At 45.3% G+C, this 46,918-nt stretch carries 48 protein-coding genes and 1 other annotated feature; of the genes, 35 read left to right on the forward strand and 13 right to left on the reverse strand.

The features are described from left to right. Positions 1–40 precede the first annotated feature (40 nt). The 4 genes from lacG to CHH53_RS09070 all read left to right on the forward strand — a co-directional run bounded on the left by lacG (position 41) and on the right by CHH53_RS09070 (position 5,195). Complete coding sequence (gene lacG, locus CHH53_RS09055) at positions 41–1,441, forward strand: 6-phospho-beta-galactosidase (protein ID WP_095215795.1); 1,401 nt, start codon at positions 41–43, stop codon at positions 1,439–1,441. A gap of 72 nt (positions 1,442–1,513) precedes the next feature. Further along, a complete protein-coding gene (locus CHH53_RS09060; protein ID WP_095215796.1) occupies positions 1,514–1,828 on the forward strand; it encodes a PTS lactose/cellobiose transporter subunit IIA in 315 nt (104 codons plus the stop codon). A 15-nt stretch (positions 1,829–1,843) separates the two neighbouring features. Then, entirely contained in the window at positions 1,844–3,541 is a 1,698-nt protein-coding gene (locus CHH53_RS09065) for a PTS lactose transporter subunit IIBC (protein WP_095215797.1), read from the forward strand. Positions 3,542–3,557: 16 nt separating this feature from the next. After that, entirely contained in the window at positions 3,558–5,195 is a 1,638-nt protein-coding gene (locus tag CHH53_RS09070; RefSeq protein ID WP_198946040.1) for a glycoside hydrolase family 53 protein, read from the forward strand. Between the two features lie 38 nt (positions 5,196–5,233). Here CHH53_RS09070 and CHH53_RS09075 read toward each other — a convergent pair whose 3' ends face one another. Continuing rightward, positions 5,234–5,746 carry a hypothetical protein gene (locus CHH53_RS09075; protein ID WP_095215798.1) on the reverse strand — a complete coding sequence of 171 codons (513 nt, stop codon included), beginning with the start codon at positions 5,744–5,746 and terminating at the stop codon, positions 5,234–5,236. Between the two features lie 136 nt (positions 5,747–5,882). Here CHH53_RS09075 and CHH53_RS09080 point away from each other — a divergent pair, with 136 nt between their 5' ends. The 12 genes from CHH53_RS09080 (at position 5,883) to CHH53_RS09135 (ending at position 17,971) form a co-directional block, all read left to right on the forward strand. Further along, positions 5,883–6,572, forward strand: a complete 690-nt coding sequence (locus CHH53_RS09080; RefSeq protein ID WP_095215799.1) for a response regulator transcription factor — start codon at positions 5,883–5,885, stop codon at positions 6,570–6,572. Then, entirely contained in the window at positions 6,569–7,570 is a 1,002-nt protein-coding gene (locus CHH53_RS09085; protein WP_095215800.1) for a sensor histidine kinase, read from the forward strand. The genes CHH53_RS09080 and CHH53_RS09085 overlap by 4 nt, the downstream gene beginning before the upstream one ends. Before the next feature lie 105 nt (positions 7,571–7,675). Then, entirely contained in the window at positions 7,676–8,437 is a 762-nt protein-coding gene (locus tag CHH53_RS09090; RefSeq protein WP_095215801.1) for an ABC transporter ATP-binding protein, read from the forward strand. Then, positions 8,427–10,373: an ABC transporter permease gene (locus CHH53_RS09095; RefSeq protein WP_095215802.1), complete on the forward strand. Its 1,947-nt coding sequence runs from the start codon at positions 8,427–8,429 to the stop codon at positions 10,371–10,373. The genes CHH53_RS09090 and CHH53_RS09095 overlap by 11 nt, the downstream gene beginning before the upstream one ends. A 40-nt stretch (positions 10,374–10,413) precedes the next feature. Continuing rightward, entirely contained in the window at positions 10,414–10,728 is a 315-nt protein-coding gene (locus CHH53_RS09100; protein ID WP_095215803.1) for a hypothetical protein, read from the forward strand. Positions 10,729–10,802: 74 nt separating this feature from the next. Next, the gene (locus tag CHH53_RS09105) at positions 10,803–12,338 is read left to right on the forward strand and encodes an FtsX-like permease family protein (RefSeq protein WP_143594484.1); all 1,536 of its coding nucleotides are present in this window, start codon (positions 10,803–10,805) and stop codon (positions 12,336–12,338) included. Positions 12,339–12,444: 106 nt separating this feature from the next. Further along, a complete protein-coding gene (locus CHH53_RS09110) occupies positions 12,445–12,996 on the forward strand; it encodes a YdhK family protein (protein WP_095215805.1) in 552 nt (183 codons plus the stop codon). Positions 12,997–13,111: 115 nt separating this feature from the next. Further along, a complete protein-coding gene (gene nikA / locus CHH53_RS09115; RefSeq protein ID WP_095215806.1) occupies positions 13,112–14,641 on the forward strand; it encodes a nickel ABC transporter substrate-binding protein in 1,530 nt (509 codons plus the stop codon). Further along, positions 14,641–15,585 carry a nickel ABC transporter permease gene (nikB, locus tag CHH53_RS09120; protein WP_095215807.1) on the forward strand — a complete coding sequence of 315 codons (945 nt, stop codon included), beginning with the start codon at positions 14,641–14,643 and terminating at the stop codon, positions 15,583–15,585. Before nikA ends, nikB begins: the two co-directional genes overlap by 1 nt. Then, positions 15,586–16,428, forward strand: coding sequence for a nickel transporter permease (gene nikC / locus CHH53_RS09125; protein ID WP_095215808.1), 843 nt, complete (start codon positions 15,586–15,588; stop codon positions 16,426–16,428). It begins immediately after the preceding gene. Next, positions 16,425–17,210 (forward strand): ABC transporter ATP-binding protein, encoded by a 786-nt coding sequence (locus CHH53_RS09130; protein WP_095215809.1) that lies wholly within the window; start codon positions 16,425–16,427, stop codon positions 17,208–17,210. The genes nikC and CHH53_RS09130 overlap by 4 nt, the downstream gene beginning before the upstream one ends. Next, complete coding sequence (locus CHH53_RS09135; RefSeq protein WP_095215810.1) at positions 17,207–17,971, forward strand: ABC transporter ATP-binding protein; 765 nt, start codon at positions 17,207–17,209, stop codon at positions 17,969–17,971. Before CHH53_RS09130 ends, CHH53_RS09135 begins: the two co-directional genes overlap by 4 nt. A gap of 30 nt (positions 17,972–18,001) precedes the next feature. On the opposite strand, the gene thrS is transcribed toward CHH53_RS09135, so the two are convergent. The 3 genes from thrS to CHH53_RS09150 all read right to left on the reverse strand — a co-directional run bounded on the left by thrS (position 18,002) and on the right by CHH53_RS09150 (position 22,323). After that, positions 18,002–19,288 carry a threonine--tRNA ligase gene (thrS, locus tag CHH53_RS09140; RefSeq protein WP_095215811.1) on the reverse strand — a complete coding sequence of 429 codons (1,287 nt, stop codon included), beginning with the start codon at positions 19,286–19,288 and terminating at the stop codon, positions 18,002–18,004. Positions 19,289–19,496: 208 nt separating this feature from the next. Continuing rightward, positions 19,497–19,713 (reverse strand) — a binding site (T-box leader). Positions 19,714–20,306: 593 nt separating this feature from the next. After that, positions 20,307–21,803, reverse strand: coding sequence for a PH domain-containing protein (locus CHH53_RS09145; RefSeq protein ID WP_158221525.1), 1,497 nt, complete (start codon positions 21,801–21,803; stop codon positions 20,307–20,309). Then, positions 21,796–22,323, reverse strand: a complete 528-nt coding sequence (locus CHH53_RS09150; protein WP_095215813.1) for a PH domain-containing protein — start codon at positions 22,321–22,323, stop codon at positions 21,796–21,798. The genes CHH53_RS09145 and CHH53_RS09150 overlap by 8 nt, the downstream gene beginning before the upstream one ends. 254 nt (positions 22,324–22,577) lie before the next feature. On the opposite strand from CHH53_RS09150, the gene CHH53_RS09155 reads away from it, so the two are divergent. Beyond that, the gene (locus CHH53_RS09155; RefSeq protein ID WP_095215814.1) at positions 22,578–22,724 is read left to right on the forward strand and encodes an aureocin A53 family class IId bacteriocin; all 147 of its coding nucleotides are present in this window, start codon (positions 22,578–22,580) and stop codon (positions 22,722–22,724) included. Positions 22,725–22,964: 240 nt separating this feature from the next. Here the strand turns inward: CHH53_RS09155 and CHH53_RS09160 are convergent, their stop codons facing one another. Next, entirely contained in the window at positions 22,965–23,246 is a 282-nt protein-coding gene (locus tag CHH53_RS09160) for a hypothetical protein (protein ID WP_095215815.1), read from the reverse strand. Further along, the gene (locus tag CHH53_RS09165; RefSeq protein ID WP_095215816.1) at positions 23,247–23,546 is read right to left on the reverse strand and encodes a DUF2089 family protein; all 300 of its coding nucleotides are present in this window, start codon (positions 23,544–23,546) and stop codon (positions 23,247–23,249) included. It abuts the gene before it with no gap. A 197-nt stretch (positions 23,547–23,743) separates the two neighbouring features. On the opposite strand from CHH53_RS09165, the gene CHH53_RS09170 reads away from it, so the two are divergent. Continuing rightward, positions 23,744–24,433 carry an ABC transporter permease gene (locus tag CHH53_RS09170; RefSeq protein ID WP_095215817.1) on the forward strand — a complete coding sequence of 230 codons (690 nt, stop codon included), beginning with the start codon at positions 23,744–23,746 and terminating at the stop codon, positions 24,431–24,433. Next, complete coding sequence (locus tag CHH53_RS09175; RefSeq protein WP_095215818.1) at positions 24,433–25,383, forward strand: ABC transporter ATP-binding protein; 951 nt, start codon at positions 24,433–24,435, stop codon at positions 25,381–25,383. The genes CHH53_RS09170 and CHH53_RS09175 overlap by 1 nt, the downstream gene beginning before the upstream one ends. Positions 25,384–25,658: 275 nt before the next feature. Here the strand turns inward: CHH53_RS09175 and CHH53_RS09180 are convergent, their stop codons facing one another. Beyond that, a complete protein-coding gene (locus CHH53_RS09180) occupies positions 25,659–26,273 on the reverse strand; it encodes a GntR family transcriptional regulator (RefSeq protein WP_369819870.1) in 615 nt (204 codons plus the stop codon). A gap of 171 nt (positions 26,274–26,444) precedes the next feature. Between CHH53_RS09180 and garR the strand changes: the two genes are divergently transcribed. The 7 genes from garR to CHH53_RS09215 all read left to right on the forward strand — a co-directional run bounded on the left by garR (position 26,445) and on the right by CHH53_RS09215 (position 33,184). Continuing rightward, positions 26,445–27,389, forward strand: a complete 945-nt coding sequence (garR, locus tag CHH53_RS09185) for a 2-hydroxy-3-oxopropionate reductase (RefSeq protein WP_255374708.1) — start codon at positions 26,445–26,447, stop codon at positions 27,387–27,389. 4 nt (positions 27,390–27,393) lie between these two features. Further along, the gene (locus CHH53_RS09190) at positions 27,394–28,827 is read left to right on the forward strand and encodes a four-carbon acid sugar kinase family protein (RefSeq protein WP_095215851.1); all 1,434 of its coding nucleotides are present in this window, start codon (positions 27,394–27,396) and stop codon (positions 28,825–28,827) included. 60 nt (positions 28,828–28,887) lie between these two features. Next, positions 28,888–30,204: a gluconate:H+ symporter gene (locus CHH53_RS09195; protein ID WP_095215821.1), complete on the forward strand. Its 1,317-nt coding sequence runs from the start codon at positions 28,888–28,890 to the stop codon at positions 30,202–30,204. A gap of 23 nt (positions 30,205–30,227) precedes the next feature. Continuing rightward, positions 30,228–31,067: a class II fructose-bisphosphate aldolase gene (locus CHH53_RS09200; protein WP_095215822.1), complete on the forward strand. Its 840-nt coding sequence runs from the start codon at positions 30,228–30,230 to the stop codon at positions 31,065–31,067. A 174-nt stretch (positions 31,068–31,241) separates the two neighbouring features. Continuing rightward, positions 31,242–31,700: a hypothetical protein gene (locus CHH53_RS09205; RefSeq protein WP_095215823.1), complete on the forward strand. Its 459-nt coding sequence runs from the start codon at positions 31,242–31,244 to the stop codon at positions 31,698–31,700. A 42-nt stretch (positions 31,701–31,742) separates the two neighbouring features. Further along, entirely contained in the window at positions 31,743–32,258 is a 516-nt protein-coding gene (locus CHH53_RS09210) for a GNAT family N-acetyltransferase (protein WP_095215824.1), read from the forward strand. Beyond that, a complete protein-coding gene (locus CHH53_RS09215) occupies positions 32,255–33,184 on the forward strand; it encodes an HAD-IIB family hydrolase (RefSeq protein WP_095215825.1) in 930 nt (309 codons plus the stop codon). Before CHH53_RS09210 ends, CHH53_RS09215 begins: the two co-directional genes overlap by 4 nt. On the opposite strand, the gene CHH53_RS09220 is transcribed toward CHH53_RS09215, so the two are convergent. Beyond that, entirely contained in the window at positions 33,086–34,093 is a 1,008-nt protein-coding gene (locus tag CHH53_RS09220) for a FecCD family ABC transporter permease (protein WP_095215826.1), read from the reverse strand. The two genes, CHH53_RS09215 and CHH53_RS09220, sit on opposite strands and share 99 nt — an antisense overlap. Continuing rightward, the gene (locus CHH53_RS09225) at positions 34,090–35,091 is read right to left on the reverse strand and encodes a FecCD family ABC transporter permease (protein ID WP_198946041.1); all 1,002 of its coding nucleotides are present in this window, start codon (positions 35,089–35,091) and stop codon (positions 34,090–34,092) included. The genes CHH53_RS09220 and CHH53_RS09225 overlap by 4 nt, the downstream gene beginning before the upstream one ends. 111 nt (positions 35,092–35,202) lie before the next feature. Here CHH53_RS09225 and CHH53_RS09230 point away from each other — a divergent pair, with 111 nt between their 5' ends. Both CHH53_RS09230 and CHH53_RS09235 read left to right on the forward strand, forming a co-directional pair. Continuing rightward, positions 35,203–36,171, forward strand: a complete 969-nt coding sequence (locus CHH53_RS09230; protein WP_233134981.1) for an ABC transporter substrate-binding protein — start codon at positions 35,203–35,205, stop codon at positions 36,169–36,171. Between the two features lie 180 nt (positions 36,172–36,351). After that, positions 36,352–36,933, forward strand: a complete 582-nt coding sequence (locus CHH53_RS09235; RefSeq protein WP_095215828.1) for a YjgB family protein — start codon at positions 36,352–36,354, stop codon at positions 36,931–36,933. A 32-nt stretch (positions 36,934–36,965) separates the two neighbouring features. On the opposite strand, the gene CHH53_RS09240 is transcribed toward CHH53_RS09235, so the two are convergent. Beyond that, positions 36,966–37,298: a hypothetical protein gene (locus CHH53_RS09240; protein WP_095215829.1), complete on the reverse strand. Its 333-nt coding sequence runs from the start codon at positions 37,296–37,298 to the stop codon at positions 36,966–36,968. An 81-nt stretch (positions 37,299–37,379) separates the two neighbouring features. Here CHH53_RS09240 and CHH53_RS09245 point away from each other — a divergent pair, with 81 nt between their 5' ends. Continuing rightward, a complete protein-coding gene (locus CHH53_RS09245; protein WP_095215830.1) occupies positions 37,380–38,126 on the forward strand; it encodes an SDR family oxidoreductase in 747 nt (248 codons plus the stop codon). A gap of 74 nt (positions 38,127–38,200) precedes the next feature. Here CHH53_RS09245 and CHH53_RS09250 read toward each other — a convergent pair whose 3' ends face one another. Together CHH53_RS09250 and CHH53_RS09255 are read right to left on the reverse strand one after the other, a co-directional pair. Beyond that, on the reverse strand, positions 38,201–38,842 hold the full coding sequence (locus CHH53_RS09250) for a DedA family protein (RefSeq protein ID WP_095215831.1): 642 nt from the start codon (positions 38,840–38,842) through the stop codon (positions 38,201–38,203). Positions 38,843–38,859: 17 nt separating this feature from the next. After that, the gene (locus CHH53_RS09255) at positions 38,860–39,471 is read right to left on the reverse strand and encodes a helix-turn-helix domain-containing protein (RefSeq protein WP_095215832.1); all 612 of its coding nucleotides are present in this window, start codon (positions 39,469–39,471) and stop codon (positions 38,860–38,862) included. Positions 39,472–39,587: 116 nt separating this feature from the next. On the opposite strand from CHH53_RS09255, the gene CHH53_RS09260 reads away from it, so the two are divergent. Further along, positions 39,588–40,232: a YoaK family protein gene (locus CHH53_RS09260; protein ID WP_095215833.1), complete on the forward strand. Its 645-nt coding sequence runs from the start codon at positions 39,588–39,590 to the stop codon at positions 40,230–40,232. Between the two features lie 32 nt (positions 40,233–40,264). On the opposite strand, the gene CHH53_RS09265 is transcribed toward CHH53_RS09260, so the two are convergent. Then, positions 40,265–41,197, reverse strand: a complete 933-nt coding sequence (locus CHH53_RS09265) for an LCP family glycopolymer transferase (protein WP_095215834.1) — start codon at positions 41,195–41,197, stop codon at positions 40,265–40,267. Positions 41,198–41,361: 164 nt separating this feature from the next. Here CHH53_RS09265 and CHH53_RS17325 point away from each other — a divergent pair, with 164 nt between their 5' ends. From CHH53_RS17325 to CHH53_RS09285, 5 genes are all read left to right on the forward strand, one after another. Further along, a complete protein-coding gene (locus tag CHH53_RS17325) occupies positions 41,362–41,505 on the forward strand; it encodes a hypothetical protein (protein ID WP_158221526.1) in 144 nt (47 codons plus the stop codon). A 211-nt stretch (positions 41,506–41,716) separates the two neighbouring features. Next, the gene (locus tag CHH53_RS09270; RefSeq protein ID WP_095215835.1) at positions 41,717–42,511 is read left to right on the forward strand and encodes a hypothetical protein; all 795 of its coding nucleotides are present in this window, start codon (positions 41,717–41,719) and stop codon (positions 42,509–42,511) included. A gap of 1 nt (position 42,512) precedes the next feature. Further along, on the forward strand, positions 42,513–42,908 hold the full coding sequence (locus CHH53_RS09275) for a thiol-disulfide oxidoreductase DCC family protein (RefSeq protein ID WP_095215836.1): 396 nt from the start codon (positions 42,513–42,515) through the stop codon (positions 42,906–42,908). Positions 42,909–43,021: 113 nt separating this feature from the next. Then, positions 43,022–44,431 carry a right-handed parallel beta-helix repeat-containing protein gene (locus CHH53_RS09280; protein WP_095215837.1) on the forward strand — a complete coding sequence of 470 codons (1,410 nt, stop codon included), beginning with the start codon at positions 43,022–43,024 and terminating at the stop codon, positions 44,429–44,431. 194 nt (positions 44,432–44,625) lie between these two features. Then, a complete protein-coding gene (locus CHH53_RS09285) occupies positions 44,626–46,893 on the forward strand; it encodes a DUF5689 domain-containing protein (protein WP_095215838.1) in 2,268 nt (755 codons plus the stop codon). Positions 46,894–46,918: the final 25 nt, after the last annotated feature.

The following is a 46,918-nucleotide window of genomic DNA, read 5'->3' on the forward strand; positions in this document are numbered from 1 at the left end:
ATATTTCTGTTCGAACAAACAATTTGAGGAGGAATCCATCATGTATAAGTTGCCGGAGGATTTCATATTCGGTGGAGCGACAGCAGCCTATCAAGCAGAAGGCGCGACAAAGGAAGGCGGCAAGGGGGCAGTGGCCTGGGATGAATTCCTGGAAAAGCAAGGACGCTTCAGCCCGGACCCTGCCAGTGATTTCTATCACCAGTATCCAGAGGATATCCGGCTTTGTGAAAAATTCGGAGTCAATGGTATCCGTATTTCCATTGCTTGGACCAGGATTTTCCCTGATGGAACGGGAGCTGTGAATCAGGAAGGTGTCGATTTTTACCACAATCTTTTCGCGGAATGTAAGAAGCGGAATATAATACCTTTCGTTACCCTGCATCACTTCGATACACCGAAGACTTTGTTCGATAAAGGTGATTTCCTGAATCGGGATAACTTGGATGCCTTCGTCGATTATGCAGCATTCTGTTTCAAGGAGTTCCATGAAGTTCGTCATTGGAGCACATTCAATGAAATTTATCCGGTGGCGACCAACCAATACTTACTGGGGACTTTCCCTCCATCCATAAAAAGTGATTTCTCAAAAATCATCCAATGTCTGCATAATATGATGGTCGCCCATGCTCGGGCAGTCAACTTGTTCAAAGATAATAATCACCCTGGTGAAATCGGGGTTGTGCATTCATTGGAAACAAAGTATCCGGCAACTGATTCTCCCGAGGATCGGCATGCAGCTTTTCTGGATGATGCGCTATCCGTCCGTTTTCTCCTGGATGCTACCTATCTGGGATACTATTCGGAGAAGACGATGCAGGCGCTAGAGGAAATCGCCGAAGCTAATGGCGCGAGTTATGAATTCCTTGATGAGGATTTCAAAATCATGAAGAGGGCATCCCGGAGAAATGATTATCTTGGAATCAACCATTATCAATGCCATTTCGTCAAAGCGTATGATGGCGAGACGCAGATCCACCACAATGGAACAGGGGATAAAGGGACTTCTGTCTATAAAGTGAAAGGGATCGGGGAACGAATCTACAAAGAAGGACTGAAACGCACCGATTGGGACTGGCTCATTTATCCAGAAGGGATGTACGACATTCTCGTACGGATCAAAGAGGATTATCCGCATTATAACAAGATATATATCACCGAAAACGGGATGGGCTACAAGGATGAGTTTGAAGATGGGGTCATCATGGATGAAGCGAGGATCGACTATCTCAAAGTCTATCTCGAAGCGATCGGCAAGGCGATAGAAGATGGTGTGAATGCGAAAGGCTACTTCCTCTGGTCCTTGATGGATCTCTTCTCTTGGACAAACGGCTACAATAAACGCTATGGTCTGTTTTACGTGGATTTCGAGACGCAGAAGCGTTACCCTAAGGCCTCCGCTTATTGGTATAAGCGCCTGAGCGAGACAAAGATGATCAATTGAGTGCCGGCACGGCGGACGCTGTTTGCCGTGCCATTCCAAGCAGTAGGATGAAAGCGTTTTAGGAGGGTTAACATGACAAAGGAATCGTTGCAGATGTTAGGTTTTGAGATTGTCGCATATGCCGGGGATGCCCGCAGCTCTTTGATGAAGCTGCTGCGTGAGGTGCGTGCCGGTAACTTTGAAAATGTGGAAGCAGAGCTGAAAAGTGCCGATGAAAATCTTAAATTGGCTCATAATGCACAAACACAGATATTGGCAGAAGAGGCTGCAGGCAAGGACATGGATATCGGGTTCATCTTCATCCATGGTCAGGATCATTTGATGACGACTTTGCTTCTTCGGGAGCTCGTTCAGGACTTCGTCGAGCTCTACCGCAAAACGAGCTGATAAGGGGGAAGTGGGATGAAAGGAATAATCGGTCAAATTGAAAAAGGGAAGCCATTTTTCGAAAAGGTTTCCCGCAATATCTATCTGGGAGCAGTGCGTGACGGCTTCCTGACAGCGATGCCGGCTATTTTATTTGCGAGTATTTTCATCCTTTTGGCAGCTTTGCCGGAGGTGCTGGGCTTTGCCTGGCCGGAAAATGTCTCGACATGGCTATGGAAGGTATATAACTACTCCATGGGTGTGGTGGGCCTGCTTGTTTCTGCTACCACTGCCAGAAGCTTAAGTGAGTCCATGAATCGGAAGATGCCGAAGAACAAAGTGATCAACTCGACATCCGCAATGCTGGCTTCAATCGTTGGCTTCATGCTTTTGAGTGTCTCGCAGATAGATGGAGGATTCTCTTCCGAATACATGGGAACGAAAGGTTTATTGGCATCATTTGTATCCGCTTTCATAACAGTTAATGTCTATCGTTTCTGTGTGCTGAAGAATATTACGATCAAAATGCCGAAAGAAGTGCCGGGAACCATCTCGCAGACATTCAAGGATATGTTTCCCTTCGCCTTCTCTGTCCTTGGCATGGTGTTGATCGACTTGATCGTTCGGTCAGCGTTGAATGTGCCATTTGCCGAGGCTCTTGTCAAACTGCTTTCTCCTTTATTCACAGCAGCAGATGGTTATCTTGGGATTATGATCATCTGGGGCATGATGGCGTTCTTCTGGTTTGTCGGTGTACATGGTCCATCCATTGTGGAGCCTGCCATTGCAGCCATCATTTATGTCAATGTCGAGGCGAACCTTCAGCTTTATAATGCGGGGGAACACGCATCCAATGTACTGACAGTAGGACTTGGGAACTTTGTCGGGACAATGGGGGGGACAGGAGCCACACTTGTCGTCCCATTCATTTTCATGCTCCTGGCGAAATCCAAGCAGCTGAAGGCAGTAGGTAAGGCCTCCTTCATACCCGTCAGCTTTGCGGTGAATGAGCCCTTGCTTTTTGCAGCGCCGATCATCCTGAACCCGTATTTCTTCATACCATTCTTGCTCACACCGATGATAAACGTATGTATATTCAAGTTCTTCGTCGATGTCATCGGCATGAACAGCTTCATGTACGTCCTGCCTTGGGCCACGCCGGCACCGATAGGGCTTGTGCTCGGAACCGGCATGGGATTATGGTCATTTGTGCTGGTTTTGACTTTGATCGTCGTCGATTTCCTGATATACCTGCCATTCTGTAAGGTATATGATAAAGAACTTGTCATGCAGGAGGCGCGTAACGCGCAGCTGGAAGCAGCTGCAGCAAGTACACAGCCAGCTGCGTCTGCAGCAGTGAGCGGCATTGCAGCGACGCAAGCAGCAGAATCGGAAGTGACAGCCGTATCCGATGAAGTGAAACCGACCAACGTCCTTGTCCTCTGTGCTGGCGCAGGCACGAGTGCCATGCTGGCTAAAGCATTGACAGAAGGAGCTGAACGATTCAGTGTGCCGATTTCTGCATCTGCCGGCGCATATGGCTCCCATTATGAAATCATGCAAGACTACGATATGGTCATCCTGGCACCTCAGGTCGGATCGTATTTTGAAGATATCAAAGAAGACACCGATCGTCTCGGTATCAAGCTGGCAGCAACAAAAGGCGCGGAATACATCAGCTTGACCCGCGATCCGAAAAAAGCGGTGGATTACGTCATCGATCAGCTCAAATAAATAGGAGGGGAATCTTTTGAAAAGGAAGCTGGCATTTCTGTTTGTCTTGCTGTTAAGTTTTTCGAGTGCTTTCGCGGCTGTCCAGCCTGCTTCTGCTGCTGGTTATGACAGCTCCTTCATACGCGGTGCAGACATATCGACACTTGCCGACATGGAGAAAGCAGGGGCCAAGTACTATGAGAATGGCGTCCAGAATGATCCTTTGCAGATTTTGAAGGATAATGGAGCCAATTATGTCAGACTGCGCATCTGGAATGATCCGAAAGATGCAGCCGGCAATACGTATGGCGCGGGTACAAATGATTTGAAAACGACAATCGAGTTATCCAAACGTGCCAAAGCAAAAGGTTTGAAAGTCCTGCTCGATTTCCATTACAGCGATTTTTGGGTGGATCCAGGAAAACAGAATCTGCCTAAAAGCTGGCTGGGTCTGTCCTTTGATGAGCTGAATGCGAAGGGATATGATTACACGTACAGTGTTCTTGCGGAGATGAAAAAACAGAATGTCTATCCGGATATGGTCCAGATAGGCAATGAATTGAATAGCGGCATGCTATGGCCTTATGGAAAGAGCTGGGGTGAAGGCGGCGGAGAATTCGATAGACTGGCAGCTTTCCTTAAGTCGGGCATCAAAGCGGTGAAGGATACAGAGCCAAAGGACACAACATTAATGCTGCATTTGGCAGAGGGCGGAAATTATGAGACCTTCAAATGGTGGTTTGATGAAATAACAGCGCGCAATGTCGAATACGATACAATCGGTATTTCCTATTATCCATATTGGCACGGCACCTTGGATGACTTGGAAATGAATATGAATAACATCTCCAAGCGTTATGGAAAAGACGTCATCGTTGTCGAAACAGCATATGGAAATACAGCAGGCAATGCAGATGCTAAAGAAAATGCTTTTGGTCAGGAAGAAGCTGAAATTGCCGGGTATGCGGCGACGCCGAAAGGGCAGCATGATTTTATGAAGGATTTGGTGACATCCATTCAGCAAGTCCCCAATGATAAAGGGACTGGATTCTTCTACTGGGAACCGCTCTGGTACGATGGAAAGGTATCATGGGCGACGGCTGCAGGGATGAATTATCTCGGTGTGAAGGATCAGCCGGGAAATGAGTGGGATAATCAGGCTGTCTTCGATTTTAAAGGCAATGCCTTGGAAGCTTTGAAGATCTTTGGTACACCGAATACAGCTGCGCAGACGAACTATGCCAAAAATGCCAGTTTTGAGGCTGGCGGATCTGCAGGCAGTCCATCCGATTGGGTGAAGTGGATTGCTTCGGGTACAAGCGATACAGCAGTCAAATCGGAAGGCGATGCACTGGATGGAAGCTACAAAATATCCTTCTGGGATACGAAGTCCCATGAAGCGTCCATCTATCAGCAATTGAACGGGCTATCCAGCGGCACGTATAAACTGACAGCCTGGGTGAAGGCAGGCGGTACGCATACAGACTCTGAGCTTTATGTGAAGAACGGCGGTACACAGCTGAAACAGAGCATACCTGGTGCATTGTCCGATTGGACGAAGGTGACGATTGACAATATCAAAGTCACGGATGGCAAACTGGAGATCGGTATCTATGATAAAGCCGAAGCAAATGCTTGGTTGAATGTCGATCATGTAAAGCTTCGGAAAAAATAAACGAACCCCTGCAGTATATGCACTGCAGGGGTTTTCTATTATGTGGTGAGAGCCTCCAAGGAGTCGAGGATATGATCAATCAGATTGGGGAGATCACCCATCTGATTTTCGTTTATTTTTCTATCGAAGCGCACTTCCACTGCGTTTTGATAATGCTTTTGCTGTTTATCATATATATACTGCAGCGTTTGTTCCGGACGTCTCGGCGGTGTCCATATTTGGTTCAGGATCGATTCGATGACAGGACACTCCGTCTCGGGATTTTCCACTGTTAAATAGAAGAAAAGGCGTAATGTACAGCCGGGGTTTTTATCAGGTACTTCCAATATCTCATCCGCTAAATCAAGGAGGGATGCTTCCAGGCAGATTTCAGCGGTCACTTCCGCATTTTCCCGCAATGTGAAACCGAGCCGGAATTCACGTGACATGGAAGCCATCTCCATCCGGTCATGACGGGAAACGACAGTGATCTCCTTGTCCAGATTATCCAAATCATAGAGCTGATTCTCAAAAGCCACTTTCAAATTATCAAATACAGTAGGATCGAACATCGTGCAGGACCTCGCTTTTTCTATATGAGAAAACTCTAGCACAAGCCAGATATAGAAACAATCTTTACCAAAGGGTGCTAGTAAAAACATTGGGTATTCGTTACAATTTCATGGAAGACGAATGAGGTGACATACGTTGTTTAAGATATTACTGATCGAGGATGACAAAAGTCTATTTGAAGAAATTCGGACCCGTTTGACGCAATGGTCCTATGAGGTGTATGGAATAGATGATTTCGGACAGGTGATGGAAACATTCTCATCCGTTCAGCCGGAGCTTGTACTCATCGATATCCAGCTGCCGAGCTACGACGGTTTTCACTGGTGCCGGATGATCAGGGCGCATTCCAATGTGCCGATCATCTTCCTGTCCTCCAGGGATCATCCGATGGATATGGTCATGGCGATGCAGCTTGGCGGGGATGACTTTGTCCAGAAGCCATTTCATTTTGAGGTGCTGATCGCAAAAATCCAAGCTATTTTGCGCCGCGTCTACAATTACAGTACGGACAAAGTTACATTGAAGACATGGAATGGCGCAACGGTTGATTATGAAAAGAATGAAGTGGAAAATGATGCTGGAAAAGTGGAACTTACCAAAAATGAGATGTTCATCCTGAAGCTCCTGGTAGAGCAGAAAAACAAGATTGTCTCCCGTGAGAAGCTGATTACAAGCCTGTGGGATGACGAACGCTTCATCAGTGATAATACATTGACGGTAAATGTGAACAGATTGAGGAAGAAACTGGATGGGATCGGCCTGGGACAGCAAATCGAAACAAAAGTGGGACAGGGTTATTGCGCGCTGGAGGCAGATAGGCCATGATCCGGGAGTTTCTTCGGGATAAGGCAAGCTGGCTTGGTATGTTTGTCTTGCTTTCAGGCTTGCTTGTACTGATTGCGTATGTGGATACAACGATTCCTTTCGATTCCATACTCTATATATTATTGCTGTTCTGGCTGCTGCTGATCGTCTTTCTATTTTTTCGATATCATCGTGAAACGCGTTATTATCGCGGGTTGAGGGATTGGGAGAAAAGTCTGGACGCCTCGACGCTGCCAGAACCGGATCGACCATATGAATACATTGTTCATGAAAGCCTGCATGAACAGGTCAACTTCTTGAATCGTACTGCTGCCGATCGCCAGGAGTCATTGGAAAGGGAGAAGGATGAACTGCTTTCCTGGATCCATGAAGTGAAAACCCCGTTGACTGCCATGCAGCTGATCCTTGAGCGGGTGGAAGATGCGGCGTTGAAGCAGCAGCTGACGTATGAATGGCTGCGTGTACATATGCTGTTGGACACACAGATCCATCAAAAGCGCATTACATTTATCGAGAATGACTTATTCATCGAGAAGATTGATCTACATGCTGTCATCAGCCAGGAGATCCGGACCTTGCGCTCGTGGTGTATGCAGAAGGGAATCGGTTTCGACTTGGACCTGGAGGAGGAAGTGGTGCTGAGTGATACGAAATGGCTCACGTTCATTATGCGGCAGTTATTATCCAATGCAGTGAAGTATAGTGAAAACAGTGATATTTCCATTTCAAGCGAGAAAGTCGATGGACATGTACGCATCCGCATCGAAGATCGGGGCATCGGGATTGATGCAAAGGACTTGCCGCGTATATTCGATCGGGGTTTTACATCTACCATCCAACACGATAAAGCTGCCACCGGCATGGGGCTTTATTTGACCAAAAAGGCAGCAAAACCGCTAAGGATCGAAATAGACGCAGTATCTGATTTAGGAAAAGGCACATGCTTTACGCTCACTTTCCCAAAACGAAATGAAATGGTCGGCATGATGGGCGTGTGACAGGATTGTCACACGCTTTTGTACATTTGTTAGCTGAAAAGCAGGAGCATATCCCGGGGCATCCGTATACTTGAGGTAACAAATCAGATAAAGAGGTGCGAATGGATGGGAATTCTAGAAGCGACAAGAGTCCAGAAGAATTACGGGAATAAATTCAATAAACAGGAGGTGCTGCGAGGAGTCGACCTTAGTATCGAGGAGGGGGAATTCGTCGGTATCATGGGGTCATCCGGATCTGGTAAGACAACGCTATTGAATGTGCTTTCGTCCATTGATCGTGCCAGCGGCGGAACGATCCTGATTCAGAATAATGAAATCACGAATATGAAAGAGAAGAAGCTGGCCGAGTTCCGGAAAAACCATCTTGGGTTTGTCTTCCAGGACTATAACTTGCTTGATACGCTGACAGTGAAGGAGAATATACTGCTTCCGCTTTCCATCAAGAAAGTGCCGAAAAAAGAAGCAGATCGCATGTTTGCAGAAGTAGCCGACCAGCTTGGCATCACGGAGATACAAAACAAATACCCAAGTGAAATTTCCGGCGGTCAGAAGCAGCGGACATCTGCTGCCCGTGCGTTCATCCATGAGCCGAGCATCATTTTCGCTGATGAACCGACGGGAGCTTTGGATTCGAAATCGGCTTCCGACTTGCTTAATAAGCTTAGCTCGCTGAATGTCAACCGGAAAGCGACCATCGTCATGGTCACCCATGATCCGGCGGCAGCCAGCTATTGCAGCCGCGTCATTTTCATCAAGGACGGTCAGATCTATACGCAGCTGAACAAAGGCCAGCAGGAGCGCCAAGCCTTCTTCAGGGATATCATGTCCACGCAAGGTGTCCTCAGCGGGGTGCAAAATGAGCATTAATAGCCTGATATTTCGCAATCTGAAGAAGAATCTCCGTAATTATTATTTGTATGTGTTTGCCCTGATTTTCAGTTCCGGTTTGTACTTTGCCTTTGTTACCCTGCAATATGATAAGTCGATGGATCCGGTGGAAGGATCGGTGAAAGGCGGAGCGGGTATCGCCACTGCTTCTGTACTCCTTGTATTTATCGTCGCTATCTTCCTGCTGTATGCCAATACGATCTTTATCAAACAGCGCAGTAAGGAGATCGGTCTGTTTCAGCTGATCGGGATGACGAAGAATAAAATCTTCACTATATTGAGTGCGGAAAATGCCATTCTTTATTTCGGCAGCCTCGTTTTCGGAATAATATTAGGGTTTATCGGCTCGAAGCTCTTGATCATGGTGATGTTTAAGGCTACCGGGGTGGAAGGGATAGCTTCCTTGTCCTTTTCAACAACAGCTTTTCTTCAAACCTTGATCGTATTTATTTGTATCTATGCACTCATTGCGCTGATGAATTTGTTTTTCATTAAACGTCAGACGATCCTGTCATTGTTCCACGTGAAATCAAAGACAGAACTGACAGCAAGAAAGCTGTCTGTTTTCCAGATCATCATCGGGATTTGCGGCATTGCCCTGATTGCGGTAGGTTATGTTGTTTCCGGAAAGCTATTCGATGGAGATTTCACCTCTATGAAGGAATTATTCGGAGTCATGTTCTTTATCTTGTTTTCTGTCATCCTTGGAACCTATTTATTCTACAAAGGGTCTGTCGCCTTCCTGGTAAGCCTTGTCAGAAAGCAAAAGGGCGGTTACCTGAACATCAAGCAGGTATTGTCCCTTTCATCCATCATGTTCCGGATGAAGTCCAATGCAACGCTTCTAACCATCATCACGACAGTATCCGCATTGGCCATCGGACTGCTTTCCTTGAGTTATATCACGTTCTATTCCGCTGAAAAAATGGCTTATAACTATACGGGTGGAGCAGATTTCTCCTTATTGACAGAAAAAGATGCCGAAGCCTTCCGTCAGGCAATGGATGATAATGATATCGCTTATACAGAAGACAAAGCGGAAGTGTATACCGTACAGCTCAATATCGAGAAAATCCTGCAGACGGAGCTGGAGCTGAACTTTAATGCTTCCATGATGGATACGGCTGTCATCAGCGAGAAGGCAGCAGGGTTGGATGTGGCGCCGGATGAGCTGAAATTGACCGGCTATAATGAGCTGCTGCAGCGTTTCATGTCTCTGAAGGACAAGGGAGATGTAGTTATCCATGGGAAAGAGAAGGAAACAGCACTGCATTATACAGGCATGGAGGACGAATACCCGATTTCTAATTATTACACCATGGGCGGATTGCCGACAATGATAGTCGATGACGCACTGTTCCAGGAGCTGAAGCAGGATATCAATCCAGATTTGAATCAAGGCTATCACTGGTATTTCGGTTATACGATTGAAGATGATGATCAATTGACAAAGGCGAATGCTATATTCAATGATTTGGATTTTGAGGCAAAGGATAATAGTGAATCCAGAATCGACGCCGCTAAGGAGCAGAAATCGACGATGGGCTTGGCTTTATTCATTGTAGGATTCCTCGGCCTGACATTCCTGATCACGTCTGGCTGTATCCTGTACTTCAAGCAGATGGATGAAGCAGAAAGCGAGAAACCAAATTATACGATCCTCCGCAAGCTTGGCTTCACGACTGCGGATCTTCGCCGGGGCATCCAGCGCAAGCAACTGTTCAACTTCGGTATTCCGCTTGTCCTCGGGCTCATGCACAGCTATTTTGCTGTCCAGTCCGGCTGGTTCCTGTTCGGTTCGGTGATGATGACACCGATGATCATCGTAATGATCATTTATACAATTCTGTATTCGATCTTTGGCATCCTTTCTGTTGTCCATTACAACAAAGTCATTAAACAATCACTTTCATAAGGGGCTGCATGCAGCCCTTTTCTTTTTTGGGAGGTGTCATATGTTTATTCATCAACTGATCTTCCGAAATATAAAAAGAAATCTGCGACACTATTATTTATACTTTTTTGCACTTGTCTGCAGTACGGCATTATATTTTGCCTTTGTCACCCTGCAATACGAGGCCGCGGCCGGAGAATTGGACGATTCATTCAAAGTGCAGGCGGGTATTGAAGTAGCCTCTTATTTGCTTGTATTCATTGTAACGGTGTTCCTTCTGTATGCGAACGGATTGTTTTTGAAGCGGAGAACAAAGGAGATCGGATTGTATCAGCTGGCCGGGATGACGAAAGGGAAGTCAGTTTTTTGTTCATGATGGAAAATGCCATACTTTATGCTGGGAGTCTTTTGGCAGGCATATTAACCGGGTTTATAGGATCCAAACTATTGATGATGATGATTTTGTATAAGATGATTGGAATGAGTCAGGTTGTTGTTCTGAAGTTCACTTGGCAAGCAGTCGGCCAAACAGTGATAGTGATCATGATCTTATATGTACTGCTCATGGTGATGACTACCCTGCAAATCGGGAGACAAGCGCTGCTGGCTTTATTCCAGCAGCAAAATAAAACAGAATCTCCTGATCAGCGTGTCACTTGGTACCAAGTTGCCATCGGGATTGCAGGAATCCTGTTGATTACTTCTGGTTATTATACTTCTGCGATTCTCTTCGATGGTGATTTTGGGGACTTTGCAGCTTTGACAAGAATGATGGGATACACACTGGCCAGTACCATGATCGGAACGTATTTTATCTATAAAGGCTCTGTCACGCTGCTGCTCCTTATTATTCGAAAAAGCAAGCAAGGGTATTTGACAATCCAACAGGTGCTGTCGATTGGTTCGATTATGTTCCGGATGCGCACGAATGCTTTCTTACTCACGGTCATCACGACAGTCATGGCACTGGCAATCGGTTTTCTATCCCTTGGCTCCATATCCTATTATTCTGTTGGAAAAGATGCTGATTCTGCAACTGGAGGGGCAGATTTCTCTTTCGAATCCAATGATGATCAGCAGCAATTCCGCCAGAAGCTGGACAAAGCAGCAATCGGATTTAAAGGGGAAGAAAAAGACATTGTTCAGTTGGATGCCGACATATCAGCAATCCTCGAAGAAGACAGTAACATGTCATCCCTGCAGAATATGACATTCATTCCGGCAGAGCAAGCTGGGTTTGATGTAGAAACTGGTCATGTCATCTTAGCAGGGGATGATGACCGATCGAATGCAGCTGCAACGTTCCATGCAGGAGAAATAGTTGTCCATCCAGCTGGTGGAGATGTACATTTGCATTTGGAAGACATTGTAAACCGTTCTCCGCTGCCAACTATCGTGACGTACGGCGGTCCTGCAGCAGTAGTCGCTGCAGCTGATTTTCAAAAACTCCGACATGATGATGCAGCTGAGCAGCAGACACTTTACTTCATCACTCTCCAGGATGAGGAAGATGAAAAAGAAGCCGTAAAGTTATTTTCTAAGCTGAACATAGAGGGATGGGCTATGTCCAAGCAGCTAGCTTTGGAATCCAGCAAGCTGGCAATGGGTCTGTACATGTTCATCGTCGGATTTTTGGGACTTGCTTTCTTGCTTACCTCCGGCTGTATTCTATACATCAAGCAAATGGACGAAGGTGATAGGGAGCGGCCTACGTACATGATATTGCGCAAGATCGGATTTACGAAAACAGATTTGCGTAAGGGAATTGTCCGCAAGCAGCTCTTTCATTTCGGGATTCCTCTTGCCATAGGGTTGTCTCATGGTTATTTTGCAGTGAAGTCCGGATGGTTTTGGTTTGGCACCTCTTTATGGCTGCCGATGGTGACAGTCATGATTGTATTTGCTTTGCTTTTTTCCGCTTTTGGTATGTTATCTGTGCTTTATTATAAAAGCGTCATTACAAGATCCCTTCAGGACAGTCGATAGACTGTCCTTCTTTGTATATGATAGCCTGTAGTTAACCAAAGAGGCGGAAGGGTATAGGGAAGTGAGAGTGTGATACATACTAGTAGCAGCAAAGGAGGAGAATCGCATGAGAATACAGATGATTCTTTTTGCAGCCGTTTTGATGCTTACGGCTTGCGGAAATGATGAGCCGCAAACGCAAGGTCATGTACATTCAAATGACACAGATCATATGCAGCATGATGAATCGGGTGAATTACCGGAGGGTCTTGAAGAAGCGGAGGATCCCAAATTCCCGCCTGGCAGCAAGGCAATCATCCAAGCCGATCATATGGAAGGAATGAAGGGTGCAGAAGCGACCATTGTCGGTGCCTTTGATACATATGCATATGAAGTGACATATACATCCACGGACGGTGAGCATGTGGATAATCATCGCTGGGTCATCCAGGAAGAGCTGAAGGAAGCGGATGAACATCCGCTAGAGCCAGGAATCGAGGCGACGCTTACGGCGGACCATATGGAAGGGATGAAAGGTGCCACTGCGATTGTGGAGGATGTCGAGGATACAACGGTGTATATGGTGAATTATAAGTCGATGGCAACAGGGGAAGAAGTGAAAAACCATAAGTGGCTCACCGAGGAAGAGTTGGCGCCTATGAAGGATAGCTCCGATTGAAGGGGCTATTTTTTATGTAAAAATTCACTTTACAAAACGTAATCGTTACGATAATATACAAAACGTAATGATTACGAATTTATTGGCATACATATATATTTGAGGGGGAAAACGGATGCGGAAATTTCTGATAAAGACATTGGGAATGGCGATACTTATCTTGCTGCTGGCAGCATGTACGGATAATGCCGATTCAGAAGGAGACAAGAAGCACCTCGCCTTCGTATATAATTTTGCGACCAATTCCTTGGATCCGAATGTGGATTCCAGTTATGTACCACTGCGTGCCGGAATGACAGAAACGCTGGTCAGATTGAATGAGGAAACGTTGACAATCGAACCGTGGCTTGCTGAGAGCTGGGAAGGCACAAACGAGGGGAGGGAGTGGACGATCAAGCTTCGTGAAGGCATCGATTTCCAAAATGGAAAACCGATGGATGCGGCTGCGGTGAAAGCATCATTGGAAAGATCCTTGAAGGATAATGTAGCGATCCAGAATGCACTGAAAATCGATGCCATCGAAGTAATGGATGATAGGACCCTGCATATCACGAATACACAGGCGTTTCCTGAGTTCGTATCGGAGCTTGTAAACCCAAATGTATCCATCATTGATGTGGAAGCAGGCGACTTTGTCAATAATCCGATTGGGACAGGCCCTTTCAAGCTTGAATCATTCACGCCTGGCAGTAAATTGGAGCTAGTTCGGAATGAGGGCTATTGGGATGAAAAAGCTAAACTTGATTCTGTGACCTTCTCCTTCAATGAAGATGCGAATGCTCGTTCTTTAGCTTTGGAGTCAGGTGATGCGGATGTCGTCTTCCGACCGGAAGTGGAAAGCATCGGGAGCTTGGAGGAGAAGGAAGGCGTGAAGGTGGAATCGACCGAAACCTTCCGCGTGCACCAGCTGACGATGAATATGGAGCGGGAAGCCCTGAAGGATGTGAATGTTCGCAAGGCTTTGGATGCCTTGATTGATCGGGAGGAAATTGCACAGTCTGTATTGCTAGGATATGCAGAGCCGGCAAAAGGGCCGTTCCCTGGCTCCCTGCCATTTGCGCCAAGCTATAGTGAACATGAAACGGGAGAAGATGTTGCAAAGGAATATCTTGAAAAAGCTGGCTATACCCTCGTGGATGGCAAAATGCAGAAAGACGGGGAGCCTCTTGAGCTTACCATGCTGACCTACTCTTCCAGGGCTGACCTTCCATTGATCGCACAGATATTCCAATCGGATGCGAAAAAGCTTGGTATTGACGTGGAACTGCGTCAAATAGAGATCCCGGAAGAATACATGGCATCAAATCGGGATTGGGATTTAGCCACATACAGTAACCTGACAGCCCCTCGTGGTGATGCTGGATATTACTTGAATGCCACATATCACCCAGACGGAGCTTTGAATTTCAGTGGTGCAGATGAACCAGAGCTGACGAGGATCATCGATGAATTAAATGTAACAGTCGATGCCGATAAGCGTGCAGAGCTATCTGAAGCAGCTGCCGATTACGTAGATGAAAATCAAATCAATTCATTTGTGATTTATCCAGACACGCTCGTTGCCTATGATGAAACGAAAGTGAAGAACTGGGTCACGACAAGAAGTGAATATTATATGATAACAAATCAATTGGATGTGAAGTGATGTTTCGTATCATTGGGAGAAGATTGCTGGAGGTTGTACTGTTCGTCTTATTCGTCACCTTCTTCAGTTTCCTTTTCCTTCGCCTTGCACCAGGTGATCCAGCGCTTACGATCCTGAATGTGGATGAACTGAATGTAAGCCAAGAGCAGGTGGAGGCGCTGAGGGAGGATATGGGCTTCAACGATCCATTACTTGTCCAATATGGAAAGTGGCTGCTGGATTTCCTTCGTCTGGATTTCGGCAATTCCTATATCACCAGTCAGCCGGTATCGGAGATGCTGCTGACTGGTCTTCCGGCTACATTGGAGCTGACCATCGGTTCCTTGATCGTCATGCTGCTGGTCGCGATTCCATTGGGATCCCTTTCCGCTTTATACAAGGATAGCTGGATCGACCATGTCAGCCGCTATTTCTCCATCATTGGTGCTGCCGTCCCCAGTTTCTGGCTCGGACTGATCATGATTGATATGTTTGCTGTCAGATTAAGCTGGTTCCCGACAATGGGACGTGACAGCTTGCTATCCCTTGTGCTGCCGGCAGTGACATTGGGACTTGCTATTGCGGGTGTTTATGTACGGCTGCTCCGTTCCAGTCTGTTGGACTCCTTGGGACAGGAGTTTGTCCGCGCGGCAAGGGCGCGGGGTATTTCGGAAGGACGCATCTTCTTCTCGCATGCTTTCCGACACAGCTTGCCGCCAGTCATCACGGTATTCGGTGTCAGCCTGGGCAGCTTGATCGGCGGTGTTGTCGTGGTGGAAGTATTATTTGCTTACCCCGGTGTAGGAAAGCTCGTCGTTGATTCTATCCGTCAGCGTGATTATCCGCTGATTCAAGGCTATATCGTCCTGATGGCGGCTATTGTCTTCATCGTGAATACATTAGTGGATCTATCTTATCGATATGTAAATCCTGAACTTCGATTAAAAGAAAGGAAGCTCAGCTAGATGAGTGTCATGGCTCTTTCCCCTGAAAAAATAAAGAAAACCAAGGCCTGGCTGATCAGTGCGCTTTTGGTCCTGTCATTGGCAGTGGCGGCATATACGTTCCTTTACTTGAAGCATGATGCCAACATGACAGATGTCGGGAACCGGCTGGCATCCCCATCGTGGGAGCATCCCATGGGGACGGATCATTTAGGCCGTGATGTGCTCACGAGGCTCTTACTCGGATTCCGTTTGACTGTCGGCTACAGTTTGATTGCTTTGGCTGCAGCAGTTATGATCGGTGTTCCTTTCGGCCTGCTTGCAGGAATACGGGGAGGCTGGGTCGATCGGCTATTCATGCGGATCGCCGATGGTTTCCTTGCTTTCCCCGATACAGTGATTGCCATTGTGCTAAGCGGTCTGCTGGGGCCGGGTATTGGTAACTTGCTGTTTGCCATCGTTCTTGTAAAATGGGTCAACTATGCCCGGATGGTACGCAGCACAGTGCTGACAGAAGTGCAAAAAGACTATATCACCATTGCCAGGATCAATGGTCTGTCCACGTTTACGATCATGCGCAGACATCTTATGCCGCATATCATCGGGAATGTCCTCGTCCTGTCCAGTTTGGATTTCGGTAAAATCATTTTGCTCATTTCTTCGCTTTCATATATCGGTCTTGGTGCACAGCCGCCGACCCCGGAGTGGGGCGCCATGCTGAATGAATCCAGGCCTTACTTCCAGGCGAACCCCGAAATGATGGTCTATCCTGGACTGGCCATCGTTGCAGTGGTGTTAGTGGCGAATGTTCTCGGTGACTATTTACGAGATGAATTTGATGTGAAAAAGGAGGTGCAGCCATGATTTTATCAATCAAGGATTTAACGGTATCACATGGAGAAAAAACGCTTGTGGATCACGTCAGTCTTACCATCGATAAAGGAGAATGGTTCGCCCTCGTTGGTCAAAGCGGCAGCGGGAAAACGATGCTGTCACAAGCGATCGGTCAACTGCTTGGACCTAATCTAAGTGCATCCGGAAGCGTCATTTATCAAGGGGATAATATTCTTGAACGGACGAAACAAGAAATGAAAGAGTTGAGAGGAAAAGCAATCAGTTATATTTTCCAGGACTATCACGGCTCCTTCACACCTTTCCTGACGATCCTGCAGCATATGGAAGAGTATTTGCAAACACATGGAGTGAAAGAAAAGCAAAAGCGTAATGAAATGACGAAAGAGGCGCTGGAATCTGTCGGTCTGGATGCCAGCTTTGGTAAGCGATACCCATTCCAGCTGAGCGGCGGCCAGCTGCAGCGTGCTTCTATCGCACTTGCACTTCTTTTGGAGCCGGACATCCTGATTGCTGATGAAGCAACGACTGCGCTTGATAGCGTATCTGCGCATAGGATCCTTTCCTTGCTGCAAGAGCTGCAGCAAAAAACAGGCTGTGCGATTCTTTTCATTACACATGATTGGCGCCATGTTGTTCGCTATTCCCATAAAATCGCTGTCATGAAGGATGGTAAGATCATGGAAGTCGGAACAAAACAAAAGCTCATCCATCAGCCGGAACATGCATATACGAAGCAGCTGATTCAAGCTGCCCCGACATTGCCCATGCGCGTCAGGGAGATAAGCAAATGAGGCGCGTTGTCGAAATGCATGATCTCAAAAAAAGCTATACTCCCGATAAGCTGGCTGTCAATGATGTCTCTCTCTCCATTCACGAAGGTGAAAGCTTAGGCTTGGTAGGGGAAAGCGGATGTGGAAAAAGTACATTGGCGCGCTGCCTGTTGGGAGTAGAGACAATTGATGGCGGATCGATTATATTTAATGGAGACCCCCTTGCGAATGCCAGCCGGAAAGACCTTCGAAACTATCGCCGCAACGTACAGACCGTCTTCCAAAATCCAACCGCCTCTTTGAATCCGAAGATGAGAATCAAAGATTCACTGCTGGATCCATATTTGCAGTTCCAGCATGAACTTCAGCTAGGGCACTTTCATTTCTCCTCCAAGCAAGCATTTGTACAGCAGCTGCTGGAAACGGTGGAACTGCCAAAAGAGCTGGGGGATCGTTTTCCGCATGAGCTGAGCGGCGGACAAAAACAACGGGTGACCATTGCCCGTGCCATCAGCATCGAGCCCAAGCTCATCGTCCTGGATGAACCAACGGCAAGCCTGGACGTCCTTTCCCAGGGAGCGATATTGAAGCTTCTTGCTTCTCTCCAGGAAACACTAGTTATGTCATACTTGTTTATTTCCCATGACCTTGCTGCTGTTTATCAGCTTTGCCAGCGCATCGCAGTCATGAAAGATGGCGAGCTGCTCGATTTGTTTGATAAAGAAGATATTTATGATAATCAGCGTCACAATTATACAAAGGAATTGATCGGCATATTTTAAGCGGATACTCTCTGGGAGCATCCGCCTTTTTTATACTTCGAATTGCTTCAGGAGATCACCTAAAGACATCTCCCCGATGTTTCCCTCTGGCCGCTTCCGGACAGCAACTGTTTTATCCTGCATCTCCTTATCCCCGACAATAAGCAGATAAGGCACTTTCTGCTGGGAGCCTTCCCGTATTTTCAGCCCGATTTTCTCCGAACGATCGTCAACGGACACGCGATAGCCTGCTTTTTGAAGATCCTCGCCAACGGCCTTGGCATATTCTGCGTGCGCATCGCTGATCGAGAGTATGCTTGCCTGAACCGGTGCCAGCCAGAAGGGGAAGTCGCCTGCATAATGCTCGATGAGAATGGCCATGAAGCGCTCGATCGATCCATAGATGGCACGATGGATCATGATTGGCTGTTTGCGGCTGTTTTGCTGATCGATATAGCTGCAGCCGAATTTCTCCGGCATTTGGAAATCCAGCTGGACAGTGCCGCATTGCCAGCTTCTTCCGAGACTGTCGAGAATGTGGAAATCGATTTTCGGACCGTAAAATGCACCGTCACCGGCGTTCACCTTATAAGCGATCCCTTGTCTTTCAAGGACATTCTCCAAGGCAGCCTCCGCTTGATCCCAAATTGCGGGGGAACCCATGAAATCTTCTGGACGAGTGGATAGCTCTACCTCATAAGAGAAACCGAACAGGCTGTAAAAATCATCGATCAAATGAAGGACTTTTTCCACTTCTTGTTCGATTTGATCCTCACGGACGAATAGATGCGCGTCATCCTGTGTAAATGATCGGACGCGCAGAAGCCCGTTCAGTGAACCGGATAGTTCGTGACGGTGCACCAAGCCCAATTCGGCATAGCGCAGGGGGAGATCCCGATAACTGCGGAGCTTGCTGTTATAAATCAGCACTGCACCAGGACAGCTCATCGGTTTGATGGCGTAGCGCTGATCATCGACTTCGGAGAAATACATATTTTCGTGATAATGATCCCAGTGACCGGACCGTTCCCAGAGCTGCTGCTTCATCATGATCGGCGTCTTGATTTCATCGTAGCCAGCTTGGGCATGCTTTTCTTTCCATAATTCCTCCAGTTTATTGCGCAGTGCCATTCCCTTTGGCAAGAAGAAGGGCATGCCTGGTGCTTCCTCCATGCTCAGGAATAGCTCGAGCTGCTGTCCTAGTTTACGATGGTTCCGTTTTTCTGCTTCAGCTTGTTTGTTCATGATAATTTCCTCCTTTGAAATAAAAAAGACCACAATCCTCCCGTGATCGGGACGATTGTGGTCGTGGTTCCACCCAGATTTCCGCCAATGCATTGGCGCTTGTATGAGATAACGGTTCCTCCGATAGCGGATACTGTGACTTCCCCGCCATAGCTTGAAGGTGGTAATCCAAATCGTTCTCCTGCAGGGCTCTCAGCCGTTGACCCTGCTTTCTGTTTAGGAGAGGGATGACTTGCATCATGTCCTTCGCATTGCTTTTCCGATATGAAATTGTAAATAAAAAAGACCGCAGTCATCTCCCTGAAGGGACGATTGCGGTCGTGGTTCCACCCTAATTCCACCAGCAAACAGCTGATGCTCTTAAAAAAGCGATAACGGTCTTCCCGATTACGGATACTTGAGTTCCCCGTAATAGCTCCAAGGCGGTAATGCATGTGCTTATCTGCGAAGGTTCCAGCATTTCCTTCGCTCTCTGGAAGAAAGAGGCGCGTGCATGTTGTCCTTATCAACGCTTCTGTTGTGTTGTATGCTCATTATACAGATACTGGATATAGACGTCAAATGGAAATGAGGGATTTTTATGCAGGATTGGATCGGAACGGAAAAAACTATATAATGATTTGATTACACAGCGCATCAAAAGATAGGCAGATCGGATATATCAGCTATTATCAATTGATTTAGTTTTAGTGTAGTAAAGCGGATACATCTTATAAGGTATTACATAACCAAAGGGCAACATATAAATATTGTTGCCCTTCATTAATATGCACTTCTTTTAACCTTGTTTTCTTAAATGACCTCCATTTCTGTTTGTATTGATTTAGTATTAGAACCAGTCTGCTCATCGCTTTAAAGAAATCTTCGTATTTTCTCACTATGATTAGAGATATTCTCTCTTTACTCCTAGTTCTTCTTATTTAAGTGGAGCAATAGCCGTTTATGCAGTATTTTATTTATATTATATTATATGGATCCATTGGGAATAAGATATTTTGTGGTTTTGACCTGGATGATACTTCTGCTAATAATCTTCTTATTATCTCCTGTTATTTCTTCATTATAGATATCTCTATTATTCCCTGACAATTTGGAATCCTCGGCTATATTGTCATGCAGTCAGTTTGCCTTTTCTGATAGCATCTGCTTTATACATAGTGTATAACTCTATGGATACTTTAAAAGGAACATCCAACATTCTGGTAGTCTTTGCAGGATTGGAGCGTGATACTACAGCAAAAGAAGATAGATTGAATATCCTTTGCATTAAGGTCTGTGAAAATCTTAATTCCTCCAATCTAGATCTGGAGGTGATAATAACAGTGCTCGACAATCTGCATTTCTTTAACTGAATACTATCTCCTTCAAAAGAATAGCCACTAAATAACCCACTTCGTATTTGACTAATCAGGATATAGGATACTAATACAAAAGCTACGTACCAAAAAGAAGGCAAGTAGAAGTATACTATTGCTATTGCTGCCAACCATAAGTAACTTGTTCGTATCAGCTTTGGGATTATAGACTTTTTAGGAACTGTAGTCATAACTTCATGTAGACGAAATTCGGGTAACATTTCTTCAATAAGGGATCTTGCTTTCTTCTCGTTAATAAAGGGAAACAGAACATTGGAGGTCTGGACTTCTTGATTATCACTGTCATTAGTGCTAATTATTCGTACTTTAACTAGACCGGTAAGTTTATTTAGTAATGAATATTTGATACTTACAGCTTGTATTTTGTGTTTTGGAATTGAAAAGTCTGTTTTATTTACTCTTCCCTTGCTGATAAAGATTCTATTTTGATCAGTAGCTACGGAAAAGTCACCATACTTAAGGTAAGTCTTAAGTACACCATACCCAGTGGATATGATAAGCAATGATAATATTCCCAAAGACATGAGCCACCAGCTACTTGTAAAGAAACTTACTACTTGTTCCACATTCAGTTGGACGGAAAATAACCTCTCTACATTTCCATAAAATGAATAAAGTAACGTAAAGAACAAAACAAGCTTTAAAGATGTAACTGATCCAATAATAATCTCCTTATTAGAGATTTGATAGATAGTTTTCCTTAAAGGATGCTTAAGAGTACTCATTTCTTGTTCTTCCGCATCTGGATTGTCTTTCAGTATAGAACCGTACTTAATTAAATTATGTTTAATCTCTTTTGAACTTTCATGAGTTAACATGTCTAATTTTACTGAGCTTTTATTATCATTTGCTCCTACGTCTAATAAAAGTATGGTTAATCCTAATAATCGATGGAAAAAAGGTGTATATTCATTTATACCTTGTATTCGTTGGAATGGAATGTGCCGGTCTATCTTTATAAAGCGACCACTCTTTATATGCAGCCCTTCATTATCAAAGAAGTATCCAAAATGCTTCCATTCTAGGACAATTGAGATAGCTTTATAAATACTATAAGCTGCAATAATCCATTTGACATTATCAAAAGGGAAAGGCGAAAACCTAGTTGTAGAGATAACCGATAAAAATATCGAGAAGAAGATTATCTCTCTCAGCGACCGGAGAGCTTTTAAACCCATCCATAATGGAGGGAGTCTTTTATAGACTGTTTCTGGATTGCTTATACTACCCATCGATATGCCTCGCTTCCCCATTGGAATTGGTTATATTCATTCCGGACAAGTCGGATATCAGTTGGCGAATGTGCTGGGCTTCTTGTTCAGGTAGCGCTGGGATTTCGTGTACATAAGCTATAGTACCAATTTTTAGAGTGGATAGATTATATCGTTTCAGCAGAGGGTGCTGATACGTGTTTACATAGTAGACCTTATTCATAGGGATGATTTTATAAGACTTCTTCAGGAAACGACCATATTTGAGTTGAATGCTGTTCTCGTTAACTTCATATCTCCAAGTCCTTTGCTTGAATTTTGGTATATAAAAGAACTCAATTATGAAGGAAAGTACTAAAAGGATAGTACCTAAAAGGAAAACAGTATCCCACCAATTAGGCCAATTATAAGTAGTCTTTAGAAGGTATAGTACTCCTAATATACAAAATACGACTGAATAGACGATAATATCGACTAATCTCCAATACTTGATTGCATACGGAGAAATTTTCTTGGAAGGTTCTTTAAGTGTTAAATGCATAGAAATCTCCCTTATAAATGTTTATACAGTGAAATTATAGCACCATATTTCTCCTAATAATGATAAAGAAAATATGAAGTTAAACAACCCACTTTTTACATTTAGTTAATAATATTCCAAAAAGAGGGAAAAGGGACTATTATGAAAGTACGAATTTAGATTATTTTGGAAAATGTTATTGTATTAAAGATTTTGCTGTTTTATATTGATTGTGCAAGCTTGCAAAATATTTGAAAAAAAGGAGAATGAAAATTATGGGAGCAGCATGGGCGCTAATTTCAAGACTATCAGGGGCAGCATACAACTGGGCAGCAAAAAATATCGGCACAGTTTGGAACTGGATCAAAAACGGTGCTACTTTCGAGTGGATCAGCGATAAGATTGATTCCATCATTAACTAATACTTATTAAAAAAAGGGATAGAGTCGCAACCTCTATCCCTTTTCTATCTAATAAACAGTGGGCGCTGTTTATTAGCTTCCATACATATTCTTATTTAGGCCCCCACGACCAGAATAAGATTCGTCTCATACAGCTTACGCTTCAGAGAAGATATTGTATAGAAGAATGAAAACATGGGTGCACATATTATACTATAACTGTATTTCCATGTATATTCTTTTAAACAGGGAATATGACGTTCAAAGGTCTTTTGTTTTCATAATATCCATTTCCTTATGACGTCGTTTTTGAAGGGATTTTCTTCCTCTGACCCACTCTTCTATCAATAGGATTAATCCAATGATCAGTAGTACAACGAACATAGTGACACTTTCAAGTCTGTTTGTAATAAACATCCAAGACATTGCAGCAATAAATATTACAGGTATGAAAAAACCGAATATGAAGCCATTTCTAGTAGCCATAAAATATTGGATTGCTGACAAAACAAAGATTATGAGGAATACGGATAACTCAGGCATTTAAATCCCTTCCTTTTCGCTATTGTATTTTTGGATGATTAGTCGAGCATCTTCAAGTGTTATACGTTCTTCTATTGCTAATTTCTTTATAAAGCTAACCAACTCTTCAGATTCACTTTCTTCCACTAATTCAATTTTTTGTATCAGTCGATTCAATCTTAGCCGCACTGTTGGATAAGATACTTCATACGCTTTGGCTAAGTCCTTTAATGAACCAGAATTAAGGATGAACTTACGTATAAATTCAAGGTCTTCAGAATCCAACGATAAGATCCACGAAGGAACGTCCTTCTTGTTCATCTCTTTCCCCCCTTGGTTATAATAATAACACGATTTTAATAAAATTAAACATATTTTTATTATTTTGTTTAAAGTAATTAAGGTTTATCTTAACTTTATTCAAAAAACTCTGGATGTCATGTGAAGTATTTGATACCATATCCTTGAAAGTTCCCTTGGTGTTCCCATAAAAAAGTGTTTGAAGGAGGAAACTAATAATGTTAGCCGTTTGTTTCAGAGAATTTAAAAGTTTGTTCAAAAGCATACGTTCTTTAATCATAATAGGTGTTATCTTCGGTGTAACACTTGGCGCAGCCAAACTTGTCAGTTCATTTCAACGTCAACTTCAAGAATTGGGATTAGGTGATAGCGCATATGCAACAGGTCTATTGATCTTGATTCTCATAGCAAGCCCCCTCTTTGTATCCACTCTCACACACAGTACGATAAATGAAGAATTTAAATCCAGGACCATCAGGTTCATTGCGACAAAAACCTCAAGAGAAAACATTGTGATTGGTAAGTTTCTTGGGAATTTATTTTTTTGGATCGTTTGCTTATTCGTTGCCTTATTGTTAATTATCCCCTTCTCCAAGGCCTTTCACGTCCCGGAACTTATGCAATCCATCGTTTTTGTATCTTATTTTGTAGGATTGTCCTTATTGTTATCGACTCTTATTCCAAAACCCGGAGTGACTGGCTTTCTAGGAATGGCCATTGCGGTTGTCGTACCAATATTAGGTCTTTGGAGTATAGCATCTGAAAATATATTCCTTAAGATATATAGCTACATTACACCATACTATTTCTTCAGTCAGGATAATGACTTATATATCTATATAGTATTGATCTTCCCTATTATCTTTTTAGCTATAAGCCTATTCACAATTAGAAAGAGGGATTTATAATGTACGCAATAGAGACAAATAATCTCACAAAAAAGTATGGTGAAAAAACAGTCGTTAACCAAGTTAATCTAAAAGTCAAAAAGGGATCGGTATTTGGTTTTTTAGGTAAAAACGGTGCCGGTAAGTCTACATTGATTAACATGTTAACTGGTTTAGCAATCCCTACTTCAGGAACTTTCAAATTAAATTTGAATGATTCAGGTTCGAAAAAGAAAGTGCAGGCTAAGGTGGGAGTAATGCCGGATTATTCATCTTTCTACGATGATTTATCCGCATTAGAACATCTAAGGTATTTCAGCAAGATCCTGGGAGTGAAAATGAAGAAAGAGGAATATATTAGACTGCTTGAAATGGTTGGTTTAGAAAGCGACACCAAGCTAAAGGTCAAAAAGTTTTCTTTTGGTATGAAGAAAAAGCTGGGGATTGCACAGACCTTATTAAATAATCCCGATATCATCTTCTTGGATGAACCAACATCCGGAGTTGATGCTAATTCTGTTTTGACTATACATTCTCTTATAAAAGATATATCAAGTGATGGTACTACGGTGTTCCTAACATCACATAACTTAGACGAGGTCGAGAAATTATGTGATGAGATATCTATAATGGACAAAGGTGCTATAAAGCTACAAGGGAGTATCGATTCCTTAAAAAAGGAATTCCAAAAAAACCTAACTGTTACCGTTAAGCACGGCCATATACCTGCGCAGCATAAAGATAACTTAAAGCATAAACTAGATTCCCTCGCATCAAACGTAGAGTGGGAGGAAGAATACGTAAGGTTTGTAGTAGCGGAAGAGAAAAAGATTTCTTCCATAAATCGTTTATTTACTGGATTGGATGTAGACGTATATCGAATTCAGGTATATGAACCGTCATTAGAAGAGATATTCCTGAATACGGGAAAAGAAGAAACTGTTCCTTTAAGATCTCATCATGCTGTTTAATCCAAAAATTTATCATCGCTGTAAACAACAGCTATGTTAACCAGGGTTAAAAGAACAATAGGCCTGCCCGCTGGTTGCTCCCTACATTGGCACTTAGAGTTGTTTAAGTGCTTGGAGCCGTTCGGCGGTCGTTTGTTTGAAGGATATTATCTGGAGTGAGCAGCAGGGCTTTGCATCACTATCTGCCACGGTAAGACGAAAACGAAGAAATTCCTGCAATGGGCTACTCTATCATTGTAATGCAAATAGAACCGCAAATTCGCGGTTCTATTTTTTTAATTTTGACTATCGATGAGATGCAGGCAGAAGTCGAGATCTTTTTCCAAATGCTGTTTCATTAATTCCTCTGCACGTTCTGGCTGCCGGTCCTTTATCGCTTGGAAAATATCTTCATGCTCCTCAATCAGAAAAGGGCGGTTGTAAAATACCACGGTCTTACGGAATAAGTAAATGATGCTTTGCATGCGGTTGATTGTATCGATCAGTCTGTCGTTGCCGCTGGTTTGGACAATGATCTGATGGAATCTTTCGTTGGCATCCATGATTTCATCATAGGATCCGGTTTTTCCTGTTTCCACACAATCCGCCAATGTCTCCAATTGATCTGCGGAAGAATAGGTCGCCGCACAGCGTGCGCTGTATCCTTCCAAAAGCATGCGAACCTGAAAAATATTCCGCAGATCTTTATCAGTCGGCTTTACTACTTTTTTATTGATGATCAGCCCTTCATATTCCAATCTTTTGATCGCATCACGGATTGGCGTTCGGCTGAAACCGAGATCAGCTGCCAGCTTTTCTTCCGTGATTTTTTCACCGCTTTGCAGCTGACCGTTCAATATCTTGTCCCGTACCATTTCATAAGACTGCTGCACGGCTTTTTTCTTATCCATATTCATCTATCTCCACCTTAAGTTTTCCCATTCGGATAAAATCTGCAGGGTTTACCCTCATCATAACAAATCCTGATAAAAAGACAAATGCACCAGAATGCAAAACGAAAATAACAAAATTGTATACAATTTCTTGATTAAATGTATACAAAATAATATAATTATGTTTAAATTGAGAATGCAAACGTATTCAATACTTTTTTTGGAGGCGAACAGATCATCATGGAATCAAACATAGGCTTTATTGGACTTGGGATTATGGGGAAACCGATGGCATTGAATTTAATAAAAGCAGGTCAAAATGTAACCGCTTTTGATATTAATAAGGCTGCTGTCGAACAGCTGGCAGAAGCAGGAGCAAAACCAGCTCTGTCCATCCAGGAAGCAGTAGAAAACAATGATGTCGTGATTACGATGCTGCCTAGCGCAAAGCATGTAAAGGATGTCGTTTTGGGAGAAAACGGTGTAGCTTCATTTGCCAAAGCGGGCTCGATTGTGATCGATATGAGCTCACTATCCCCGGTTGACAGCGTGGAAATCGCAGCTGCATTAAAGGAAAGGGACATACATATGATGGACGCGCCAGTCAGCGGAGGAGAGCCAAAAGCGATAGATGGAACCCTCTCCATCATGGTAGGGGGAAAAGAGGCGGATTTCACAGCAACCAAGCACATCTTTGACATCATCGGAGCTGAGACCGTCCTGGTAGGAGATAACGGCAGCGGCGCAACCGCAAAGCTTGCAAATCAAATAATTGTGAACTTGAATATCGCAGCCATGTCCGAGGCGCTTGTACTGGCAGCAAAAGCAAATATCGATATAGAGAAAATGTATCAGGCAATCAGAGGAGGCCTTGCTGGCAGTGCGGTACTTGATGCGAAGGTACCATTGATTCTCGATCGCAACTTCAAACCAGGCGGCCGGATCGATATCAATCTGAAGGACATCACCAATGTCATGGATACTGCGCACAGTATCGGTGTTCCGCTTCCGCTTACAAGTCAGCTGCTGGAGATTTTCCATGCACTGAAAGCAGACGGAAAAGCAACGGATGACCATGGCGGCATTGTGCAATATTACGAGAAGCTTGCCCATGTAGAAGTAGGGAGGAAGTAACATGATGGCCGAGCAAACCGAGCGTCACGTCGATGAGCTGAAGCGACTTAAGGAAATGGATGATGCAAAGGCGAAGCAGCTGCTGGATGAGGCACTGCAATCATTTAACAAGAAAATCATCGTATTGGATGATGACCCGACAGGGGTACAGACCATCCATGATATTTCCGTGTACACCGATTGGACGGCAGAAAGTATTCGTGCCGGGTTTAAAGAAGCAAACAGCATGTTCTTTATCCTTACGAATTCCAGAGCCTTCACTGCGAAAGAAACAGAGCAAGTGCATCAGGATATCGCTGCTGCCATCGCGCAGGTTGCCAAAGAGGAAGGTAAAGACTATATCATTATAAGCCGCGGGGATTCCACCCTGAGAGGCCACTATCCGCTGGAAACGGAAGTCCTGAAGCAGACGGTGGAAAAAGTAAGCGGTGACAAGTTCGATGGAGAAGTCATCTTTCCTTTCTTCAAGGAGGGAGGCCGCTACACGCTTGATGATATCCATTATGTCCAAAATGAGAACAGCTTGATTCCGGCTGGTATGACCGAATTCGCCAAAGACCGGACATTCGGCTTCACACATTCCCATCTCGGTAAGTGGGTGGAGGAAAAGACAGAAGGAAGATATCAGGCGGATAAGGCTACCTATCTATCACTGGATGAAATCCGGGCCATGGATATTGACGCACTTTTGGAGAAGTTATTGCAGGTGGAAGACTTCAATAAAGTCATTATAAATGCAGTCGATTACGCAGATGTGCAGATAGCTGTGACTGCCCTGATCCGCGCCATGAATGCGGGCAAGAAATTTATGTTCCGCACAGCAGCATCGCTGACAAAAGTAATCGGCGGGGTTTCTGACCGGGCGCTTTTATCAAAGCAGGATCTGATTGAAGAAAATGAGAAAAATGGCGGGCTTATTTTGGTAGGCTCCCATGTGAAGAAAACCACCCAGCAGCTCGAACAGCTAAGGAAATTGGATGGACTTCACTTCATCGAATTCAATACGCATTTAGTATTGGAGGAAGAGGCTTTCGGCAAGGAATTCAATCGCGTGCTGAAAGAGGCGGAATCGCTTATCAAACAGGGAAGAACAGTTGCTGTTTATACCCGGAGGGAACGTTTGGATCTTGGTCCGGATAAAAAAGAGGAAGAATTGCAGCTCTCAGTGAAAATCTCCAAAGCTGTCACTAGTATCGTGACTTCCTTGAGCGTACGTCCTAAATTCATTGTTGCCAAAGGCGGCATTACTTCCAGTGATATCGGTGTGAATGGCCTGGCGGTTAAACGGGCAACAGTGGCAGGGCAGATCAAGCCTGGTATTCCGGTATGGGTAACTGGAAGGGAAAGCAGATTCCCAGGCATCGCTTATGTGATCTTCCCGGGCAATGTGGGCGAAGTCACTACCTTAAGAGAAGTAATAGAGGAACTGGCGTACTAATATCAAGGGCAGTGCATTTCCGTAATGGGATGCACTGCCTAACAACCAAGGAGGTACATCATGCCAATTGTATACATATGCATCGGAGTGGCACTTCTGCTGCTGCTTATCACAGTCTTTAGGTTAAACGCTTTCATATCACTTGTGATTGTGGCGCTATTGGTAGGCATCATGGAAGGGATGCATCCTATTGAAGCCCTGGAGTCAGTAAAAAATGGGATTGGTTCTACGCTTGGGGACCTAGCCCTTGTATTGGGATTTGGAACCATGCTTGGAAAGCTGATGGCTGATTCTGGCGGAGCCCAGCGGATTGCGGATACATTGATTGCGCGTTTTGGACAAAATAAAGTCCAGATTGCGTTAGTCATTACAGCATTCATCGTAGGAATTGCTATGTTCTATGAAACCGGATTCATCGTCATCATCCCGCTCGTATTCACAGTGGCGATTGGCGCCAATCTACCGGTTTTATACATTGGAATGCCTGTTGCAGCGGCATTGATCACGGTGCATGGATTCGTTCCTCCTCATCCCGGACCGACTGCCATTGCTGTTATCTTTGATGCAAACATCGGCATCATGCTCTTGATTGGTCTGATCATAGCCATCCCATCTATTTTTATAGGCGGTGTGCTTTATACACGTATGTTTAAAATGGAAAATCTGCAAAGCGATATTCCTAAGAAACTATTCAACTCAAAACGGCTGGCAGATGATGAAATGCCAGGATTCGGAATCAGTATCTTCACCGCGCTGATCCCGGTCATTCTAATGTTCATCTATGCATTCATGGAGATTTTCTATCCTGATTCCAGTTTATTGGAGTATGTCGGATTCATCGGAGACCCGTCTATTGCATTGTTGATTGCTGTCATCCTGGGAGTGTTCACCTTTGGCTTGAATAATGGACGCTCGATGGAAGATGTCATGAACACGATAGCGGAATCGATTGCTTCCATTGCGATGATTCTATTGATCATCGGGGGCGGCGGTGCGTTTAAGCAAATTTTGATTGATAGTGAAGTAGATAAGTATATTGCAGGCTTCATGGAAGGATCGGGATTTTCACCGATCATCTTGACATGGCTGATTGCGGCGGTTCTCCGGGTTTCGCTGGGATCGGCAACTGTTGCCGGGCTCACAGCGGCCGGAATTGCGGCCCCATTGGCAGGTGCCGGTGCAAGCCCTGAATTAATGGCATTGGCAGCCGGTGCCGGAAGCATCACCTTCTCCCATGTCAACGACGCTGGTTTTTGGATTTACAAAGAGTACTTTAATTTGTCAATCGGCAAGACCATCAAAACCTGGTCTGTCAGCGTTACAATCATCTCGGTTGTCGGCCTGCTATGCATTTTATTATTGGATTTGTTTATGTAATAGCCTAAGGAAGGAAGATCAATATGTTATTGGATACAAAAGCAATGCTGCAGGATGCACAGAAAAACGGTTATGCTGTCGCAGCCTTTAATGTATATAGTCTGGAAACGGTTCAGGCTGCCATCGCGGCAGCCGAAGCAGCTGGCAGTCCAGTGATTATCGCATTGGGGGAGCGGTATGTGCCAGCGGTCGATATAGATGGATTTGCCGAAATGGTAAAAGGCCTGGCGCGCAAAAGCTCCATTCCGGTAAGTTTGCATCTGGATCATGCCTATGAAAAAGAAACGATCATCCGGGCAATACGCGCTGGGTTTGATTCTGTCATGTATGACGGATCGAAACATGACTTGGAAAATAATATAAAATATACAAAAGAGATAGTGGAGATAGCCCATTTAGCAGGAGTATCGGTGGAAGCGGAAATCGGCTCGATGGCAAGAGGGGCATTTTCTGATGAGGAAGAAGGAACGGGGGCACTGACTGATCCGAAGTTAGCAGAGGAGTTTGTCGAAGCTACAGGTGTCGACTTCCTGGCTGCAGCCATTGGGACGGTTCACGGGATGTATCAAGGAGAGCCGAATATTGATCTGGATTTACTCGAAGATATCAAAAAACGTGTTGATATTCCGTTGGTGCTGCACGGTGGATCTGGCACTCCTCAGGAAACGATTCGAAAGACGATCAACTCAGGGATTTGCAAGATAAACGTCAATACGGAAGTTTCCATAGCTGCTGTTAAACGCTTGAAAAGCCTGTTAGCGAAGGAAGATACCATGCATCTATCGGTTGTGATGGAAGCTATACAATCCGAAATCCAGCCTGTCATGGAGAGATTTATCAAGCTATTTGCGAATGATAAATAAGCGTGCGTAAAAAGGAATGACTCTGATATGAATTTTTCGGGGTCATTTCTTTTTTTATGCTATGCTTTTCCTGACAGTTGACAGTATGAAAAAAGATTTATTCTGTATTGTAAGAAAAAACAGAAACTAAATGATGGAAGATTTCGTTTAAACTAAAAGAATGGAGGATTGGTGATGAAGATTGGAAGAAAAGGCTTCACTTATGTGAGCGGTGTCCTGTTTATCGGTCTTGTGTCGTTTCTTGTCTTTCAATGGAAAGATGGTCGATCCGAACCCGCACCGCCTGTTTTGCAGGTGCAAGCTGGTGAAGAAATGATCACAGCCAAGCAAGGTGGTTACTGCTGGAATGAAAGAGGCAAAGCTGTTTGTGCAGATGCGCGGGACCCTTCAGAAGATCTTGATGAAGAACAAGTCTTAAGTATTGGATCCGGAGGGAATGCCGAGCTGAAATTTGACAGTCCGCCAGAAGCCATGGAAATGGAGATGAAAAGAGAAGGTGGAGAATGGGAAAAACAAGCAGTGACGGATTTGCAGCTGAAACTTCCAGAACGTAAAGGCAACTATGTATACCGGATAGCCGGGCAATGGAATCAGGGAGACGTCAGCTATGCTTTTCAGGTGAAAACAGAGTAGGTGAGATCATGAATATCGATCATCCGAGGGGAGAAAGGGCCTATGAAAACAAGAAAATTGACTGCCGCAGATGCAGAAGCGTATTGGGAACTAAGATTACTAGCATTGCAAGATCATCCTGATGCATTCAGTACCTCCTATGAGGATGCGATAAAACAGGAAGATCCAATCGGGAGGGTGAAAGGTAATTTGGAAAGCCCGGATGCAGAAACCTATGGAATCTTCAAGGAGGGCAAACTTGCCGGCAATGCAACGCTGAGATATGAGACACCTGTGAAACTGCTGCATCGTGCGGATTTGGTGGGGGTTTATCTAGCACCGGAAATACGGGGGAAAGGCTATGGCAAAATGCTTATCACAAAAATGATCCAGGCTGCCCGTGGACGAGATGGCATCGAGAAGATAAATCTGGCGGTGGCAGACACGAACCCAGCAGCCAGGCATGTATATGAGCAGGCGGGCTTCAAACCATTTGGTGTTGAAGAAAAAGCTTTGAAAATGGGAGATACATATATATCGGAAATTCACATGACTTTGGTTTTGGAGGATGACAAATGAATTTTATCTTCGATTTGGATGGCACTATCTGCTTTAAAGGAAGACCTGTCACACAGCACATAATGGATACGCTGAAAGACCTTGAACAGAATGGACATCAAGTGATTTTTGCATCGGCAAGGCCGATCCGGGATCTGCTCCCTGTCATTGATCATCACTTTCACTCCATTACGCTGATAGGAGGCAATGGCTCCTTGATCTCTAAAGGCGGGAAGATAATTTTCTCCCATGCATTTTCGCCCGTTCAATTGCATGCGATGGAGAGAGTGATAGAAGCCTACAAAGCCAGTTACTTGATAGATGGAGAGTGGAACTATGCCTATACAGGCGATCCAGCGCATCCCCTGAAATCGAGGGTCGATCCGGATGGTCTGGCTGAAGAAGTAAAATTGGAGGATCTCGAACAGGTAGTTAAAATTATCGTTCTGGATTCTGCCGATCAAGAACAGGTGGCTTCAAAGGCAGAAAAGCTGGGACTTCGCGTCCATCGTCATCAGGGTGAAGGCATCGTGGACATCAGCCCTCCCGGCATTGATAAGTGGAGTGCCATCCAAGAAGCGGGGATCAAGGAAAAAGAATATATTGCTTTTGGCAATGATGCAAATGATGTCGAAATGTTCCGGCATGCCAAGTATGCCGTCATGATCGGGAAGCATGAAGAACTGGCGCATTATGCAGATGCAGCTATTCCGCTGGATGAAGCTTGTGAAGAGGGAATTGTGGCGATGCTGAAGGATTTGGCTGCCAAACCGGCAGGAAAGGTCAAAGAGAAGACGTACAAGCCTAAAGGAAACAATCAAAGAATGAAACTCTGGATTTGCAGAGGTTCATTCTTTGATCAACAAATAAATGAAATAGGGGGCACCTATCGCCGAAACAACCAGTCCGATCGGAATCTCCGAAGGCGCCAGGATCGTCCGCGATAATGTATCGGCTACGAGCATGATGAGCGCGCCGATGAGTGCACAGATCGGGAGCTGATGCTTGTGATTCGGTCCGACGATCCGTCTGGCCAGATGAGGTGCAACGAGCCCGAGGAATGTGATGGCACCTCCTGCTGCCACGCAAGCTCCTGCCAGTGCGACGGCAAGGAGCAGCAGGAGAGTCCGTTCCCTTTGAACCGGAGCCCCGACGCCGACGGCGAGTTGGTCACCGAGCGTCAGCACGTTCAATGCTTTTGCTTTGAAAATGGCAAATGGAACAAGTATGACGATCCATGGCAAGAGCGCCAGCACATAATTCCAGCTCGTCTGCCAGATGCTGCCGTTGAGCCAGATGGTCGCCTGGGTGAAATCCTTCGGGTCCATCATGAGCTGAAAGACGATGATCAGCCCGCCGAATGCTGCGTTTACACCGATACCGACAAGGATGAGCCGGACGGGAGAGACACCTTTTTTCCAAGCTAATGCGTAGATGAGGCTTGCTGCCAGGAAGGCACCTGCAAACGCAAATAGAGGCATGATGAATACCTGCAGGCTGCCTGTACCAGCCAACTTTTCTTGAAAGAAGAAAATATAGAGGACGACAGCGAAGCCCGCGCCGGCATTGATTCCAAGTATACCAGGGTCAGCCAGACCATTTTGGGAAACGCCCTGCAGGATGGCACCTGCAATACCCATCCCGATACCGATCAATAGGGCAATCACCATGCGCGGCAGACGGAAATCGAATAATATCACGTCATATGATCCATCCCCTGTTCCGAGCAGGGTCTTTACGACATCCGCTGGTCCGATGGGGATCGTCCCAGTATTCAAGCTGATAAAAAATATAATAAGGATGGCAGCGATGATTCCGGCTGCTACCAGACTTGTCTTCTTCACAGAATGTATCATATATTCCTACCCTCCCGGCGAGCTAGATAAATGAAGAATGGTACGCCGATCAGTGCCGTGAGGGCACCGACTGGTGTCTCGAAGGGTGGATTGATCATTCGGGATGCAATATCGGCAAAGTTCAGCAAAAGGCCGCCTAAAACAGCCGAGCATGGAATGATCCAGCGATAATCCGGGCCGACAAGGAAGCGTGTGATATGCGGAATGACCAACCCGATGAAGCCAATCGTGCCGCCGACAGAGACAGCAGCACCAGTCAAAATGAGCACGACCAGGACACCAGCTGCTTTTACCAGACCTGTCTTCAGGCCAAGACCTGTCGCTACCTCTTCCCCCAGACTGAGTGTCGTGACGGATCCGCTGATGAAAAATGCCAGAATCAGGCCGATTGCTGCAGCTGGAAACAGCAGTTTCACTGTCTCCCACTGCACATTCGCTACACCGCCTGCATACCAGAAGCTCAAATCCCGTGCAACATCGAAGTGTAATGCCAGTGAATTGGAGAACGCCCCGAGCAGGGCAGTGACAGCAGTCCCTGCCAATGCCAGTTTCACAGGCGTCAATCCAGTCCTTGCCAGCAAACCGATACCGAAAACAAGGCCCAGGCCCAGGCCGGAACCGGCAAAAGCGAATAGAAGCAGATTCACGTTGGAAATGCCAGGGAAAAAGACAAGCGCAATCGCAATCATGAACGTAGCACCCGAAGTCACCCCCATGATTTGCGGGGAAGCCAGCGGGTTGCGAGTCATGCCTTGCATGATGGCGCCGGATGCTGCGAGCATGGCACCGATAAGAATCGCCGCCACTGTACGGGGCAGACGGACTCGGTGAATGATTTGATGGGATGTATCGGAAGCATCATAATGGAAAAAACTATTCCATACCGTGCCGAGTGAAATATCCGATACACCGGATATGATGGATAAGCCTATGGAAAATAAAAGCAGGGCAGTGCCTGCGATTAGTATGATCATGCCAATGAGTCTGCGTGCTTGCATCGTCAACCCGCTTTCTAGCTCTATCAAAACAGTGTCATGGTGCTTGTAAATGAAAATGAGAATTGTTATCATCTATTAGAAGATCATAACATAAACCAAGAGGTGAGTCCCTTGTTCAAAAGAAAGAGCATGCTTTTACTGCTGGCGGTCTTCGCCAGTGTTGTATTCATTATAACAGGTTGCGGCAATAACGATTCAAGTGATAATGCCGAAAATGACGCTTCCGATAAAGGAAGTGACGAAACACGTACGGTGACGGATGCAATGGGGCATGAAGTGGAGATTCCTGCCGATCCTAAAAATGTACTGGCGTCCTATTTGGAGGATAATCTGGTGGCCCTTGGTATCACTCCAGTGGCGCAGTGGTCTGTCAATAATGGCGAACCTCAAGGATATTTGCAAGACAGTCTGAAAGATGTACCGACGATCGACTCCACGCTTCCGTTCGAAGCAGTAGCAAGTTTCAAGCCTGATTTGATCATCATGGATTCCGCTTCCATGGTGGAAGGCGATAAATACGAGCAGTACAATAAAATTGCGCCGACTTATGTAATGGGTACGGAAGAAAACGGCGACTGGCGCAAAGAACTGCAGACAATGGGTGAAATCTTCGATAAAAAAGATGAAGCACAAAAAGTTCTGGATGACTACGACGCTAAAGCGGCAGATGCCAAAGAAAAAATCCAAGGTGCGATCGGCGATGAGTCAGCTGCAGCTATCTGGCTTTCGGGCGGTCAGCTTTATATCGTAAACGATAACCTATCCAGCGGCGCGGTGCTTTATGGCGATCTGGGCATCACTGTTCCAGAAGGTGTCAAAGAAATCTCCGAAAGCGCAACAGCGAACTGGAACCCCGTTTCCCTGGAGCAATTGGCTGAAATGGATGTCGACCATCTGTTCTTGATCAATAGCGATGAAGGCGATGGCTCTGAAATCCTTGACGATCCGCTACTAGCAAACGTACCGGCAATCAAGAATGGCAATGTGTATAAATATGACAAAGACACAAGCTGGCTGTATACTGGACCGATCGCAAACGAACAAATCATCGACGATGCGGTTGAAAGCCTCGTGAAGTAAGGAAAAGCTTCTACCCTTTTAGGGGAGAAGCTTTTTTAATGTCTGGTTTGTTGTCGAATCAACAATCTACATGCTGAATTTTGCCACTATAAATGTCGAATCACATATCAAGGACTGCCGGTATGTTTCATAGCACGCCTATCGCGGAAAACATAACTACACAAAAAGGAGGCATGCTGTATGGCAAGAAGGAATCCAGCACGAAAGGCAGCGGTGAGTGTTATTTGCGCAGGAGCTGTGCTGGGAGCTGGGAGCTTCATGATTCCAGGTGCGGTAGCTGTAAATGCAAAAGCGAAGGAAGCAGTTCATTCTTCCCGAACGAATGAAGCAGCCGTTGAAACGCTACAGGCCATTTATACACAGGCATATGAAGGCTCTTCCATCGGAGTGGCAGGCAATTTTGCAATAGGTGAATCGACAAGGACAGATGTTGTGGATAGGCTTGGTGAACCTTTCTTATCCGATACCTTTGATACGTATCATGCAGAGATGGGGAATCCCGGGTTCAGTTTTGCATACAATGAGGATGGCATATTGAATGAAATCCGCTATCTCGGAACTAATGTGGAGCGGCAAACGAATCTAGGCAGCATTACACCTGCCGTACTGGAAGAGCAGCTTGGCAAGGCAGATGCTATCACTTCTATTTCAAAGACGGATCAGCATAAGTATCTATATGAAGCTGGTGGCTTTGAGCTGGAATTCATTGTGAATGATGAGACACTACAAGTTGACCACGTAAATCTAGTACCAAATAGTTAAGCAAAGCAGGTAGTTAAGCAAAGCAGGAGGATTCACTCCTGCTTTTTTGCTGTTCGGATCAGGTATTGCGATGGCAGGATGAGCGTTCCGATCATTGTTGCCGTGAGAAGTAAAATACTCGGATGTGCATTCAGGAAAATATCCAGCGCGGTGCAAATGGCCGCTCCCAAGAGGAAGAAATCATATGCAGAGAATCCCTGTGATTCGCTGCTGGTCCAGCCGATGACATAAAGGGGAACGATGAGAGAAGCCCACATATCACTATGCGTGAATTCGAATCCATACATAGCTTTATAAAGAAGCCAGCTATAAATAGGGGTTGCCAGGGCGAGACTGCCGAGTGTAAACAAGAGTTGTTTTTTCAATGAAAGTCTCCTTCCATACAGGATTTCCTTTCATTTTACCCGAAATATGTAAAGGGATGGTAAAAAAGGAGGGGATATTGTATGGCTAAGATAGCTATTGTTACGGGTGTTTCCTATCCGCGCTCCATCGGTACGGCGGTGTGCCGCAGATTGGCTGAACAAGGTTCGGATATTTTCTTTACATATTGGCAGGCAGGCGAGACTTGGCCTGATCAGTTCAGGAATGAAATCAGGGAAGCCGGTGTCAGATGTGTTGGAATGGAAGTGGATTTGGAGCGAGCAGATGCTGCCGAAGCTATTTTGCAGGACGTACAGCTGCAGTTAGGCGTGCCGGCTATTTTGATAAACTGCGCTGCTTTTTCGGAGACAGGTGATTATGAGGAATTCGATGCTTTTCAATTAGATCGCCACTATGCTGTCAATATGAGGAGTGTTTTTTTGCTTTGTACGGGATTCGCTAAATTGTTCAAGCAGCTAAAACCTGCTGGCAGGGGAAGCATTGTCAACCTGACATCAGGTCAAAGCCGGGGACCGATGCCAAATGAGCTGGCATACATCGCAACAAAGGGCGCGATTACTGCATTCACTCAATCACTATCAGCTGACTTGGCATCGGTGGGAGTCAATGTGAATGCGGTGAATCCCGGGCCGACAGACAGTACGTGGATGACGGACGATATACGGGAGCATCTGCTTTCTCGTTTTCCGATGGGGAGAATCGGTGAACCGGATGATGCAGCAAGGCTGATTGGCTTTTTGGTCGGGGAAGACGGATATTGGGTGACAGGACAGGAGCTCCACTCGGAAGGCGGATTTATGCGAAGCTGAAAAAAGAGGAAGAATTGGATGCTCTCCGGGATTTCGGAGAGACATCCATCCGAAGCTTCTCCGCTTAATGGAACTTATATATGCTGATCTCCATTTAATTCTTCTGATTCTTTCTTCCTGCGCTGGATTAACTTCCAAATTACAAATCCACTGCCGGCCACAGCAATAAATGCTAACATGCCATATTTATAATAATCGAGGTAAATTTCCAATCGAGTCCATGATGCTCCGACCCATACCCCTAACAAGACGACGATGGAATTCCAGATTAATGTTCCGGCAGCAGAGAAGAGAAGGAATATCCCAAAATGCATTTTGGCCATACCAGCGGGAATGGAAATCAAACTCCTGACCAGCGGGATAAAGCGGCAGAGAAAGACAGCCCATATATCATACTTCTCGAACCAAGCTGCTGCTTTATGCAAATGAGCAGGATCAAGCCGCAGCCATTTGCGATTTTTTTCTATCCAATTCGAAAGTTTGTCTATATCAAAGAGCGTTCCGATCCAATACAAGATCGAGGTGCCAATCAACGCTCCGAATGTAGCCGATAGTATCACGAAAATTGGATTCAGACTGGAGGAAGCCGCCAAAAATCCCCCAAACAGCAGGGTGACTTCAGATGGAAGCGGCGGAATCACAATCTCTATCATCATCAAAAGGGTAATGGCAGGATAACCATAGGCTGCCATCAATTCATTCATCCATGATTCCAAGCAGGCAACTCCCTTTGCTATTTATTTGCATTCATCATAGCGGTTTGGACAACAAGTGTATCGTCTAGATAACCAAACGGAAAGATATAATCAGGCAGCACATCTATTGGATTGATAAAATATAGTAAAGCTGCACCGAAAAGTACTAATTCCTTTTTGGTTCCAATGCCGGAACTGAATTTATAAAACATTTGCTTTAGGTCATTTACCAGTTTACCGGCGCTTCCGACGGATTTAATCTTTTCATTGAATTTATCTTCGATGATTTGTTTTCCGCCGTCGGTAAGGGCGATTTCCTTATATTCAGCCAGTTGATTCTGTAATCTCTCTGTCGTAAAGGATGGATCGGCTTGTTTACACAGAGCCTCCAGATGCTGTTCTGTCTGGATTGTTTTACTCTCGTCGAGAAAACCGGCAGCACGCATCAGATCCTCATGGGAAACATCCAGTACTTCACTGAACTTTTTCAAATGATTGACAGTCACTTTCCGTTTGCCATTCAGTATCTTGGATATGATTGCTGCATCAATTGCAGTCCGCCTGCTCAATTCGCGGATGGATATTTTTTTTTCCTTAAGTAACATACGCAGAAGATTCTCTATACCAGAAATATCTTTATTCATGTCCATGAAGGTATCTCCTCTTTCCGGGATCTTATTTTATTACCCTACAAGGATGTTGACAATTTGTCAATAGATGCGGTAGAACGGTATAGGGCAGAAAGAAAAGGAAAGAAGGAATCAAGATGGATATTAAACGGGATCATATCACCATCATGCTCTTATGTGCTTTATCGGGTGTAATAGATGTACTAGGTTATATTGGTCTATCACACGTGTTTACTGCCAACATGACAGGAAACATTGTATTGTTGGGTATTGGAATCGGTGATGCAAGGCAGGCGGTTTTGAGCAATGCTGCCATTGCATTGGCGGGGTTCGTCATAGGGATTGCCGCTACTGTTCTCGTCCAAAAAAAGAACGGTACTTCAAGAAATATTTTATTCTGGGAGTTCATTTTGCTTTTATTGGTTGCGGCGATGATACTGTCGATCCCGATCAGCGGAGGTCTCTCATCAGTCATTCTTCTGCTGTTAAGCACAGCCATGGGAATGCAGACGATAGCGGGAAGGAACCTCAAGATAGCCGGGCTTTCTTCTACTGTATTGACGAGTACACTTGCAGCTTTTGTAGAGGGACTTATAGGTATAGGAAAAACCAAAAAACTTTCGTTGGACACATATCTTAGAGGAGGCGCCATTCTCCTTTACTTAGTCGGTGCAGCGGCAGGCAGCTTCAGCGAAAGAATCATCGGCTTGAATACGATATGGCTGGGTGTGGTGCTGCTGGCGATTATACTGTTGATTCAAAGGAAACATACGCATCAATAAGAAAGAAGAAGATCCAAAAGGATCTTCTTCTTTTATTTGCTGATGCTGTCCTGTATGGCAGTTATCTCATCTTCGGGCACTATCAAGTAATAGATTCCATCGATTTTTGTACCGTCGCCTCTCATTTCATGCTCATGGACAGACTTGCGAACGTTGCGATAATCCGCAAACAAATGACGCATGGACGCCAGGTTTATATTGGTCTGCACGTTTTTGCCGAGGACATCCAGCAGGTCATCGATTTTACTGACGGATTTGATATTGGCGCCTTTGTCGATGACGGCTTCAATCACCTGACGCTGTCTGGCATTCCGTCCAAAATCTCCATCAGGGTCTAAATGGCGCATCCTTGTGTATCCCAATGCTTGCTGGCCGTCCAAGTCAATCTGCCCCTTTTTGTAATGGTAGCCTTTCTTATAGAAACCTTCATCGTACCAATCCAGGTTGTTTTCCACTGTTACACCGCCTACTGCATCGACCAGATCTGCCAGACCTTGCATATTGATCTCTACGAAATAATCGATATCAATGTCCAGCAAGTTTTCGACGGTTTCCACGGACATGTCGACCCCGCCAAAAGCATAGGCGTGATTGATCTTGTCAACTGTACCGTGCCCGATGATCTCTGTCCGTGTATCACGCGGGATACTTACCAGGTCCATGGACTCGGAATCCGGATCCAGTGACATAAGCAGTAAGGCATCAGACCGCCCAGAGTCGAATTCCCTTTCATCGATGCCAAGTAAAAGGATATTGATTCTTTCTTTGTTCTTGATCTTCTCTGATGTGACGCCCTCATCGATCGCTGCCGAGTCTTTCTGGATGCCATCCACTGTCTGTTTCACATCCCTTGCAGTTAAAAAGAGGAAGGTACCAGCTCCAATTACTATGACCAGGAGGATGAGTATGATATACCTGCCTATCCGTCGCCTCTGCTTCCGTTCCTTATGTCGTTTCTTTTCCATTTTCGTACCTCCTGACCATTACAAGGTACGCTGTTGTTGACGATTTGTCAACAACATGTATAGATATGACCGAAAGGGAGATACTAAACCTATCCCACTAAATAACCGCTGATTACTTCCCAGCAACTGACCTGCCCGAGAAATCGAAGGGGGGAATGTCTGCTATGAAGGAATGCCCGACAAATCCGAAACAGCCTAAGGACGATTTGCCTCTTATCCTTGCCATCCTCACTGTCATACCTGCCGCTTGCAATCAGCTACTAGATGCTGCCCATAAATTCTTCAAGTTATTCCAGCTGTTTTCCTAAAGGCAAAACCGCAGAGCTCCGCGTTCTGCGGTTTCTATTTATTCATACAGAATTTAACACTATATCCACGGTTCCTGCTACAATTAGGGAAAAGGAAAGATTTTATGCATTAGTTCGGACCGCAGGCTGTCGGGAAGATGACAGTCGGACAGGAACTGGAGAAACAGCAAGGATCATTTGCTAGTATCCTTTTTGGTTTAGGGGGAGGAAAATGAGGATCAGGCATAAGTTTGGAGCGGGGGTTCTGCTTGTCGGTTTGTTTTCTTTATATATGGGCTTTCATTTGAGAGACTTCTTTGGAGTTGCGGCTGACAATCCATTAAACGTTTGGGTATCTGGTGCGTTTATTTATGCTGTTTATATGAGTCCGTTCATTTTTATATATGGAATATCCATCTCTTGGTTGATCGGGAAAAAGGTACAGCCCATCGATGCGAAGCAAACAGGACTTTATCTCATTTTGCATGGGCTGGGCGGACTGCCTTTTGCAGCCTTGAGCCTTTCTTCAAAAAGTACAGCTGTGTTTTTGCTTGCTGCAGCTTTGGGTGCATTTTTGGCAGTGGTGTTTGCTTTGTTTGAGCTTGGTCTTGGGTATATCACAAAGAAAGGGCGCATTGGCTGGTTAGTGGTGTATGTTCCTTTTCTGGCGTTTTCGACGATCCTGATCATTGGTCAGGTGCTGTCGGTGCCGCCGGAGGTCAAGGAGGAAGGGACTGAACCGGGGTATTCTGCCAGTGAGGCTGTTAAATACGTTACACAGCAGCATGGACAGGGAGAAAACGGGGGATTCCCGGCAGAAGCCGGCCATGTGGAACAATGGGAGCTTTTCGGGGAGCGTTTTACGAGAGAAACGGTTATCGAAAGCTTACAAGGGGAAAAAGATACATACTATGTAACATTGGTGGAAAAAAATCTGGATCGGCAGGAAGTCTATAAGACAACCTACATGACGAAGGAAAATGAGTTGCTGCTGCATGACAGAGTGACTGAAAAAGAGGAGGGATAATATGTGCAAGGAGGCGATCATCCTCTTTGATGGTGTATGCAATCTCTGCAACAACAGTGTCCAATTCATCATCAAGCATGACAAGGGAGCCTATTTTAAATTTGCTTCCCTCCAAAGCGATTTCGGAAGTCGGCTGAGAGAAGCAAAGCAAATTCCAGATGGGATCGACAGCATCCTATTTGCAGAGGGTGACAAGGTATATACGCAATCCAGCGCAGTTTTGCGTATTGCCCGCCGTCTGGATGGAGCTTGGAAATTAGCTGGGGCTGCTTTGTTCATCCCGCGTCCCATCCGTGATTCGATCTATCGGTATATAGCTAGGAATCGCTATCGCTGGTTCGGAAGGCAGAATCAATGCATGCTGCCATCTCCAGAATTAAAAAAGCGATTTTTATGATAATAAAGATTTTATTAAGATTTCGCTCTAGCTCCTATACAAATCGACCGATGACGGGTATCATACTAGCAGTAGCCAAGAACGGCAAATATTGCATAGAAAAGAGTCGGCAAATGAGATTATCGATACTGGTCGCAATCGTACTGTGCCTGATCGGTGCGGGCATCTATTCGATTGCAGCAAACAACAAGAAGGAAGTGGAAGCGGTGACCGCTCCGGAACAGCTATTCGTCGCCACTGATGGGGATGATGAGAATGAGGGAACCAAGGAGAAACCTCTTCGCACGATTCAGGCAGCCGTGGATCAGGCCGCAGCTGGTACGACTGTCTACATTCGCAAGGGAATCTATAAGGGTGGATTTGATGTTACCAATAGCGGAACGAAGGAAGAGCCATTGGTCATCCGCAACTATGAAAATGAAGAAGTGGTCATCAGCGGCGAAGGACAGACGACGGATGAAGATGCGGCGTTGATCAATGTCGATAGCAAATGCTACATTACGATTCAGGGACTGACCCTTCAGGATTTGACGGCGGATTCACCTGACTATGCCGTGATGGGTATTTATGTATCGGGTAATAGCTCTTATATCAATATCATTCAAAATCACATCCATCATATAGGGAATACGGCAGATGAAGGCAATGCCCATGGTATAGCGGTATATGGAACTGGCAAGATGGAACAAATCCGCGTCATGGACAATATTGTGGAGGAGCTGACACTGGGAGCCAGTGAAGCGGTTGTCCTGAATGGCAATATCGATGGTTTTGCTGTTACGGGCAATACGGTCCGCCATAATAACAACATCGGAATCGATCTGATCGGCTATGAAGGGGTAGCGGAAGATCCAGAGGCTGATTATGTCCGAAATGGAACGGTCCAGGGGAATGTGGTCCATGATAACTCTTCCTATGGTAATCCGGCATATGGGGAGGATTATTCCGCAGGGGGAATTTATGTGGATGGTGCTAAAAATATCAAAATCAAGGCCAATACCGTTTTCCGCAATGACTTGGGTATCGAAGCGACTTCCGAGCACCAAGGACGTTACGCAGAAAACATCCTGATCACTGAAAACGAAGTGTATGAGAACAACTATACAGGTATTTCGATAGGCGGCTATGACGAAGAGCGCGGAGGAACCAAAGACTCATCCATCACCTATAATGTCCTTTATAAAAATGATACAAAGGATCTTTATGGCGGTCAGCTGCTTTTGCAGCATGATATCAGGGATAACGACATTTCACATAATGTATTCACAGCCAGCAAAACAGGCTTGTTCATTTCCAATGACTTCCAAACGAACCACAACACAACCATGAATCGGAATGTCTACGATAAGGACAAGGAAAACAGCTGGGTATGGAAACAGCAGGAATACAATGATTTTGGCAGTTATCAGCAGGCGACGGGCCAGGAAGAGGATTCTGCCTATATAGAAGTGCATTACATGGATGCCTCCAGTAAAGATTTCAGCTTGAAGGAGGGAACGACTGCACATGCAGTCATAGATTGAATGGAACCTGCATGCTTCGGCATGCAGGTTTTTTTCGTGCAAGGGTTGTGGAATGATGATGGTCGTGCCTTTTTAATGATAGGATTACGGCTGCGTAAATATTCTTCTGTTTTTGTAGTGATTTTGTAAACGTGTACAAATGATGAGGAGTATTTGCTATGCTTTACCTATTAATCTAAGGGAGGAACCTGCTTGTGAATAAAGTGATGGATTGGAGAGCTGTGGTAATCGCTGTTTTACTTGTCCCTTTCACGGTTTTCGGCTATGCAGTGCATAGCGAAGCCGAGACGGCAGCTGACCCTGCTCCGGAATTACAGCCAAAGGGAGAGGCGAATGGGAAAAAGGTATTATTTGATAATACGCACGGACAAACCGCCGGTGCCGCTGACTGGGTCATCGATGGTGCATTTTCCGATTTTGGGGAGGCCTTGGCCGAAGAGGGCTATTATGTAAAGGAATTAAGGAAAACATCGGCCATTACTTATGAAGACTTGAGCGGCTATGATGTTTTTGTCATACCAGAACCAAACATTGCATTCAAGAAATCCGAGCAGGATGCGATGCTTCGTTATACCCAGGAGGGCGGCAGCATCTTTTTCATCGGAGATCATTATAATGCTGACCGTAACTATGATCGCTGGGATTCTGGCGAGATCTTCAATGGCTACCGCCGAGGTGCATTTGACGATCCGACCAAAGGAATGTCGGAGGAAGAGGCAAATTCCGATCGGATGCAGGGAGTCGAAAGCTCCGACTGGCTTGGGGAAAATTTTGGCATCCGCTTCCGTTTCAATGCCCTGGGTGATATAGAGTCTGGTCAAACTGTAGTGGATCCATCAGATTCTTTTGGCATCACGGAAGGTATTGAAGTAGTGGAATCCCATGCTGGATCTACATTGACAATCCTCGATCCGACAAAGGCAAAAGGATTGATATATTTCCCGGAAAATATTCCGGCATGGCCGAATGCTGTCGACCAGGGGGTATACGCTGGCGGCGGGATCGATGAAGGAGCTTTTGCGGCAATTTCCAAAGTGGAGCAAGGCAAAGCCGCGTTCATTGGTGACTCTTCGCCGGTGGAAGACGCTACACCGAAGTATCTCCGCGAAGACAACGGACGTACGAAGCGTACGTATGATGGTTTCACAGGAGAAGGAAATAACGGACAGTACATGCTGAATGTCATGGAATGGCTAAGTGAAAAGGAAAGCTATACAAGCTTCGAGGAAACATCCATCACACTCAGTGAGGAGACACCTCTGCTCGAAACGGATACAATCAATGAAAATCCTGAGCTGACTACAGAAACACAAGCAGAGCCCTGGACCAATCCTCCAGCTGGCTATCGCTGGTATGATCCGAGCACTTTTGCAGCTGGTTCCTATGGTTCGGATGAAGTCGCTTCCAATCCAGTTTATGAAGTGGTGACACCTGCAACATTGCCGACACAGCAGGAATTCACCGTGCGAGTTGCCGTAGAGGACTTGGAGCCGGGTGAAACGCTGACAGGTCTGCAGCTGGGTGCCTATCTTCCGGGAGGACAGCAGATTGGTAAATTCAATACGACAGGAACCTGGCCTGGCGGCTATGGCTACAGCAGCAGCTTCTCTGTCACAGCGGATGCAACGGGAAGAGCGATAGTGGACATTCCTGCTCAATTGAATCCTGCCACTGCGGACGGAACAGCCAATTTGCGACTTCGCAAGGATGGCAGCAATCTTTTGACGAAGTCCGTTCAGGTGGGCAATGTGGATGCGGAGCCTTTGCCGGATGATGAGGCAGAGCTGCCGCGGCAGGTAGCTATCCAGGAAGCGCGTAAAGCAGCGGACGGGGAGGTAGTAACGGTTGAAGGTATCGTAACATCCACCCCGGGCAGCTTTGGCGGAAAAGGTTTTTATCTGCAGGATGAGACTGGCGGAATTTATGTTTTTCAGGATAGTGACAGCTTCAAGGCTGGTGATCTAGTCCAAATCAGTGCAGTGAAGACTACGTATAATGGAGAAGTGGAAGTTACGGATATCATCAAGTCCGAAGTTATTGGACAAGCAGATATTCCAGCACCGAAGACTGTTTCTGTAATTGATGACACGAATCAAGGGCAGCTCGTCAAGCTTACAGAAGTCACAATCAAAAACATCGAGACGTTCGGAACGTATGGTACTTTCGAGTTTGATGCACAAGCAGCTGATGGGACCGAGACACGTGTACGTGTCGATAATCGAATCGGCTTGAATCATGATACCTTTACATCACAGTTCCAGGAAGGCGACAAAGTTGATATTACAGGTGTGTCCTCCATCTTTAATGGCACATATCAGCTGAAGCCAGTTTCAACAGATAATATCGTCAAATCGGCACAAGCAGAACAGCCTGCCCCATGCAAAGCCGATAACGGCAAGCATAAGGGTGCCGATAAAGGACAAGGAAAGGGACATGATAAAAGCTGGAAATGTGCTGCGTAAATAAAAAAAGAAGCAGGAATGCATC

Source organism: Terribacillus sp. 7520-G (genome assembly GCF_002271665.1).
Lineage (GTDB): Bacteria > Bacillota > Bacilli > Bacillales > Amphibacillaceae > Terribacillus.

Excerpts from the sequence above, each read along its gene's own strand:
- CHH53_RS09175 (WP_095215818.1), top strand. The coding sequence starts at position 24,433 with ATGTACGCAATAGAGACAAATAATCTCACAAAAAAGTATGGTGAAAAA.
- CHH53_RS09060 (WP_095215796.1), top strand. The coding sequence starts at position 1,514 with ATGACAAAGGAATCGTTGCAGATGTTAGGTTTTGAGATTGTCGCATAT.
- CHH53_RS09280 (WP_095215837.1), top strand. The coding sequence starts at position 43,022 with ATGAGATTATCGATACTGGTCGCAATCGTACTGTGCCTGATCGGTGCG.
- CHH53_RS09260 (WP_095215833.1), top strand. The coding sequence starts at position 39,588 with ATGGATATTAAACGGGATCATATCACCATCATGCTCTTATGTGCTTTA.
- CHH53_RS09180 (WP_369819870.1), bottom strand. The coding sequence starts at position 26,273 with ATGGATAAGAAAAAAGCCGTGCAGCAGTCTTATGAAATGGTACGGGAC.
- CHH53_RS09170 (WP_095215817.1), top strand. The coding sequence starts at position 23,744 with ATGTTAGCCGTTTGTTTCAGAGAATTTAAAAGTTTGTTCAAAAGCATA.
- CHH53_RS09255 (WP_095215832.1), bottom strand. The coding sequence starts at position 39,471 with ATGGACATGAATAAAGATATTTCTGGTATAGAGAATCTTCTGCGTATG.
- nikB (WP_095215807.1), top strand. The coding sequence starts at position 14,641 with ATGTTTCGTATCATTGGGAGAAGATTGCTGGAGGTTGTACTGTTCGTC.
- CHH53_RS09110 (WP_095215805.1), top strand. The coding sequence starts at position 12,445 with ATGAGAATACAGATGATTCTTTTTGCAGCCGTTTTGATGCTTACGGCT.
- CHH53_RS09215 (WP_095215825.1), top strand. The coding sequence starts at position 32,255 with ATGAATTTTATCTTCGATTTGGATGGCACTATCTGCTTTAAAGGAAGA.
- CHH53_RS09190 (WP_095215851.1), top strand. The coding sequence starts at position 27,394 with ATGGCCGAGCAAACCGAGCGTCACGTCGATGAGCTGAAGCGACTTAAG.
- CHH53_RS09130 (WP_095215809.1), top strand. The coding sequence starts at position 16,425 with ATGATTTTATCAATCAAGGATTTAACGGTATCACATGGAGAAAAAACG.
- CHH53_RS17325 (WP_158221526.1), top strand. The coding sequence starts at position 41,362 with ATGAAGGAATGCCCGACAAATCCGAAACAGCCTAAGGACGATTTGCCT.
- CHH53_RS09235 (WP_095215828.1), top strand. The coding sequence starts at position 36,352 with ATGGCAAGAAGGAATCCAGCACGAAAGGCAGCGGTGAGTGTTATTTGC.
- thrS (WP_095215811.1), bottom strand. The coding sequence starts at position 19,288 with ATGCATTGGCGGAAATCTGGGTGGAACCACGACCACAATCGTCCCGAT.
- CHH53_RS09245 (WP_095215830.1), top strand. The coding sequence starts at position 37,380 with ATGGCTAAGATAGCTATTGTTACGGGTGTTTCCTATCCGCGCTCCATC.
- CHH53_RS09075 (WP_095215798.1), bottom strand. The coding sequence starts at position 5,746 with ATGTTCGATCCTACTGTATTTGATAATTTGAAAGTGGCTTTTGAGAAT.
- CHH53_RS09085 (WP_095215800.1), top strand. The coding sequence starts at position 6,569 with ATGATCCGGGAGTTTCTTCGGGATAAGGCAAGCTGGCTTGGTATGTTT.
- CHH53_RS09200 (WP_095215822.1), top strand. The coding sequence starts at position 30,228 with ATGTTATTGGATACAAAAGCAATGCTGCAGGATGCACAGAAAAACGGT.
- CHH53_RS09275 (WP_095215836.1), top strand. The coding sequence starts at position 42,513 with ATGTGCAAGGAGGCGATCATCCTCTTTGATGGTGTATGCAATCTCTGC.
- CHH53_RS09105 (WP_143594484.1), top strand. The coding sequence starts at position 10,803 with ATGATGATGATTTTGTATAAGATGATTGGAATGAGTCAGGTTGTTGTT.
- CHH53_RS09220 (WP_095215826.1), bottom strand. The coding sequence starts at position 34,093 with ATGATACATTCTGTGAAGAAGACAAGTCTGGTAGCAGCCGGAATCATC.
- CHH53_RS09155 (WP_095215814.1), top strand. The coding sequence starts at position 22,578 with ATGGGAGCAGCATGGGCGCTAATTTCAAGACTATCAGGGGCAGCATAC.
- nikC (WP_095215808.1), top strand. The coding sequence starts at position 15,586 with ATGAGTGTCATGGCTCTTTCCCCTGAAAAAATAAAGAAAACCAAGGCC.
- CHH53_RS09165 (WP_095215816.1), bottom strand. The coding sequence starts at position 23,546 with ATGAACAAGAAGGACGTTCCTTCGTGGATCTTATCGTTGGATTCTGAA.
- CHH53_RS09095 (WP_095215802.1), top strand. The coding sequence starts at position 8,427 with ATGAGCATTAATAGCCTGATATTTCGCAATCTGAAGAAGAATCTCCGT.
- CHH53_RS09145 (WP_158221525.1), bottom strand. The coding sequence starts at position 21,803 with ATGGGTAGTATAAGCAATCCAGAAACAGTCTATAAAAGACTCCCTCCA.
- CHH53_RS09065 (WP_095215797.1), top strand. The coding sequence starts at position 1,844 with ATGAAAGGAATAATCGGTCAAATTGAAAAAGGGAAGCCATTTTTCGAA.
- nikA (WP_095215806.1), top strand. The coding sequence starts at position 13,112 with ATGCGGAAATTTCTGATAAAGACATTGGGAATGGCGATACTTATCTTG.
- CHH53_RS09100 (WP_095215803.1), top strand. The coding sequence starts at position 10,414 with ATGTTTATTCATCAACTGATCTTCCGAAATATAAAAAGAAATCTGCGA.
- CHH53_RS09270 (WP_095215835.1), top strand. The coding sequence starts at position 41,717 with ATGAGGATCAGGCATAAGTTTGGAGCGGGGGTTCTGCTTGTCGGTTTG.
- CHH53_RS09160 (WP_095215815.1), bottom strand. The coding sequence starts at position 23,246 with ATGCCTGAGTTATCCGTATTCCTCATAATCTTTGTTTTGTCAGCAATC.
- CHH53_RS09135 (WP_095215810.1), top strand. The coding sequence starts at position 17,207 with ATGAGGCGCGTTGTCGAAATGCATGATCTCAAAAAAAGCTATACTCCC.
- CHH53_RS09265 (WP_095215834.1), bottom strand. The coding sequence starts at position 41,197 with ATGGAAAAGAAACGACATAAGGAACGGAAGCAGAGGCGACGGATAGGC.
- CHH53_RS09090 (WP_095215801.1), top strand. The coding sequence starts at position 7,676 with ATGGGAATTCTAGAAGCGACAAGAGTCCAGAAGAATTACGGGAATAAA.
- CHH53_RS09210 (WP_095215824.1), top strand. The coding sequence starts at position 31,743 with ATGAAAACAAGAAAATTGACTGCCGCAGATGCAGAAGCGTATTGGGAA.
- CHH53_RS09195 (WP_095215821.1), top strand. The coding sequence starts at position 28,888 with ATGCCAATTGTATACATATGCATCGGAGTGGCACTTCTGCTGCTGCTT.
- CHH53_RS09205 (WP_095215823.1), top strand. The coding sequence starts at position 31,242 with ATGAAGATTGGAAGAAAAGGCTTCACTTATGTGAGCGGTGTCCTGTTT.
- lacG (WP_095215795.1), top strand. The coding sequence starts at position 41 with ATGTATAAGTTGCCGGAGGATTTCATATTCGGTGGAGCGACAGCAGCC.
- CHH53_RS09150 (WP_095215813.1), bottom strand. The coding sequence starts at position 22,323 with ATGCATTTAACACTTAAAGAACCTTCCAAGAAAATTTCTCCGTATGCA.
- CHH53_RS09225 (WP_198946041.1), bottom strand. The coding sequence starts at position 35,091 with ATGCAAGCACGCAGACTCATTGGCATGATCATACTAATCGCAGGCACT.